Source organism: Chthoniobacter flavus Ellin428 (assembly GCF_000173075.1).
Taxonomy (GTDB): Bacteria; Verrucomicrobiota; Verrucomicrobiia; order Chthoniobacterales; family Chthoniobacteraceae; genus Chthoniobacter; species Chthoniobacter flavus.
In genome coordinates, this window is the sequence record NZ_ABVL01000012.1 from 169,992 (window position 1) to 212,451 (window position 42,460).

General features: G+C 60.7%; 38 protein-coding genes and 1 tRNA gene (1 of these 39 running past the window's edge). 21 read left to right on the plus strand and 18 right to left on the minus strand.

From position 1 onward, the window contains the following. The 4 genes from CFE428DRAFT_RS19360 to CFE428DRAFT_RS19380 form a co-directional block, all read right to left on the minus strand. Positions 1 to 191: the 5' portion of an addiction module protein gene (locus CFE428DRAFT_RS19360; RefSeq protein WP_006981314.1), read on the minus strand. Its footprint begins 49 nt before the window's first position; only the first 191 of its 240 coding nucleotides appear in the window; it begins with the start codon at positions 189 to 191; its stop codon lies off the left edge, out of view. A 39-nt stretch (positions 192 to 230) separates the two neighbouring features. After that, on the minus strand, positions 231 to 2,144 hold the full coding sequence (locus CFE428DRAFT_RS19365) for a fumarate reductase/succinate dehydrogenase flavoprotein subunit (protein WP_042725379.1): 1,914 nt from the start codon (positions 2,142 to 2,144) through the stop codon (positions 231 to 233). Between the two features lie 79 nt (positions 2,145 to 2,223). Then, entirely contained in the window at positions 2,224 to 2,919 is a 696-nt protein-coding gene (locus CFE428DRAFT_RS19370) for a succinate dehydrogenase cytochrome b subunit (protein ID WP_006981316.1), read from the minus strand. Between the two features lie 735 nt (positions 2,920 to 3,654). After that, positions 3,655 to 4,038, minus strand: a complete 384-nt coding sequence (locus CFE428DRAFT_RS19380; RefSeq protein ID WP_006981317.1) for a CoA-binding protein — start codon at positions 4,036 to 4,038, stop codon at positions 3,655 to 3,657. A gap of 222 nt (positions 4,039 to 4,260) precedes the next feature. Here CFE428DRAFT_RS19380 and CFE428DRAFT_RS34015 point away from each other — a divergent pair, with 222 nt between their 5' ends. After that, on the plus strand, positions 4,261 to 5,973 hold the full coding sequence (locus CFE428DRAFT_RS34015; protein WP_006981318.1) for a protein kinase domain-containing protein: 1,713 nt from the start codon (positions 4,261 to 4,263) through the stop codon (positions 5,971 to 5,973). A 336-nt stretch (positions 5,974 to 6,309) separates the two neighbouring features. On the opposite strand, the gene CFE428DRAFT_RS19390 is transcribed toward CFE428DRAFT_RS34015, so the two are convergent. The 3 genes from CFE428DRAFT_RS19390 to CFE428DRAFT_RS19400 all read right to left on the minus strand — a co-directional run bounded on the left by CFE428DRAFT_RS19390 (position 6,310) and on the right by CFE428DRAFT_RS19400 (position 8,799). Next, positions 6,310 to 7,224: an alpha/beta hydrolase gene (locus CFE428DRAFT_RS19390; RefSeq protein WP_006981319.1), complete on the minus strand. Its 915-nt coding sequence runs from the start codon at positions 7,222 to 7,224 to the stop codon at positions 6,310 to 6,312. A gap of 199 nt (positions 7,225 to 7,423) precedes the next feature. After that, positions 7,424 to 8,290, minus strand: coding sequence for a helix-turn-helix domain-containing protein (locus tag CFE428DRAFT_RS19395; RefSeq protein ID WP_006981320.1), 867 nt, complete (start codon positions 8,288 to 8,290; stop codon positions 7,424 to 7,426). Positions 8,291 to 8,613: 323 nt separating this feature from the next. Continuing rightward, complete coding sequence (locus CFE428DRAFT_RS19400) at positions 8,614 to 8,799, minus strand: CsbD family protein (protein ID WP_006981321.1); 186 nt, start codon at positions 8,797 to 8,799, stop codon at positions 8,614 to 8,616. A gap of 156 nt (positions 8,800 to 8,955) precedes the next feature. Between CFE428DRAFT_RS19400 and CFE428DRAFT_RS34020 the strand changes: the two genes are divergently transcribed. Further along, entirely contained in the window at positions 8,956 to 11,283 is a 2,328-nt protein-coding gene (locus CFE428DRAFT_RS34020; RefSeq protein WP_237705525.1) for a serine/threonine protein kinase, read from the plus strand. Positions 11,284 to 11,503: 220 nt separating this feature from the next. Then, a tRNA-Arg gene (locus CFE428DRAFT_RS19410) sits at positions 11,504 to 11,577 on the plus strand. Between the two features lie 240 nt (positions 11,578 to 11,817). Here CFE428DRAFT_RS19410 and CFE428DRAFT_RS37570 read toward each other — a convergent pair. Beyond that, on the minus strand, positions 11,818 to 12,054 hold the full coding sequence (locus tag CFE428DRAFT_RS37570; protein WP_006981323.1) for a hypothetical protein: 237 nt from the start codon (positions 12,052 to 12,054) through the stop codon (positions 11,818 to 11,820). A gap of 59 nt (positions 12,055 to 12,113) precedes the next feature. Here CFE428DRAFT_RS37570 and CFE428DRAFT_RS19415 point away from each other — a divergent pair, with 59 nt between their 5' ends. Further along, positions 12,114 to 12,452, plus strand: coding sequence for a DUF2513 domain-containing protein (locus CFE428DRAFT_RS19415; protein WP_006981324.1), 339 nt, complete (start codon positions 12,114 to 12,116; stop codon positions 12,450 to 12,452). Between the two features lie 609 nt (positions 12,453 to 13,061). Here the strand turns inward: CFE428DRAFT_RS19415 and CFE428DRAFT_RS37575 are convergent. Together CFE428DRAFT_RS37575 and CFE428DRAFT_RS19430 are read right to left on the minus strand one after the other, a co-directional pair. Next, entirely contained in the window at positions 13,062 to 14,141 is a 1,080-nt protein-coding gene (locus CFE428DRAFT_RS37575) for a hypothetical protein (RefSeq protein ID WP_131989520.1), read from the minus strand. A 326-nt stretch (positions 14,142 to 14,467) separates the two neighbouring features. Further along, entirely contained in the window at positions 14,468 to 14,878 is a 411-nt protein-coding gene (locus CFE428DRAFT_RS19430) for a hypothetical protein (protein WP_006981327.1), read from the minus strand. A 713-nt stretch (positions 14,879 to 15,591) separates the two neighbouring features. Between CFE428DRAFT_RS19430 and CFE428DRAFT_RS19435 the strand changes: the two genes are divergently transcribed. The 3 genes from CFE428DRAFT_RS19435 to CFE428DRAFT_RS19445 are packed head-to-tail and all read left to right on the plus strand — an operon-like array spanning position 15,592 to position 17,029. Next, positions 15,592 to 16,095, plus strand: coding sequence for a hypothetical protein (locus tag CFE428DRAFT_RS19435; RefSeq protein WP_157447575.1), 504 nt, complete (start codon positions 15,592 to 15,594; stop codon positions 16,093 to 16,095). After that, on the plus strand, positions 16,092 to 16,562 hold the full coding sequence (locus CFE428DRAFT_RS19440) for a hypothetical protein (protein ID WP_042725356.1): 471 nt from the start codon (positions 16,092 to 16,094) through the stop codon (positions 16,560 to 16,562). Before CFE428DRAFT_RS19435 ends, CFE428DRAFT_RS19440 begins: the two co-directional genes overlap by 4 nt. A gap of 2 nt (positions 16,563 to 16,564) precedes the next feature. Continuing rightward, positions 16,565 to 17,029 carry a DUF6941 family protein gene (locus CFE428DRAFT_RS19445; RefSeq protein WP_006981331.1) on the plus strand — a complete coding sequence of 155 codons (465 nt, stop codon included), beginning with the start codon at positions 16,565 to 16,567 and terminating at the stop codon, positions 17,027 to 17,029. Between the two features lie 266 nt (positions 17,030 to 17,295). On the opposite strand, the gene CFE428DRAFT_RS19450 is transcribed toward CFE428DRAFT_RS19445, so the two are convergent. The 3 genes from CFE428DRAFT_RS19450 to CFE428DRAFT_RS19460 form a co-directional block, all read right to left on the minus strand. Beyond that, positions 17,296 to 17,523 carry a hypothetical protein gene (locus tag CFE428DRAFT_RS19450; protein WP_131989519.1) on the minus strand — a complete coding sequence of 76 codons (228 nt, stop codon included), beginning with the start codon at positions 17,521 to 17,523 and terminating at the stop codon, positions 17,296 to 17,298. Positions 17,524 to 17,684: 161 nt separating this feature from the next. Further along, a complete protein-coding gene (locus CFE428DRAFT_RS19455) occupies positions 17,685 to 17,939 on the minus strand; it encodes a hypothetical protein (protein WP_006981333.1) in 255 nt (84 codons plus the stop codon). Positions 17,940 to 18,157: 218 nt separating this feature from the next. Next, positions 18,158 to 19,264 (minus strand): acyl-CoA desaturase, encoded by a 1,107-nt coding sequence (locus CFE428DRAFT_RS19460; protein WP_006981334.1) that lies wholly within the window; start codon positions 19,262 to 19,264, stop codon positions 18,158 to 18,160. A gap of 437 nt (positions 19,265 to 19,701) precedes the next feature. Here CFE428DRAFT_RS19460 and CFE428DRAFT_RS19465 point away from each other — a divergent pair, with 437 nt between their 5' ends. Beyond that, positions 19,702 to 21,255, plus strand: coding sequence for an ATP-binding protein (locus tag CFE428DRAFT_RS19465; protein ID WP_162145289.1), 1,554 nt, complete (start codon positions 19,702 to 19,704; stop codon positions 21,253 to 21,255). 18 nt (positions 21,256 to 21,273) lie between these two features. On the opposite strand, the gene CFE428DRAFT_RS19470 is transcribed toward CFE428DRAFT_RS19465, so the two are convergent. Next, positions 21,274 to 23,073 carry a S1 family peptidase gene (locus CFE428DRAFT_RS19470; RefSeq protein ID WP_006981336.1) on the minus strand — a complete coding sequence of 600 codons (1,800 nt, stop codon included), beginning with the start codon at positions 23,071 to 23,073 and terminating at the stop codon, positions 21,274 to 21,276. 238 nt (positions 23,074 to 23,311) lie between these two features. Between CFE428DRAFT_RS19470 and CFE428DRAFT_RS19475 the strand changes: the two genes are divergently transcribed. Both CFE428DRAFT_RS19475 and CFE428DRAFT_RS19480 read left to right on the plus strand, forming a co-directional pair. Beyond that, on the plus strand, positions 23,312 to 24,529 hold the full coding sequence (locus CFE428DRAFT_RS19475; protein ID WP_006981337.1) for a DEAD/DEAH box helicase: 1,218 nt from the start codon (positions 23,312 to 23,314) through the stop codon (positions 24,527 to 24,529). Positions 24,530 to 24,954: 425 nt separating this feature from the next. Further along, the gene (locus tag CFE428DRAFT_RS19480; protein ID WP_006981338.1) at positions 24,955 to 26,478 is read left to right on the plus strand and encodes an aldehyde dehydrogenase family protein; all 1,524 of its coding nucleotides are present in this window, start codon (positions 24,955 to 24,957) and stop codon (positions 26,476 to 26,478) included. A gap of 116 nt (positions 26,479 to 26,594) precedes the next feature. On the opposite strand, the gene CFE428DRAFT_RS19485 is transcribed toward CFE428DRAFT_RS19480, so the two are convergent. After that, positions 26,595 to 26,819, minus strand: coding sequence for a hypothetical protein (locus CFE428DRAFT_RS19485; RefSeq protein ID WP_006981339.1), 225 nt, complete (start codon positions 26,817 to 26,819; stop codon positions 26,595 to 26,597). A 108-nt stretch (positions 26,820 to 26,927) separates the two neighbouring features. On the opposite strand from CFE428DRAFT_RS19485, the gene CFE428DRAFT_RS19490 reads away from it, so the two are divergent. From CFE428DRAFT_RS19490 to CFE428DRAFT_RS19505, 4 genes are all read left to right on the plus strand, one after another. Beyond that, positions 26,928 to 27,653 (plus strand): RNA polymerase sigma factor, encoded by a 726-nt coding sequence (locus CFE428DRAFT_RS19490; protein WP_006981340.1) that lies wholly within the window; start codon positions 26,928 to 26,930, stop codon positions 27,651 to 27,653. Positions 27,654 to 27,880: 227 nt separating this feature from the next. After that, positions 27,881 to 31,126, plus strand: a complete 3,246-nt coding sequence (locus CFE428DRAFT_RS34025) for a serine/threonine-protein kinase (protein ID WP_157447576.1) — start codon at positions 27,881 to 27,883, stop codon at positions 31,124 to 31,126. 39 nt (positions 31,127 to 31,165) lie between these two features. Beyond that, entirely contained in the window at positions 31,166 to 32,344 is a 1,179-nt protein-coding gene (locus CFE428DRAFT_RS34030) for a 3-keto-disaccharide hydrolase (RefSeq protein WP_006981342.1), read from the plus strand. Positions 32,345 to 32,621: 277 nt separating this feature from the next. Beyond that, complete coding sequence (locus tag CFE428DRAFT_RS19505; RefSeq protein ID WP_157447577.1) at positions 32,622 to 34,571, plus strand: FAD-dependent oxidoreductase; 1,950 nt, start codon at positions 32,622 to 32,624, stop codon at positions 34,569 to 34,571. A 347-nt stretch (positions 34,572 to 34,918) separates the two neighbouring features. On the opposite strand, the gene CFE428DRAFT_RS19510 is transcribed toward CFE428DRAFT_RS19505, so the two are convergent. The 3 genes from CFE428DRAFT_RS19510 to CFE428DRAFT_RS19520 form a co-directional block, all read right to left on the minus strand. Beyond that, positions 34,919 to 35,485, minus strand: a complete 567-nt coding sequence (locus CFE428DRAFT_RS19510) for a hypothetical protein (RefSeq protein ID WP_006981344.1) — start codon at positions 35,483 to 35,485, stop codon at positions 34,919 to 34,921. A 293-nt stretch (positions 35,486 to 35,778) separates the two neighbouring features. Next, entirely contained in the window at positions 35,779 to 36,813 is a 1,035-nt protein-coding gene (queG, locus tag CFE428DRAFT_RS19515; protein ID WP_202797466.1) for a tRNA epoxyqueuosine(34) reductase QueG, read from the minus strand. An 8-nt stretch (positions 36,814 to 36,821) separates the two neighbouring features. Beyond that, positions 36,822 to 37,343, minus strand: coding sequence for a shikimate kinase (locus CFE428DRAFT_RS19520; RefSeq protein WP_006981346.1), 522 nt, complete (start codon positions 37,341 to 37,343; stop codon positions 36,822 to 36,824). A 606-nt stretch (positions 37,344 to 37,949) separates the two neighbouring features. Between CFE428DRAFT_RS19520 and purE the strand changes: the two genes are divergently transcribed. Genes purE through CFE428DRAFT_RS36690 form a run of 7 tightly spaced genes read left to right on the plus strand, consistent with a single transcriptional unit; the run spans position 37,950 to position 42,413 of the window. After that, positions 37,950 to 38,441, plus strand: coding sequence for a 5-(carboxyamino)imidazole ribonucleotide mutase (purE, locus tag CFE428DRAFT_RS19525; RefSeq protein ID WP_006981347.1), 492 nt, complete (start codon positions 37,950 to 37,952; stop codon positions 38,439 to 38,441). Positions 38,442 to 38,485: 44 nt separating this feature from the next. Further along, on the plus strand, positions 38,486 to 39,676 hold the full coding sequence (locus tag CFE428DRAFT_RS19530) for a 5-(carboxyamino)imidazole ribonucleotide synthase (protein ID WP_006981348.1): 1,191 nt from the start codon (positions 38,486 to 38,488) through the stop codon (positions 39,674 to 39,676). A gap of 51 nt (positions 39,677 to 39,727) precedes the next feature. After that, positions 39,728 to 40,288, plus strand: coding sequence for an L-threonylcarbamoyladenylate synthase (locus CFE428DRAFT_RS36680; RefSeq protein WP_085951232.1), 561 nt, complete (start codon positions 39,728 to 39,730; stop codon positions 40,286 to 40,288). Then, positions 40,285 to 40,671 carry a Sua5 family C-terminal domain-containing protein gene (locus tag CFE428DRAFT_RS41535; protein WP_006981350.1) on the plus strand — a complete coding sequence of 129 codons (387 nt, stop codon included), beginning with the start codon at positions 40,285 to 40,287 and terminating at the stop codon, positions 40,669 to 40,671. Before CFE428DRAFT_RS36680 ends, CFE428DRAFT_RS41535 begins: the two co-directional genes overlap by 4 nt. Next, the gene (locus CFE428DRAFT_RS41540; RefSeq protein WP_006981351.1) at positions 40,655 to 40,762 is read left to right on the plus strand and encodes a Sua5 family C-terminal domain-containing protein; all 108 of its coding nucleotides are present in this window, start codon (positions 40,655 to 40,657) and stop codon (positions 40,760 to 40,762) included. The genes CFE428DRAFT_RS41535 and CFE428DRAFT_RS41540 overlap by 17 nt, the downstream gene beginning before the upstream one ends. 2 nt (positions 40,763 to 40,764) lie before the next feature. Further along, the gene (gene murJ / locus CFE428DRAFT_RS19540; RefSeq protein ID WP_006981352.1) at positions 40,765 to 42,087 is read left to right on the plus strand and encodes a murein biosynthesis integral membrane protein MurJ; all 1,323 of its coding nucleotides are present in this window, start codon (positions 40,765 to 40,767) and stop codon (positions 42,085 to 42,087) included. Beyond that, positions 42,036 to 42,413, plus strand: coding sequence for a hypothetical protein (locus CFE428DRAFT_RS36690; protein ID WP_006981353.1), 378 nt, complete (start codon positions 42,036 to 42,038; stop codon positions 42,411 to 42,413). Before murJ ends, CFE428DRAFT_RS36690 begins: the two co-directional genes overlap by 52 nt. The last annotated feature ends 47 nt before the right edge of the window (positions 42,414 to 42,460 follow it).

Below are 42,460 nucleotides of genomic sequence, written 5' to 3' on the forward strand. Positions count from 1 at the left end.
TGCTCCCAGGTACGCCCTCGGCTGGGATCACGGCGATATTCTTCTCTCTGCTGGTCGAGTGCCGCGACGACCTCAGGAGACAGATCCTCCCATGTATCTCCGCGGGCCGCGAGCTCGACCAACTCGTAGCAAAGCTCCATTTGCTCCGCCTGCGTCAGCCGCAGAATTTCAGGAATTCGCTCGATGATCATGGCAGGAAAATATCAGTGGGTCAGGCTGGGAGCAAACCGTCACTTATAGCTTCGGACACTCGGGTGAACGGTTTCGAAGATGAGGGGTTCGACGTGGCGGTTGGGCTTGTTGTTATCGCCGGTGTATTCCCACGCGGCCACGTGGGAGAAGTTCTCGTCGTCGCGTTTGGCTTCGCCGTCGGGCGTTTGCCATTCCTCGCGGAAATGGCCGCCGCAACTTTCGCGACGCTCGAGGGCGTCCTGGCAGAGCAGTTCGCCGAACTCGAGGAAGTCGGCGACGCGGCCGGCTTTTTCCAGCGCGACGTTGAGCGCTTCGCCTTCGCCGGGGACGTTGACATTCTTCCAAAATTCCTCGCGCAGTGGCGGGATCTGCTTGAGCGCACGATCCAGGCTCTTCGCCGTGCGCGCCATGCCGCAGTAGTCCCACATGATCCGGCCGAGCTCGCGGTGGAAATGATCCACGCTGCGCTTGCCTTTGATGCCGAGCAGTTGCTTCGTGCGCTCGCGCACCGCGGCCTCTGCTTTCTTGAACTCCTCGCGATCCGTCGTCGGACGTTTGCCCATCTGCGGCGCGAGATAGTTGCCGATGGTGTAGGGGATCACGAAATAGCCATCCGCGAGCCCCTGCATGAGTGCGCTGGCGCCGAGACGGTTGGCGCCGTGATCGGAGAAATTCGCCTCGCCGAGGACGAACAGGCCCGGGACATTCGACATCAAGTTATAGTCCACCCAGAGGCCGCCCATGGTGTAGTGCACCGCGGGATAGATCCGCATCGGGGTCTGGTACGCATTCTCCCCGGTGATCTGGTTGTACATGTCAAAGAGGTTGCCGTAGCGCTCGCGGATCGTCTTTTCGCTGAGCCGCTTGATCGAGTCGGCGAAATCCAGATAAACGCCGAGCCCGCCGGGACCGACGCCGCGCCCGTCGTCGCACGCTTCCTTGGCCGAGCGTGAAGCGATATCGCGCGGGGCGAGGTTGCCGAAGCTCGGATACTTGCGCTCCAGATAGTAGTCGCGCTCGCCCTCGGGAATTTGATCCGGCGTACGCTTGTCGCCCTTCTGCTTGGGCACCCACACGCGGCCGTCGTTGCGTAGCGACTCGGACATGAGCGTGAGCTTCGACTGGTAATCGCCGGCCTGCGGAATGCACGTCGGGTGAATCTGCGTGTAGCAAGGATTGGCGAAGAGCGCGCCCTTCTTGAACGCGCGATAGGAGGCGGTGACGTTGCAGCCCTTCGCATTGGTCGAAAGATAGAAGACGTTGCCGTAACCGCCGGTGCAGAGCAGCACGCAATCCCCGGCATGCGAGCTGATCGCGCCGGTGACCATGTCGCGCACCACGATGCCCTTGGCCTGGCCGTCCACGAGCACGAGATCGAGCATCTCGGTGCGCGGGTACATCGTCACGCTGCCCTCGGCGATCTGCCGGCAGAGCGCGGAGTAGGCGCCGAGCAGGAGCTGCTGCCCAGTCTGTCCACGCGCGTAGAAGGTGCGCGAGACCTGCGCGCCGCCGAAGCTGCGATTGGCCAGCAGGCCGCCGTACTCGCGGGCAAAGGGCACGCCCTGGGCCACGCATTGGTCGATGATGTTGGAGCTGACCTCGGCGAGCCGATAGACATTCGCTTCGCGCGAACGGAAATCGCCGCCCTTCAGCGTGTCGTAGAAAAGGCGGAACGCGGAGTCGCCGTCGTTCTGGTAGTTCTTCGCCGCATTGATACCGCCCTGCGCGGCAATGGAGTGCGCACGCCGCGGGGAGTCCTGATAGCAGAAGCACTTCACCTTGTAGCCCATCTCGGCGAGCGAGGCCGCCGCACTGGCCCCGGCCAGACCGCTGCCCACGACAATGATCTCGTACTTCCGGCGATTGGCCGGATTGATGAGCCTGGATTCAAACTTGTGCTTCTCCCACTTCTTCTCCAGCGGGCCATCGGGAATCTTCGCGTCGAGCACGATATTCGAGCGGGTGGGGGAGGACGTGGACGGAGCGGAGGTGGGAGCTGCCGGGGGTTCGAGGACAGTGGAGCTCATAGAATTATTTAACAATACCGGTGAGAATCGCAACGGGGATGGAGGCGTAACCGAGGAAGATGAGCCAGGCGACCGCGGGCCCGCCCTTTTCCCAGAGCGGCCGCACCTTTCCGCTGTTCAGGCCGAGCGTCTGGAACATGCTCATGATGCCGTGATTCAAGTGCAGCGCGAGCAGCGCGACCGCCACGACGTAAAAGGCCGAGGCCGCGGGATTCGAAAAGCCGAGGACCATCATGCGATACACATCGTGACGTCCCTGCGCGTCGTGCAGGGTTTCGAAATTCTGGCCGAGACCATTTACCGCCGGCACCTGCGCGGTGAAATGCAGCAGGTGAAAGACGATGAAACAGAAAACCATGATGCCGCTGAGCAACATCCAGCGCGCGGCCGGCGAAGTCGCACGCCGATTGGTCACCGCATAGTTCACGGGGCGGGCGGCGCGACTCTCGGCGCGCAGCTTGACGGTGAAGACGATGTGCAACACCAGCATCGCGAGGAGGAAGAAGCGAATCGCCCAAAGCAATTCACCGAGCCCCTGGAGGAAGGCGCCGTAGCGATTGATCGGCTCGGGTGAGCCGAGGAAGATCTGGAGGTTGCCGATGAGATGCCCGATGACGAAGCCAAAGAGCACCAGGCCGGTGAGGGCCACGATCCATTTGCGTCCGATGGACGAGGAGCAGAAGCGGAGGATTGGATTCACAAACAAGGAGGGTCAAAAACAGCGCTCAGGGATCAGAGGAACGGAAAGCGCGTTTTATTAGACAAGCTCATAATACATCTATTTTGCCGGCGGCAAGAAATTTAATGCTTTGAATTGCGCTGCGTTTGCTTCCCGTTGTGCGGGAAGGCGAATGGGCGGCGAAAACGACATGAGTGAGAGGGAGGCGAAACGCGGCGTGCAGGCTGCACGTTGCGGGAAAGTGGGGAAATCAGACCTTGGTCCTATGTGGCTGTGGCTGGACGCACGGCTTCTCCCCGGATCTAATTTTCCGGAGCCGGGTAGCGCGGTGGTGGTGGCCGCAGGCGGACTCGTCTGGGCCTTCTGTCGGCCACGCAAGGTTTCGGCGGGCGCGTAAGTCGGGAGGGGAACAGCGGCTGTGGTGAAGAGGCAGGCTGTCCCGGAGGGACAAAGGAATTTAGCCTGCTCGCCCACCCACCAACCGCCTCTATTCCCCTCCGCCGTCTCGGGGACCGAGCGAGCTTGCGAGCGACACCCCCGGAACACGCCCCTCACATCAATGCGCCCCGGAGGCGGCGCGGGAATCCTTCGCTCGCGGGAGTTTCCTCCGCCCCTTCAGGGCGGCCCCGTGGAGGGACGCAGTTCCGGTGGCCGCGCCCGTTCGCTTGAGGCTCACAGGCTTGCACACCGGCTAAATTCCGTTGTCCCTCCGGGACAGCCTGCTGCTTCGCCAACTCAATTCGATCGACGCCAATACTACGCGTCGGGAAACTCCTCCGGCGAAAAGCCGAGAGTCACGATGGAGCAGCCCACGATCATGCGCAGATGCAGATCCGCCGCGGCTTCGATGAGTTCATCGCTCTCGGAACCGGGATTGAGCCACACTTCCTTCGGCTGGCACGCGGCGATGGCGGGCAGCAATTGCAGCCCCACGGCCGGCGGCACATACAGGCTCACGAAATCGACAGGCCCTTCGATCTTGTCCAATGAGGGAAAGGCCTTCAGCCCTTCGATGGACTCTTCCTTGGGATTAATCGGATAAACGGTGTAGCCACTTTCGACATACGCGCGGAGGGCCTTGTTTCCGTATTTGCGCCGATCGCGGGAGGCGCCGATGACTGCGACAGATTCTTCTGACATTGTTTGGGGATGCCGCCATTTTCGGGTGATACCCGCGAAGGCGGCAAGAAAGAAATTGTGCGAGGGGCGGTCACAAAGCGGTGCGGAAAGTTAAGAACCCGTTGTCCGCTTGTGTGGCGAAATCGATTCGCCAGGCGGGCGCAAAACTGTCACCATCCCATGTCACCCGATCGATGCTCATCCAATCCCTTCCACGTCGAAAACCGGAGGCCGTCTGAGACCATGGCCACGCACCGCCTGGCCCTGCCCGCGGGATTCCGCCTGGAGAATTATCTCTTCATGGACACGCTCGGAAAGGGTGGGTTCGGGATTACCTACCGGGCGCGCGATTTGTTGCTGAACCGCGTGGTGGCGGTGAAGGAATTGTTGCCGGATGGAATCGCCACGCGGGTGGATGGCTCGACGGTGGTGGCGCAAAGCGAGGCGCATGAGGGCGACTGGCGTTGGGCGCGGGATCGCTTTTTGAAAGAGGCGCAAGTGGTGGCCAGCTTCCGGCATCCGAATATCGTGAATGTGCACCGGCTCATCGAGGCGAACGGCACGGTCTACATGGTGATGGATCTGCTTGATGGCGGTAGCTATCAGACGCGATTGGATCGGATCAAACGCGAGCCCGATGAAGCCAGCGTGCGCGCGGTCATCGAGCCGCTGCTGGACGGCCTGACGGAAGTGCATCGCGCCGGCCTGCTGCATCGCGACATCAAGCCGGATAACATTCTCTTCAATCATCGCGGCGAACCGGTGCTCGCGGATTTCGGCGCGGCGCGCGAGATCGTCGGGCGGACGATGGCGCTGACCAGCATCATCACCACGGGCTATTCGCCGCTCGAGCAGTATCAGAGCAAGGATGGATTGCAGGGAGCGTGGACGGATATCTATGCGCTCGGCGCGGTGATGGTGCGGGCGATCACCGGCGAAAAACCGCCGGCGGCGACCGACCGGCTGGGGAAGGATAGCTACGGACGGCTGGCCGCGAAGCCACGGCCGGGCTTCCGCGCGGAGTTTCTCAAAGCAGTGGATCACGCATTGCGGATGGAAGCGAAGGATCGGCCGCAGGATGTGGCGACGTGGCGCAAGGCGTTGTTTCCGGCGGAGAAATCCGGTGCGCCGGTGCTCGCGCTCGTCGCGCCGAAAGGCGGCGAACGCTGGACGGTGGGGAGCGAGCAAAAGATTCGTTGGAAGGTGAAGGCGCCGGGCATGGTGAGCATCAAGGGAGTCGATGTGGAACTTTGGCAGGGCGATCAATTGGTCGAGACGCTCGCGGCCGGCGTGGCGATGACGGCTTCGCCAGTGGCGTGGAAAATCCCGGCCGAGAAAGCGATCGGGCCGGACTATCACGTGAAGCTGGTGGTGCGCGGGGAGGAAGGCAAAGTCATCACCGCCAGCGCGGCGGAGCGATTTTCCCTCGCGCCCAAGCCGGCGCCGCAACCGGAGGGGAATGATCAGTCCTCGGCGCAGCGCAAAGGGGACTTTGCCGAAAAGGTTTGGGGCGGGATCTGCTGGCTCGCTCTCCTGTGGCTGTTCTTCGGCGGGTGGCGGGTGGTGTGGACGCATGTGTTTCCGCATCTGCCACAGGCGACGATCTCGTGGGTGAAGAAACAGCATCCCGCGTGGGCGCCGGATAGCCAGTGGCCGGATTTGTCGGGCCTCAAAGGTTTGAAGTTCAATCCGGCCACGGGTCTGGGCGGTCTCGGTACGCCGGGCGCGAATTCGCCGATCGCTCCACACACGTGGGAGGTCATCAAGCAGGCGAACACGCCGTCCGCCCCGTTCAGCGATTTCGGGTTACACACAGTTCGTCCGACCCCACCGAGGAGCATCTTTGGAAACGCGTTGCTCATGGGGAGTCCGACGCCGAGCGCCAGTCCGGGCCCGACTCCGCATCAGATTCCCACGCGCTTGACCGTGCCGGATGGAAACTTTCCGCGGAACTAAACGCAGCGTGGCAGGGCTGCGATCAAAGAGGAGTAAAACGCAGAGGCCCAGCGCGGCGGAGCCGCAACCAAAAGGGGAGCCACGAACATTCGAAAAGACAGGGAAGGGAAAGTGACCCGCGAATCACCCGAATGACGCGAATGATCTGCCCTCATTCGTGTTATTTGCGTGATTCGCGGGCCAAAAATTCTACGCGGCGTGCGGACATTTTCATGGTTAGCACTGTAGAGACGCAGAGACGCAGAGAAGAAGCCGAAGAAAACCGCGAATGAACGCGAATGAGATTGCGCGCCGATGTTGGCTTTCAATTCAACCGCAATCGCCGCCGCACCGAGGTTACTTCAAGTAGCTCTTGAAAAACGTATCCACCGCTTCCAGGCATTGCTCCTGCCAGGGGGCGCGCATCCAGCAGCCGTGTTTGCCGTCAGCGAGGACGACTTGCTGCGTGGGGACGCCGAGCGACTTGAGTTTGTCCATGGGCGCGGTGTCGCGCGCAGGGTTATCCAATGAGCCGGTGAGGAAGAGAATTGGGCCGGTGTCTTTGCTGAAGTAAGTGATGGGCGAGGCTTCTTTGTAGAGCTCGGGGGCGTCGTCGTAGAGTTTGCCGATCCATTTGAAGCCGTAGCTGTTTTCCTTCTGCTTGCGGTAGTTCTCGATCGATTTCTCGGTGTTCAATTCCATCGGTCCCGCCATCACCACGGTGGCTCGGACCTTGGCGGAAACGTTGCGGTCATCGCCGGTGAGGAATTTCGTTTCCGTTGGCGCGGCGGCGAGCAGGCCGACGAGATGGCCGCCCGCGGAGCCGCCCCACGCGCCGATGCGATTCGAATCGGCGCCGAAACGAGTGGCATTCGTGCGCACATAGCGGACGGCGAGATTGCAGTCCTGCACGGCAGCGGGATATTTCGCGACCGGGCCGAGCCGGTATTCGACATTGGCAACCACGTAACCACGCTGGGCAAGGCCGATGGCCAGCGGGCTGAAGCGTTCCTTGTCGCCTTCGACCCAGCCGCCGCCGTGCACGAGCACGCAAGCGGGCAATGGATCGCCATCGGATTTCGGGCGGTAGACATCCATTTTCAGCTCCTGCTCCGGGGTGTGGCCGTAGACGATGTTGAGGTCGGCCTTGATGGAATCGGGAATGACTGGTGCGGGCTTGGCGGCCTTGGCGGCGGGCTGAGGGGCTTGTGCCAGCGCCAGCATGGGCGCGAGGGAAAGCAACAGGGCGGGGAGAAAATGGGGGATCTTCATCGGAGGAGTGAACAGCGGTCGGGACGAAAGGTTGCCCTTCGAATTATCTTTCGCCGGGCGGTGACCATCGAGGGCAAGAGGAGGACAATAGGAGGAATAGGAGGAATAGGAGGAATGAGATCCTATAGCTCCTATTCCTTCCTATCCGCCGACGGTCACCGCCCGCCGCTACAACAGAGATCTGCCGCTCCGCCTGATCTCAATTCAAGCTCTGCAGCTTCCGGCGGAATTGTGTGGGGTTGCAGCGTTTCGCCCGGCGGAAGCTGCGGCTGAAGCTGGCGACATTGGCGAAGCCGCAGCCGAGCGCGATCTCGGTGATGTTCAACTCCTGTTCGGCGAGCAGTCGGCAGGCGCGGCCGATGCGCAGTTCATTGACGAACTCGTGAAACGTTTTGCCCGTACGCGCTTTGAAAAAACGGCTGAAGGCGCCGGGGCTGAAGTGCGCGAGGCGCGCGATCTCGTCGCGATTCAACGGCTCGGCGATGCGTTGCTGAATCAACTCACACACCCGCCGCAGCCGCTCGCCATGCTGGTCGGGAAGCTGGGGCAGGAAGCCGGCGCTGCAGATCGGGACGAGTTCCTCGGAGCCGGCGAGCAGATCGAGCAATTGCAACAGATCCAGCACCCGGGCGAAACCCTGGCGCCGGGGCAGTGCCTGCATCAGCGCAGCGGCGGTGCGGCGTGTCTTCCCGCGCACTTGCAGGCCGACCGCGGCCCGCTTGAGCAGGCGATGGATGCGCTCCGCTTCGGGGCGCTGAAAGAAATCCGCCCCGAGAAAGTCTTCGCGAAAATAAATGATGATGCCGTGCAATTCCTTGCGCTGGCCGCGAGGCGCATCTTCGAATTGCCAGGCGTGCGGCAGATTGGGCCCGAGCAGGGAAATCTCGCCCGCCTCGAGCGGCCCGATGTTATCCCCCACGATGCGATGCCCGGAACCTTTCACCACCATACCGAGCTGATACTCCGGATGAAAGTGCCACGTGCATTTGTAATCCGGCCCGCGCAGCTCCATGACGCGAAAAGATTCCTGCGTCGTCTGGGTGACTTGATGATAGGTGACCTTCATAGGGGGAGGGGACCGCACGGTAAGCTGGCAGCCGGGATGCTTGATCGGAAGCGCATTCCCGGCGGATCGCTGCCTGGCGGGGCGACTATAATCAGCCCGTGGAAAAAAGATAGGGATACAACTTGGCCGGCGGTGCGGGAAAACGGTCATTTTGTGACCACTACTGAAAACTATTTGGCCCGCGAATGACACAGATCACACGAATCAAAGATTTCTATTCGTGTGATTCGTGTGATTCGCAGGCACTTTTCCCAGTCTCTGCCTTCCTAAAACAGAAACGCTCGCGGCGAGCCGCGAGCGTTTGGTATTTAAATGACGGGCGTCTAGAACTCTTCGATCTCACGGCGGACGTCCTCCTTGGACTTGCCGAGCCGCTTTTGCAGGCGGCCGAGGAGTTCGTCTTCCTTGCCTTCGGCAAAGGTGAGGTCGTCATCGGTGAGCTGACCATATTTCTGCTTCAGCTTGCCTTTGATTTCGTTCCAGTTGCCCTTGAGGTTCATCTTAGTCATGCCCTTGCATCGCCGACCGCGGCAGAGGCGGACGTTTGCGCGGATTCTTGCAAGTCGTATAAAATTGTCCTCGCATCCTGGAAACCGCTGCGAGAGCTTTTCGGCACACGCATTGCTGCGAGCAAATACGAATCTTCCCCCACATAAATCCGCCCCGTGAGCACAAACGTTGACGAACCGTTGATCCAGAACTGTCCCGAATGCGGTGCAGCCATGGATGTCACTGATGTCGAACCTCTTTCCGCCGTGGTCTGCCCTACTTGTGGCGCGCCGTCGACGGTCAGTACGATGATCGATCATTTCGAGCTCGTGGACATGCTCGGCCACGGCGGCATGGGCGCGGTGTACAAGGCGCATGACACCTCGCTGGATCGCATGGTGGCGCTCAAGCTTTTGAAAAAAAGCAGCGGCACTCCGGAGCAGATCAAACAACTCGAGACCGAGGCGGCGATCACGGCATCGATCAACCATCCGCACGTTGTGCGCGTGTTTAGCACGGGGATGGATCACGGGCGTTTTTACATCGCCATGGAGCTGGTGGAGAAGGGGACGCTCGACAAACTCATCGAACTGCAGGGGCGCGTGGCCGAGGCGCAGGTGCTGGAGGTCGGCATCCAGATCGCCAGCGGGTTGCGCGCCGCGCATGAAGCGGGGCTGATTCACCGCGACGTCAAGCCGGGTAACATCCTTTTCACCGATGCCCACACCTCGAAGATCGTGGACTTCGGTCTGGCGATTTTTGCCGAGGACGAAGTGAAGGTGCGTGGGGAAATTTGGGGCACGCCGTACTATGTCGCCCCGGAAAAGCTCGACCAGAAGCCCGAGGATTTCCGCAGCGATATTTATTCGCTCGGCGGCACGCTCTTCCACGCGCTGGCCGGCCGCCCGCCCTTCGAGGCGGAGAATGCTTCGCTCGTCGCGCTGAAACATTTGAAGAGCCAGGCGGTGAGCTTGCAGGCGTTCGCGCCGCAGGTTTCGAGTAATACGAATTACGTCATCAACCGCACGCTGAACAAAGACCCCGAGAAGCGTTACCAAAGCTACGATGAATTGATCGAGCATCTGGAATACGCGCTGAACGAATTGCAGGCCGGCCGGGGCAAGGCGGAAGGCAAGCGCGTGGTGCTCGAGACGGAGCAGGAGAAAAAGGCGATGGGGGTGCTGACCTTTGCCATGATCGGCGTGCTCGTGGTGCTCCTCGGCGTGGGCGTGCTGTTCCGAAATCAGATTTTCTCCGGTTCGCCGGAGGAGCAGGCGAAGAAGGGCAGCGCCTTGATGGCCGAAGGCGTGAGCGGGCTGGCCAAAAGCGAGCCGGCAAGTGCCGTCACTTCACTCGCTGCCGTGGCCGCGCAGAAGCCGAAGCAGCCCTGGCTAAACTGGGCGGATATGCTGATGGGCCTGGCGCAAATCGCTTCCGGGCATCGCCAGGAGGGAATGAGCAGCTTCCAGCGGGTGGAAGCGCGCGGACCGTACTCGAAGAGCGATGCGGACAAGGCGACGGCCGACTTTTTCATGGAGACCACGCGGCAGATGACGAGCGAGCACGTCATCGATCCCAAGGCGGTCCAGGCGCCCGCCGGCGGCGCCGGCCCAGCGGCGTTCCTCTTTTATGGCATGAAGGATTGGGAGGCGGGCGCGGTCGACGAAGCGGCGGATTTCTTCCGGCGTTTCCGCCAGGCGGAATTCACGGGGACGGACGCGTGGCTCGAGGGGCTCAAGCCGATGGCCACCGATTACGTCGAGGAATATACCGCCTATCAAATGGCGGCCGACGCCTGGAAGGGCGCCAAGACGATCGACCAAAAGCGCACCGCGGTGAAGCAACTCAGGGCCGTGCAAGGCAAGCTCGCGCCGAAAGCGCAGGAACTCGCGGTGACGGCGGCGGCCGAGCTCTCCAAAGTGGAGAAGGAACGTTCGGCGATGCTCGCGCAGGGCAAGATACCGGACGGCCGTTACCGGCTCACGAATCGCAAGACGGGCAAGGCCCTGGAAGTGGAAGGCCATTCGCACGACGACGGACACAAAGTGCAGACCTACAGCTACAACAACGGTGGCAACCAGCAGTGGCGTATCATTCCGCAGGACAATGGTACCTACATGCTGGTGAATGCGGAAGGCGGCAAGGCGCTCAGCCTGCCGACCAACCCCACCACGCTGGATCATCACAACCCTCCCAGCAACGGCAAACCGACCGCGACGCCCACGCCGACTCCCAAGCCGGACCCCAAAGCGCCCAAGCCGACGCCAACGCCGACTCCCAAGCCGGTGACCGACGACAACACGCAGGCGCAGCAGTCCAACGTCAACAAGGCCATTCCGTGGCAGCGTTGGCGGATCGAGAAGATCGAGAACAACTACTTCAAAATCACCTCGCAACTCGACGGCAAGGCGTTGACCGCCAAAGGTCAGGACAATGGCGCCGCCGTCATCCAGGCCCCCTACGACAACGCCCAGGAGCAGCAGTGGAAGATTGAAGGGCTGTAGGGGAGGGAATGCGGAGTTCGGAGTTCGGAGTTCGGAGTGCGGAGTTCGGAGTGCGGAATGTGAGCCAGCGATGCGAAAAAAACTACCAATGGCAGTTCGCGGAGCAGGGTTGCAGGACCGAGGAAAATGGCGGATGACGAGAGGAGCGAGTGTGATGCTTTTACATTTGCGTGACTTTCCTCTTTTCACCGCGCGTCTCCGCCACTACGTTCCCCGCCTCGCGCTCGTAGCTCAATTGGATAGAGCGTCGGCCTCCGAAGCCGAAGGTTGTGGGTTCGACCCCCGCCGGGCGCATGATTTCCTCTGTAAATTGTCCGTTTACACCCGAGTTTTTAGTTTGAGGGAAGGAACCCTGAAAAAGCCAGAGTGAGCCTCCCTACAGAGTAAATCGCTCGATTGCTTCTCGATTAAAGCCCCAAAAGAGTCTGGCGCGTTGACGGGCGACTTTTTAGAGGAAGTCCGATCGTTTAAAGCGGGATATCCGGTGTCCTTCCGACCTTTTTCAGAGTAAATGGACATTCAAAAGGCCGATTTCTAAAAAGTCGGCTGTAAACGAATAGGGCGGAAGTATGAAGGGGCAAATTTCCAGAAACTATAGAACAGAAGCGACAGCTTAGGTCTGGAAAGGTGGTTGGAGCGTTCGCTATCCATGTCGGACTTGGCAAGGGTGAACGCCAGCGGCAGGCCGGCTGCAGGCCCTTTGTAACTTGCCTTGCACAGGCTGTCGGGGACGGACGCGCGTTCATCCGGGGGGATGGCGGGAAAATCCATCGGCCAAAACACTCGCACAAATCCGCTGCCCCTGTTCGTATGCAGGAATGAAGCGAGATATGGACATCGTGCGACTGATCCTGCAGTGGGTGGAGGCGGGCGAAATGCCGCCCGAACTTGCCGAGGTTTCGGAGCAAACGCGCGTCTATCACTTCGATGTGATGGTAGAGGCAGGTTTGCTGAAGGGGCATGTCGTCAACGGGGAGAACGGCCAAGCCGTGGGGGCTGCCATTCAGCGGCTAACGTGGGAAGGACACGATTTTCTGGATGCGTCACGCGATCCGACAATCTGGGCGAAGGCCAAGGAAAAGCTATTGAAGCCAGGCCTTTCGTGGACCTTTGGAATTCTCGTCGAATACCTGAAACACGAGGTGAAGCATCGTCTTCACATGGAGTGACCCCTTGAAATGTTCCGCCAGCGACGAGGACGGCCGGCGCGATAGATGCGCGTCTATCCGATCTATACAGAGCACGGACTTACCCAACGGCTCCGCAGCCGTTGAGCTTTTGCGAACCTTGCCGCCTGGTGCGCTTTCGTGGATGGAGGCAGCTTTGGGCTGGCTTTGGCACAGAACTCAGCGCGTTTGTCGACTTGGTGACGTTTCTTGCGTTTGGATTGGGTGGTCATAGTAAACGGCGTCTAGTGTCAAATGTGGCACTCGCGCCCGGCTGATATGTAGGGTCCGAGAATCGCCCCAGTGGCCCTTTTGCTTTCAGTCGGCTGCCGGCATGAAACAGGGCATAAAAAGGGGGACGGTTGCCATGATGGTCTCTGCCGTTCGTATACTCGGTTCCGTTCCCCTCGGATGAACGCGCGTTCATCCGAAGGCAACTCAAACCCAGCTTGAGCTTGAAGCTTGGCGTATTTGAAAACTTGGCAGCGTTCCCGCCATTCGGAGTATTGGTGCATGCTTGGCGCGCGGCTATTGCTGCCACCGCGCTACGCAAGACAAAAAAAAGCGCCGGGGCTTTCGCCCCGGCGCTGTCGCTCAATGCTCTAACCTGAACTACGCGGCCATCGCGCTCGGATACGAAACCGATCGGCATAACGCTTCGCGGCGTCGGATCGGGCTCGGCGTGTCGGACGGCGTTTCGATCAATCCTTCCTCCGTCGCGATCTCTTCGAGCAGGCAAAACACTTCCATCAATTCATGCGCCGGCAAGGGGCTCAGTTTGGCCATTGCCTCCTCACTGGCTGGATCGAGTAACCACCAGATCGCGTTTGCAGCCTCGCTGAGAAAGTCCGCAGGCTCCCATTCACGCAATCCCGCCAGGCCATGCAATTCACGAAAGGAGATTGTCGTATTCCAACATTCGCCTTCTCTCATTCGCGCTTCGATTTCCGAGCAGGCCACCAGCAGTTCGGCCAGGTCGGCGCAATGCTCTTCGCGAAACTCGTCTGACCGGGTTGTCTCTTCCGCGACGCGTAAAAGGAAGGGCGCATTCTTCGCCAGGGTTTCGGCTGTGTGAAAGGCCAACTCCACCACCGGCCAGCGCATTGCCGCAAAACCGTGCACACCTACATGGCGGTTTTCGCGATCGCGCTGCCGCTGCCTGTCAATTTCTGCGACCACGCATCGAGCGTGTCGAATCTCCTCTTCGCGCTCGTTAGCGGCCCATTTGTCGACGTCCTCGCGTGGAGAGAATCCATGATCTTTCAGCCAGCTCTGCACAAATATGCTGTCGGCCGGAACCAATTCAAACCGCCGTTTGACGCGCCCAGTCGAAAGGCTTGCGACGTATTTTTCCATGTCCAGATGTGGCTCCCGCTCTTTGAGCTCAAAAGCAGTTTGCCACACGGTGCCCCGTTTTATGCGCACTTCCTCAGATACTTGGTAGAATATTCCGAAACTGCCAAAGAACACCTCTCGATCACCGCATTCGTGTCGCCAACAGACGATTTGCTCACCGAGCACGGCGGCATATGCCGCCATCCCATCATCACGGGTCTCCGTCGGGATTCTCTTGTTGGCGTTGGGGACAGGGCGGCGGTGGGCCTTCGGTGCGTGAAGTTTAACGGAGCGTTTGCCTTGATGTTCGCGCTGTTGAGAGGCACTATTTTCTTTCATCCGGTTGGACTTTTTCATTGATACTGGATTTGGCTGGTCGGGTCACTCGCCCGCTTCGATGCTCGTAACATCGCAGCGGTCTCTTTTTGTGGTTCCGCTTCCGCCACAGTGACCCATTTTGCAGCTTCAGCGTGATTTTCGCCGTCGGACTTTCGGTGCGTCGTCGTCGGCCACTTCACCTGGTTAACCTCCTTCAACCCAGATGCGGAGCAACTGCAACTGACACCAAGCACGGCGCTAGTTGTGGCGGGGTTCCCGCAGTTTTGTGTAGAGTTCCGAAAGGGCAGGGCAGTTCACGAATATGTTCATATGAACATATTCTGCCCCAACTCAATTTTCCGTGTTTACCCGTTGGAGCGTTCCGGTTCGCTCGGCAAAACCAACTCGAAATCCGCGGTCACCAGCCAAACTTTGTCGCGCAAGCTCACCAAATCGATCGCGTCCCGAGTCAGCCATTTCTCCCAGCGACCGAGCTTCGCCACCGGTGGTGGTTGTCGCATTGACTCCGCCGTGACCGGTTGCCATTGCGATTCCGTGCCGGCGCTTCCAACGTCCCACACTGCAACAGACACCTTCCATTCGTCCGAGGCTTGCGCCGGCGTTTCCTTTACTTGAATGGACACCATCATGCTGCGGCCGCTGGGGAGCACCAACGCCAGCGATTTGCCGTCGAGCGATTTGATCTTGTCGGACGGGTCGAGCCGGACGGGGGCGTCTGCCAGAAACTTTGGCGGCGAGTCGGGTGCTTCGTTCATGGGGTGATCGGTGCTTCCAGCCTTCACTCACCTGGTCGAGTTGGCAAGCGCTGGCCTGAGCGGTGCCCGCGGCTAGCGCTTGCTTCGCGTTGCTCCGATGTCGCTGCCCAGCGCCCATTCTTTCCGTTCCTATCTATCTACGGTTTAGCCAGAGGGCTTCACTCCCTGTGAAGCGTGGTGAATACTCTGGTGGATAGGTAGTGCGGTCGTTTTTCTCTGTAGGTGAAGGATGAAGGCATTCCGCAGTAAATTGGTGCAACATACAGGGAAGACACCCCACCGGGTGCAAGGAATCTCTTTAAAGCTGCACTTCGCTTGGGTTCGGTCGAAGTAAAGGGGAAACGCGCGAGCGATCCGTAAAAACTTTTCTGCACTTTCTTCCCCGTGATCCGCAGTGGTCGCGGCGTGGCTTTCGAGTGGACAATATCGCGAAAGCGAACGACTGGTTTACCGAGATTCCACCGTGAATAGGTGGCGCAAAAGGAAGCGGCGTTCTGGGGAAAGGGATTTGCGCTTTCACCATCACCTCTTCACGCATTGATTCAACTAATTGAAGATCAGCTTATTGGGAAGGTGAATGGGGGGACTTCAGGAGGTGGCTAGTCATTCACTTATTCTCGCCAATGCCGTCTTGGCGGATATGCCGGCTACGTATTTTTAGGTGTGATTACGGATTGACTCGCGTTTTACGGAAGGGCAAGAAGGCCGCGCAGATGTCGGGACACCTGATCACCCCATTTTTCGACCCCATCCCTGGAATTCCCCTTTTCACCCGCCGGAAAGGCGAGGTTGATAATTTTCAGGCTGAAAAAGTCTCTCTCGTCGACAAAAAAGGCGCAGAGGATCTTGCTGCAAAATACAGCGACGTCGATGTACGCGCTGGCGGCCTTATCCCCCATTACAACTGCCATGGGCTGACCTTCGCGTCGCGACGCACGGGTATTTCGGACAGTGCGGCCCTCCGACAAATTTTAGAAGAGGACGGTTACGAGGAGGTCAAGATAGAGAATGTTCTGCCGGGGGACGTAATCCTCTATTTTGACCCCGAGACCGGCGATTTTGAACATTCGGGAATTGTGGTCAGTCGGGAGAACAGCGAGATTCAGCAGACTTTTCGCGTTGTCAGCAAATGGGGGATGGGCCTTGAATGCGTTCATGGCTCTGCCTACTGTCCTTATTCGTTTCAAACTGCGAAATACTACCGAATCGTGAAATGACTCCTCCGGAAAACAGGATTCTTGATGGCAATGCGCGCGAAGCGCTTCTCTTTGCCAATACCCCCTCCTATTTGTTTAAAAAGTTGCGTAACGATGGGGCTGTTCAGGCAGTTGGCTTAGAATACGAAGCCGGGCAACTCATGGAGGCGATAAAGCGCGTTTCTCCGACAGTGTACGAATCAATGGACAGTGCGGCGGCTTTGTACGGCTTGCTGATTGCCCTGTCATTTCATGACGGGCAGGAGGTAGCCGCTTATTTTGAAAGAGTTGCTACGTCGGGATTGAAATGGGCCGACGACATTGCGCGATTTTATGCGACGCAGCGACGCCTCCAAACTGTCGTTACCGTGCCCACTGTGGTCTGGCCTGCGTCCGTCAGTGTAGTTTCAAACACGCAGCCCTCCTCGTCTCCAAATGTGGTAGACGTTCAGATTCCCCGGCCTAAAGTCGAATCTGTCGGTTATTGATTATGGTAAAAGTTGACCTATTTGCAGTCGCTGAGGCAGCGATCCAAGACCTTCCCACAAGGCGCCTGTCTCTCATCAATTTGCTCGAGGATTTTACAGGGGCCGGTTTCCCTCTTTTTGTTCCCAAATTCACCGCGGTAGCCAATGTCTCATGGGACGGCGAAGGCGCGAGTGAAACGTCGATTTCTCTCAAAGTATCGAACAACGATCAGGAATTGTTGGCGTTGCCGTTCAAGGTCTCTTTTCCGGGTGAAGCCCGAAAAAATCGAGTGGTGTGGAACTTTCAAGGAATGCCGCTGCAAGCTCCCGGTGTTCTGAAGTTTGAGGTCCAGAACGAAGGAAATGTGATCGCCACTCATGTGCTCAACGTGGTCGCGCTGAAGGCGCCTCCCGAGGCGAAGGTAATCGTACAATCAGCACCTCAAGAGGCAGTACCTCAGGAAGCATCTCCCGCCCCGGCCATGTAGTGGCTGGTTTCCCGGTTCACTACCCGTGGTTCAAGCCAGTCCGTCGAGTTGGGTGGCCGCGGACCTTTTGGCACACTCTTGTGCTGTTGGAAGCTTTCGGGTATTAAAATGGCAACAAAATGCCAACGCGTTTTCTGTCCAGAGTAAACGCGCGGCCTCCGAAGCCGAAGGGTGTGGGTTCGACCCCCGCCGGGCGCAGTGCATTTTGCTCCAACTGGCGCGCGTGTTCAGTGTAAATAGGAGGTGGTGACGGAATGGATGCGGAGTCATTGGATGAACTGGCGCGTTACTTGGCATTGATTTTTGTCACGAATTGTCACGGCGGAGGGGCAGGCTCTCTTGGCGAAGACGAGGATGATGTCGCTCAGGCTGGCGTCGGGCATTTGGGCGAAATATTCGAGGCCTTCCTGCTCGTCTTTGCTCTCGTTGTAGTTCTCGCGGATCATCTTGGCGCTGGTGCCCATCTCAAGGCAGAGCTGGGAGAACGCGCTCACAAGGAAGCGACGGCGCGCTTCCCCCCAGTCCCGTTCGAAATTTATTGGCTGGCAAGGCGATTTCTGTGCGCGGCGCCGGCGAGCCGGTGGCTAATCGGGATGTCGAGAGCCGAGTCAGCAGATTTCGGACGCAGAACCCGCGTGCTCGAACCGACTGGCGATCACAGCGATTCCTCGCTCCGCACCTTGATCTCGCGGGGAGCGTCGGCGTAGAGCTCGAGGTAACCGCAGTCGGCGCAAACCCAGGCGGAAACGGTGGAGATGCGCTCACCTTTGAAGAGGATGGCCCGCGGCTTTTGGTAGGTGGCAATGGTCATCTCGTATTCGGAGGAGTAGGAGCCGTTGCGGTCGATCACCTTGGCGTCCTTCTCGATGTTCGTGGAGCCGCACTTTGGGCATTTGCCGGTTCGTTTCATGGGATGAACGGCGGAGATCTTAGCGAAACGCCCAGGAAAAGCGACGGTGCGCTTTGCATCACGTAGATGAGAACGTCTCTCCACCCGACGTTTTGGTGTGAGCACCTGTCGTCGAAAGCACCGCTGTTTGTGATTCGGACAAAAAAAAGCGCCGCAGCTTTCGCTGCGGCGCAGGTGCTGAAGTTTGAGGCTCAGCGTAAGGATGAACTGCTCGCGGCTTAACTCTCCGCGGCGGCCGGGATCTCGTGATCGCGGAGGCGGAGGCTGTCGAGGGCGGCGCGGACTTCTTCGCGCAGCTCGGCGAGCATCTCGCGGGTGATTTCGATCTGCGCGTCCTTGAATTCGGCCCACTCGGCGGCGGTGGCCTGGAGGCGGGCGTAGGAGGTGGCGATGTATTCGCGAGCGGCCGTGGTGAGGTGCGGGCACTCGAGCTTCGTCTCCATGTGGCGCTGGGCTTCGGCCAGCTCGGCGAGGAGGATTTTCTCGGCCGGTACGCGGCGCAGATTCTTGGCGAGGCCCAGCACGGACAGCGTCCAGATGATCCACTTGGTGGGATCCCACTGCCAGGGCTTCACGCCGTTGCGATAGTCGTGCTGAAACTCGTGGTGATAGTTGTGATAACCTTCGCCGCCGGTGACCAGCGCCATGATCCAGGAATCCCGGGCGGAGCAGCGCGAGGAATACGGGCGCTTGCCGATGTAGTGACAGAGCGAATTGATGCAGAAGGTGCAGTGCTGGAGGGCGACCACGCGAGCGACGCCGCCGATGAGGAAAGCGCCGAGCGCCGAGCGCCAACCGCCCCACATGTAACCGATGATGGTCGGGAGGACAAAGGCGACGAAGGCGCCGAGCTGGTGCACATACTTGTGCTGCAGCATGACCATCCAATCCTTCTTCAGGTCAGGCACGTTCTCGTAGGTCGGGTCGGACTTGAGCTTGAACATGAGCCAGCCGACGTGCGCGTGGAAGAGGCCCTTGGAAATGTCGTAAGGATCTTCGTTATGATCGACGTGCTTGTGATGCGTGCGATGTTCGCAGGCCCACATGAGGGCGGAATTTTCAAACGCACCTGCGCCGAAGATGAGCACCAGGGCGCGGACGAGCCAGTGGCCCTGGAAGGCGAGGTGCGAGAACATCCGGTGATAGCCCAGCGTGATGGAGAAACCGCAGGCATTGATCATCACGGAAAACAGAATGATCTGGAACCAGTCGAGACCGAAGTGCCAGATGTAGAGCGGCACCGCGGTGAGCGTGAGGGCGAGTGTGCCGATGAGGAAGACGCTGGTCGTCCAGTGGACTTTGTCGAATGGGATACGCTTAAACATGAAAAAAAGGCAGGAGGGAGGTGTGCTGGTGCACAAAGGTCGAGACGAATAGTGGCAAAGCAGGTGTCGTGCAAACGGAATCGCTTGCAGGTACGTATTTTTCTGGACAAAGGGCGAAGGCGGGTTTCGCCGAGCGACGCGGTTTTCGCCAAACGGGAAGTTTTTCCAGAGAGAACGAAAGGCGAAGCTTTCTCCAAAAATTGCTACTGCAAGTTTGCGAAGAAGATACCACAGAAAATGATCTTTGGGTCCGAAAATACGTAAGAGCGCGGCGATTTTTCTCGAAAATGCGGAATCAGGGCACCACCTGATAATTTTTCTGGCAAGCTGCGCCCGCATTATGCTTTCGCAGTGATAGTCCCATGCGCAGTACCCAGTCCCCACCCCTATTTCTTTGGAGAAGTCTCGCGCTTCCGTTCTGTGTGTTGTTGGGCTGTTTGGTCCTGATCATCACGATCGTCCACTCGCTGCCGCTGGCTTCCGCAGCCCTTTGGCAGCAGTGGCTGCTCATCTCCCTCGCCGTCGGCGCCATGATCGCGGCGGTCGCCACCTGTGTGCGGGCGGGCCGCAGCATGACCATACCGGTGCAGCATTTGGTCGAAGTGGCGATGGCGGTGAAAAATGGACGCGCCAAGCACCGCGCTTCCGGCAAGGTTGCCGGCGAATTTCGTCCGCTGGCCGATGCGCTGAACCAGATGATCGAGGCGCGTCAGCGCGCCGAGGAAAAGCTGAAGCTCGCGCAGGAGAGCCTGGAGCTGAAGGTGCATGCGCGCACCGTCGAGCTCTGGCGGGCGAACAAGGCGCTGCAGGAAGAGATGGAGCAGCGGGCCAAGGCCGAACGGGAATTGCAACAGGCGCAGAAGATGGACGCGTTGGGCAAGTTCGCTGGTTCGATCGCGCACGATTTCAATAACCTGCTCACCGTCATCCTCGGCGGCGCGGAGTGTGCCATGCAGCACATTCGCCCGGAGAGCGAGGCCATGCAGTTCGTCCGCAGCATCTGGAAAGCCGGCGAAAGTGCCGCGGCGCTCACCCGACCGCTGCTTACCTTCAGCCGCAACGAAGTGCGCGAGGTTGCTCCGCTGGACCTGAACCAGACGGTCGAGGAAACGGCCATGCTCGTTCGCCGGCTCATCGGCGTGAATATCCAGGTGAAGCTGAAGCTGGCGCCCGAACTGCCAATGATTGTGGCCAATGCCAATCAATTCCAGCAGGTGCTGGTAAACCTGGCGGTCAATGCGCGCGACGCGATGGAGGGCTCCGGCACGCTGACCATGGCTACCCTGCACGCGTCGGTCGATCCCGAGCGGCAGATCCGCCACGAGGCGACTTCGATCGACTGGGTGGAGTTGCGGGTCAGCGACTCCGGCTGCGGCATGGACACTGAGACGAAGAATCGCATTTTCGAACCGTTCTTCACCACCAAGCCCGCGGGGCGCGGCACGGGCCTCGGCCTGGCCACGGTGTTCGGTATCGTGAAGCAGGCGGGCGGTTTCCTGGAGGTGGAGAGCGAGGTTGGGGTCGGCACTACTTTCCGAATCTTCCTGCCGGTGCCTGAGGAACCGGTGGAGATCCAGGCTCCAGAACCGATTGTGACTACAACGAAAGACGGCCGCCCCTCGGGCGGCGAGACGATCCTGCTGGTCGAAGACGAAGACGAAATTCGCGAACTGGCGGTGCTCATGCTCGAAGGCAAGGGCTACCACGTCATCCCGGCTCCCGATGCCGAGAAGGCGCTGATCCTGGCCGAAGAACATGGGTCAGGTATCCAGGCGCTCATTACCGACGTGGTCATGCCGCGGATCAGCGGCGTGCAACTGGCCGAGATCCTGGCCAAGAAGATGCCCGAACTGCGTATCCTCTTCGTGTCCGGCCACTGCCGCGAGTCGATCCAACCGGAGACGCTGGCCGAAAATCGCGCCGAATATCTGCAAAAGCCGTATCGCAGCGATTCACTGATCGCGGCGGTGCAGCAGGTGCTGCGGAGTTAGACGACGAGCGGGTTGGCATTAGCGCCGCAATTCCTGAACGATCTGTTTGAACACGTTGGCGATGGCGTCGCGCTCCCTTTGTTGATCGGCGAGAGCGCGCTGAAAATAGTCGTAGGTGATGTGTTGGCGCGCAGCTGTCACGTCGGCCTCGCTGGTGGCCTTGAGGAAGGAGATGAAGCTCTCGTCGGCCAGAGAGGCGTCGTGTGGGCTGAGGTGTCTGGAGCGGGCCTCGGCCCAGGCGTCGATGCGACTCTTGATCGCCGGGTTGTTATGCGCGCCTGGGGTGACGTGTTTGTTTTTCGCGAGATCGCGGAGAAATGCGGCCAGGTCGTTCGTGAGTTTTTCGATCGCTTCCATTTCCGTGGCTTGGGCGAAGAAGGCGTTCCAATTCACGGGCTGCCAGCTCTTGATGCTATCGAGTCGGTAGCCGAAGCGGCGAACGATCGGGTTTTTCACCGGCTCCCTGGTCGTCGGATCGTACTTGCGGATCAGCGAGTAAGTGGCCACGCCGATGACCTTGCCGCTTTTCAAATGAATGATAGGACTGCCGCTGTTGCCGGGTTGAAAGGGTGCGTCGACCTCCACGAGTTGAGGACCGAGACCGACGATGCGTCCCGTGATGGTATTGATGACGCCGGCCCCCTCGGCATTGCCGAGGACCACGACTTCATCGCCGATGGCCGCGTTTTCATCGACCGCTGTCATGATTTCCAGTGGTTGGCCCACGGCGGTCGTAGGCTGGAATAGAAAAACATCGTGGCCCACGGCGCAGGAAGCGGCGCCGGTTTTGACCTCGGTGCCTTCGAGAGTTTTGAAAGCAGCCCCGCGCACTCCGGCGGCGACATGGGCGTTGGTGAAGAGAAAAGTGCCGTTGCTATATTTTGCGACAAAGCCGCTGCCCGAGCCATTCGTTCCGGTGATGAAGACGAGGCTGTTGTGATAGGTCTTGACCATCTCTGCAGTGGTGAGGTTCTGGGAAGACGAGGTGGGAGGGGAGGAAGGAGAGGAAGGTTTTGCTGTGGAAAGGGACGAGGGGCCGAGCGGCGGAGCGTGAGAGAGGTCCGCCGTTTCCACGCTGAGGTAATGAAGCTGGCCGCCGGTGAAGAGGCCCAGTTTTCCTTCCTGGCGGTGGGCATCCTGCGCAGAGATGGCCAGCTTGCCGTCGAAATAGTAGAGTTGGTGGTCGCCTTGCGAGTAAAGCTCCAGGGTATGCTCATCGCCCGGCTGTAATTGAGCGAGACTACCCGTGCCGCCGAGCTGGGTGTCCTTTCCGATATCCTCCGTTTTGACGCGCATCAGGGAAGTCACTTTGTGATCGGCCTCCTTGCCGATGAAGAGAGTCACGACGTAACGGTGACCGACGGCCTTTCCGTCGGTGCGCGTCTGGAGATCGATAAAAGAGCCTTCGGGACCGTCATAGCGGAAGCGGACACGAATGGCACCATCCTTCAGCACTTCCGGAAAAGCGACGAACGCCTGGTTGCGGACGGCGGATATCGTCGTGCCATCGCGATGCCAGCCGCCGCCCCACAGATTTTCCTCGGCGATGCGGTCCTTCCAAACGATGCCCGGGATTTGAGTATTGGCGAAAGCAGGACCGCTTTTAGTTTCCGCCGGCTTATCGGCTCCGGCTGAGCCGGTGATGGCCACACAGGTGATGGCGCACAGAGTCCACGACCACCGCTGCGCTTTGCCGGCCAGAGCGGAGAGACTGTCCAGGAAAGAGCCACGGCGAACGGGGCGAGGACGCGAATCTTCGCGGATCGCATTCGGCAAAGGGAGGGGATTTTGTTCGGTCGGCGGGGGATTGGCCTTCATACAACGACAACCCGCGGGGGGGCTCTCCAGCCGCAGGCAACACCGGCACGTCTAACATTTAGGAAGCGGGGCAAACAAGGGAGATCATCCGGGGCGTATTCGTCCTGGCGCGCATCGCCTCAGGGCCGGGGCGAATTGTGTGATGTGACGGATTTGTTCCGGCCGGGACGCCCACCACGGTGGCGGGCAGGGTAAATGCTTGTTGCGCTGAGAATAGGCAAGGCTCTACGGTCAACCAATGTCATTTCAAGATTTTGGCCTGCTCGATGAGGTCGTCCACGGGGTGCAATCGATGGGTTACATCGATCCGACACCCATTCAGTTGCGCGCTTTTCCGATCATTTTATCCGGCAGGGACATGATGGGCTCTGCCCAGACGGGCACCGGCAAGACGGCGGCTTTTGCCCTGCCACTGCTCACGAAGCTGAAGTCGCACGGCGACCTGCGCGCCCTCATCCTCGAGCCCACCCGTGAACTCGCTGCCCAGGTCGAGACCGCTTTCCGCGACTATTCGCGTTTCATGGATGTCCAGGTCGGCCTCGTGCATGGCGGCGTCGGTTTTGGCAGTCAGCGCTCGATGCTGCAGAAAGGCGCGGACGTGCTCGTCGCGACGCCGGGCCGGTTGCTCGATTTTCTGGAAGACGGCACGGCCAACCTCAAGAACATCCAGTATCTGGTGCTCGATGAAGTGGACCGCATGCTCGACATGGGCTTCCTGCCGCAGGTGCGCCGCATCGTCGATCGCGTCCCGAAGGAACGGCAGACGCTCTTCTTCTCCGCGACGCTCCCGCCCGAGCTGGAGACGATGACGAAGTGGCTGCTCAAGGATCCCGAGCAGGTGGAAATCGGCGCCCGCCGTTCGCCGGCGGAGACCGTGACCCACGCGCTTTATCCGGTGGCGAAGGACCAGAAGTTCGACCTGCTCATCGCGTTGCTCGAGCGGACGAAATTCGATTCCGCGATCATCTTCACCAGCACGAAGATCATGGCCGACAAGGTCGCGCATCGGCTCAAGGACCTGAAACATTCCGTGGCGGTGCTGCATTCGAACCGCACCCAGCGCGAACGCGAAGACGCGCTCGCCGGTTTCAAGAGCGGCAAATACGAAGTGATGGTCGCCACCGACATCGCCGCGCGCGGCCTCGACATCGCCGGTGTCTCGCACGTCATCAATTACGACGTGCCGCAACATCCCGAGGATTACGTGCACCGCATCGGCCGCACCGGTCGCGCCCTGCTCACGGGCGATGCGTTCACCATCTTCACCGCGGAGGAACTCGACCACGTGCGTTCCATCGAACGCTTCATCGGGGCAAAGATCACGCGTCAGAAGCTCGAAGGGTTCGACTATCTCTACACCGCCCTATTCAACGAAGAGCAAATCCCCGCCGGCGGCGTGGGCAAGGGCGTGCGCACGGCGAAGGGCTATAGCTTCGGCGCCCGTCGGCGCAAGTAGGCGAGCGGCACAGTTGGAGGGTGCTGCTCCGTCCTAAGCAGTGCCCAACATCTTTGTGCGGTGTTTGGATGTCGATGCGGATGGCGCTCCTGGGGAGCGGCGATCTCCAGGTCGCCCACCGGAACCAACGCGCGAAAGCGCCAAATCTTCCGGGCGTTGCTCCGCAACGCAGGGCGACCTGGAGATCGCCCCTCCCAGTGAGCCGTTGCCAAATTCCTCGCTGTCCCTAAAACGGCCCTTCCGATTGACCACTCGGTTCGCGATCGCGGCGTTCGCCGTAGGTCGCGCGCGGAGGCTACGGTGCATCCGCACCTTGCGCCCTTGACTCTCCTCAAATCGGTCCGAGGCTTTGCCATGGGAATCTTTCGTTCCTATGCCCGGCAGACTCCTGCCGCCCGGCAACTTCTTACCCCAATACCAAGACCATGAGTACGTCTACCTCCTCTCCAGCCAGCGCACTGGATCAACTCACCCCGAGCGTGCGCCAATTTCTCTCGGGGCCCAAACAATTGCTCATCGACGGCGAGTGGATGGATGCCGCGTCGGGCAAGACGTTCAGTGTGTTCGATCCCGCCACCGGTGATACCATTGCCCAGGTCGCGGAGGGCGAGGCCGAGGACATCGATCACGCCGTGGCCGCGGCCCGCCATTCTTTCGACAAGGGCAAGTGGCGCAATCTCTCGCCTTCGCAGAAAGGCCAGATCCTCTGGCACATCGGCGACATGATTCTCGATCACCTCGATGAATTCGCGCAGCTCGAATCACTCGACAACGGCAAGCCGGTCGGCGTCGCGCGCGTGGCGGATGTGCCGCTCGCCGCGGACCTGTTTCACTATATGGCTGGGTGGGCGACGAAGATCGAGGGCAACACCATTCCCATCAGCGTGCCGTATGCGCCGGATGGCAAATTCTTTGCCTACACGGTGCGCGAACCCATCGGGGTCGTCGGACAAGTCATCCCGTGGAATTTTCCACTGCTCATGGCGGCATGGAAGTTGGGTCCCGCGCTGGCCACCGGCAATTCAGTCGTCCTCAAGCCGGCCGAGCAAACCCCGCTCTCCGCACTGCTGCTCGGGGAATTGCTCATGCAGGCTGGGATTCCGGAAGGCGTGGTGAATATCGTCACCGGCTTCGGTGAGACCGCCGGCGCGGCGCTCGCGGCCCATCCAGGCGTCGACAAGGTGGCGTTCACCGGTTCCACGGAAGTCGGTAAATTGATCGTCAAAGCCGCCGCGGGGAACTTGAAGAAAGTGACGCTCGAACTCGGTGGTAAATCGCCCGCGGTGATCTTCAAGGACGCGCCGGATCTCGATGCAGCCATTGCCGGCGCGGCGAATGCGATCTTCTTCAACCATGGCCAGTGCTGCTGTGCCGGTTCACGTTTGTACGCCGAGCACGACGTTTTCGATCGCGTGCTGGAAGGCATGGAGACGCAGGCGAAGAACATTCACCTCGGCCCGGGACTCGAGCCGACCACGGAGATGGGCCCGCTTGTTTCCGCAGAGCAGTTCAATCGCGTGAACGGTTACATCAAATCGGGGCTGGAGCAGGGGGCGCAGGCTTTCCGTGGCCAGGAGAGCCCGAACGAACACGGCTATTTCGTTTCGCCCACGGTCTTCACGAATACCAAGCCGGACATGAAGATCGTCCGTGAGGAAATCTTCGGGCCGGTGGTCGTCGCGGAACCGTTCGATGATTTCGACGAAGTCATTCAGCAAGCGAATGACACCGACTACGGGCTGGCCGCGAGTGTCTGGACGCGCGACCTCTCGAAAGCGCATCGCGCTGCGGCGGCGCTGCGGGCCGGCACGGTGTGGGTGAATTGCCACAACATCCTCGACTCCGCGCTGCCGTTTGGCGGTTACAAGCAATCCGGCTGGGGCCGCGAAATGGGCCACGCCGCGCTGGACTTGTACACCGAGAGCAAGGCGGTGTGCATGGCGTTGTGACGATGGCTTGGAATTTGCGCCCTGGCCGTGCGCCGGGGCGCAATTGTCGCAGCAACTCTTCCCGAAAGGATTCGCGCGAAAGCGGTTCCACTATGGTCCGACAGTCATTCCTTCTGCTATTCCCGTGCTTCGCGCAGCACATCCAGCACGGCCTCTGCCGCGACGCATTCTTCCGCACGGCGAGCGCGTTTCACTCCCATGCTTTGTGACCAATCCACCGATTGCTTCCGTGCGTTGACATCAGTAGGAGGCAACTGTGAATCCATCCAGCGTCGAATTTCCGCCCACTGTTCGGGCGGTAATAGGGCGATGGCGCGTTCGATTTCAGTCACCGTGCTCATAGTGATAGCGTGCCGTCTGAATCCACTTGCGTCAATGCAGGGTTCAAAGGCCGAGGCCGCGGAATTGGCCTGACACGCCCGCGCCCTTTGTTAGCTTTTCATTAGCAGATGAAAACTCCGGTGCCGCACTCTTTCCAGACCACGCGCTGGACAGTAGTGAGGCGGGCGGTGGGGAATGATGATGCAGCGGCGCAAAAGGCCCTGTCGGCGTTGTGCGAGGGATATTGGTATCCGATCTATGCTTTCGTCCGGCGGTCGGGCAAGAGCCCGCATGATGCCGAGGATCTGACGCAGGGCTTCTTTGCGCGGCTTTTGGAAAGGGACATGCTGGCCACGGCGGATCCGACGAAGGGTAAGCTGCGGACGTTTCTCCTCTCGTGTGCGCGACACTTTCTCGCGGACGAACACGACCGGGCGAATGCCCAGAAGCGCGGAGCGGGGTTGATCTCCAGCTTCGATGCGGTGCAGGCGGAGGAACGCTATGCCATCGAGCCGGTGGATAACCTCACCCCCGACCGCCTTTTCCAACGCCGCTGGGCGCTGGCCCTGCTCGAGCAGACATTGGAGACGATCGCGGCCGAATATGCCGCGGAGGGCAAGGCAGAGTTGTTTGCTGCGCTGCGTCCGTTCCTGGGTTTTGGCAAGGGCGCGGCGAAGTCCTATGAGGAGCTTGTCGCAGAGCTCAACCTGCCCATCGGCACGCTGAAGAACCATGTCTTCCGCATGCGGGAACGCTGGCGCAAGCTGCTGCTCGACCAGGTGGCGGCCACGCTGGACGAGCCCACCGAAGAAGAGGTCCGGGCCGAGCTTTCCGAATTGATCGGGTGCGTGTGAGGAGAAGTTGATAGTGGAGAGTTGATACTGGAGCGAATGCGACAGGTCCGTGGTGCCGTGGGGACAATTGATAGCCGTCGCTCGTTTGCCGGACGGGATCGTGATTCTTTGACACCTGCGGAAATTTCTATTTCGTCTGCAACCCGGATTGGCGGAATCCGTAAGGAATGATAGAACCGGGTTGCTTCGGCGACTTGGTGCCCACCGAAAACCAACCGCTCCTTTCCATGGCCGACGATCCTTCTTCCACCCCGAAGCCCACTGCTGACGGGCCTTCCGAACTCCGGGGGCTCGATCCCGGCGAGTTGCTGGCCCGGGGATTGCAAACGGTGCGCCCTTCCGTGGGCGCGGGTCCATGGGAACCGCCGACGCTCGAAGAGGTGAGCCGGCTCCTGCCGCAGTACCGGATCGAACAGCTCATCGGCCGTGGCGGGATGGGCGCGGTTTACAAGGGCATCCAGCTCAATCTCGACCGGCCGGTGGCGATCAAGTTGCTCCCTGCCGAGATGGCGATGGACGAGGCATTCGTCGCCCGTTTTGAGCGCGAGGCGCGCACGCTGGCGAAGCTTCAGCACTCGCGGATCGTGACCATCTTCGACTTCGGCCGTACGGCGGAGGGGCATTTGTATTTCGTCATGGAATACATCGACGGCACCGACCTGCGCCGCATCCTGCGCGGGCCGGGATTGGACCCGGAGCAGGCGCTGGCCTTGGTTGGGCAGCTCTGCGATGCGCTGCAGGCGGCGCATCGGGAAGGCATCGTGCATCGCGATCTCAAGCCGGAGAATGTGCTCATCACGCGCGATGGCTATGTGAAGCTCGCGGATTTCGGCCTGGCGCGTCCGCCGCAGGAGGAGGGCGCGCCCAATCTCACGCAGACGAATCTCGTGCTCGGCACGCCGGACTACATGGCGCCGGAGCAGCGTTTCGGCGCGGCCAGGGCGGATGCGCGTTCGGACATTTTCGCGCTCGGCGTGATGCTCTATGAGATGCTCACGGGACAAACCCCGCGCGGCGTTTTCGATCCGCCGTCGCACAAGGTGAAGATGGACGTGCGCATCGATGAAGTAGTGCTCAAGGCGCTGCAATCCGAACCGGAGCGCCGCTATCAAAAAGCCAGTGAGCTAAAGACCGCGGTGGAGAATATCCGCACCACGCCGCTGCCGGCTCCGGCGCCCGCGTCGCCAGCGACCGTCGCGCGCTCGCGTTCCCGGATGCCGATCTACGCCGCAGCCACGGGCGTGCTGCTCCTCGCGACTCTGGGCGCTGCCAGTTATTTGTATCGCTCCAAAACCAAACCAACGCCGCAGTCCGCCCACGCTACGCCGGCACCGGGTCTCGACGAAGCGACCGCGCAACGATTGGAGAAAATTGTCCCGCAATACGTGTGGCTGTTTCACAACAACGAATTGCGCTTCCTCTCCGACGGCACCGCGACGCACCCCGGCTTCAAGGGCGGCTTCCGGTGGAGCGTGGATCGCACGGTGCACAATGCGCCGACCATCCGCCTCGCCGAGCAGGGCGAAGAGCCAAAGCGTGCCTTGAAGAGTGTGCTGTGGTTTTACCCGGATTTCTCCGGCTTCACGAATTACGAGTATATCGACAATTGGGAAGGTTCGGGCACGGGCGGCGTCCGCCTCGGTGTGCGCCTGCCGCTGCCCAATCAAGTCGCGGCTGCGACTCCAGACACCAACCCGTTGGCCGCGCAAATCCGCGACTCTCTCGCCAAGGCGAAGGGCGTGTATGAAGCGCTGGTCGGTCGCCCCTGGGCCTGGACCGATCTCGGCAGCACCAATCCCGCGAGCATCGTGCGCTTCGAACCGGACGGGCATTGCTCCGGCGGCTGGACTTGGGAACTCATCGACCGGCTCGACGGCACTTTCCTCGTCGACTGCAGTTGGGGCGAAAACGGGCACCAGTACCTGGTCTTCGACCCTTCGCTCGAAAGCTTCGACTCCTACGACAGCACCTGGACTTGCGTGGTCAAAGGCCAGCGCGTGAAGTCCGGCGATTCCACTTCGACCGTCGCCACTGCGCCCGTGAATCCAACTCCGATAGTTGCGCCGGGACCGTCCGTCGCATCGCAGACAGAGCCCGTGAACGCTCCCGTAGCTACGCCCGCTCCCGAACCGGCATCAGCTCCGAAGGCCGCACCGTCCTTGGAGGATCGGCCGTTGTACAAGGCGCTCATCGGATACAAATGGACGTGGTGGCGGGGTGACGGAAAGGGCGGCACGTGGCGTACGACGCTCACGTTTCATCCAGACGGGACCGTCAGCAATCCCGCTGACCATCACACGTGGTATTGGTGGATTACCAACGAGCAGACGGTCCATCTCCAATTTCATCCGGAGCCTGGCTCGCCTCCGGTCCCGAACTTCAATGAAGGAATGACCGTCACCTTCAATGCGCCGCTGACGCATTTCCGCGGCCTTTATATCCCTGATCCGAAAAAGCCCGATGGCATTGGCGAACGCGCAGAGCCTGTTTCCGTGGCTCACACCCTTTCCCCACCAGCGACTCCCGCGCAAACGGCCCCACAGCCAGCCACTCCGGCGCCGACATCCGTCGTGGCGAAGGCCACGCCCGTGCCCGCTTCTCCCGCGGCCCGCCGCGCGGCGCAGATCTACGATGCCATCGTCGGTTATCACTGGACGTGGGCGAATGAAGGCGACACCAAGCCGCCGCTGGTCGTGGAGTTTGCCTGGGATGGCCATGTCTCCGGCGGATGGACGTGGAAGCCGGTTTACAAACCCGATGGCGAGACGCTCATCGACTGTGCGTGGGGCGACAATGGCCACGAGTATCTGCGGATGAACGAAGCGTGCGACGGCTTCGTGGCTTTCAACCGCGACGGTCAGTTCAATGTCAAAGGCCAGCGCCTGGGGCCGATCGGCCAGGCGGCGAACCTCGACGCCCTTGCGGCTTCGGTCTCAGCGGAGGCAGTGGCGAAATCGCCGGCCAAACAGATCGAGCCGCTCCTCGAGCCGTGCCTGAATGCGATCCTCGCGCCCTTGGGGGACAATCCCCAGATGCCGCGCGTGCCGGTGGAAAAGCTGCAGGCCGTGCTCAGTGGCGAGGCGGTGAAGGCGAAGACCCCGGCGCGAAAGCAGATCTACCAATACGCCCAGGCGGTGTGTGAATCGCTGACCAATGGCATGGACGAGCGCGCGCTGACCAAGGCGACGGCGGCGTCTTCGTCCTGGGTGCCGTCGCTGTCCAATGGGGGCAGCATCATCAACACCATGCCGCTCCACGGCCGGGATGCGGGGCGCGCCGGCGAGGCCATCCGCAAAAAGCAAAAAGACGAGCGCGCGTATGCGGACAAGCGCGCCGACCAGTACTCCATCTTCATGGAATCCTCCGCTTACAAAGCCTGGGTCGCGAAGGCAGCGCTGCTGCGCCAGAACGTGATGGGCCTCTACACGAAGCTCGTGCAACTGGAGGCTGCGGAATCGGCTCCAGCGAAGTAAGAATGGAGAGCCGATGAACCCCCTTTTCCTATCCCTCCTATGTTAACTTCTCTCCAGCGCACGATCGTTGCCTTCCTGATAATCCTGACCTGCCGTCCACTGCTGGCGACTTCCCACGCTGTGGAGTTGGGGTTTACGTCGCTGCTCGACAGTGAGCATATCGGAGGATGGAAATACTGCGGTGATGGAGAGATGAAAGTGGAAGATGGCGTCGCCACGACTTCGTCGCCCGGAAATTCGAAGGGCGGCCTCTATTGGTTCCAGGAGAGAACGTTTGCCGATTTCACGCTCAAGCTGGAATTCAAAGTCGATAAGAAAGCCTCGAATTCGGGAGTTTACCTTCGTTTTCCGAATCCGGGAGATAACTTCAACGTGGCCGGCGACAAGGGCTATGAAGTCGATATCTACGGCGAAAAGACGGGGACCATCATCTTTATGCCGGTCAAGCTGCGTCCGGCCAAACCGGTGGTGATCACGCCGGGGGAATGGAATGAGATGACCGTAACGGTGGTCGCCCAAAGATATACCGTGCAGGTCAACGGACAGACGGTGAACGACTTTTTGGGCAACCGCGCGAGCGAGGGCTATATCGGTCTGCAAAACTATCCGGGTGAAGGGAACGTGCATTTCCGCGAAGTGCGCATCAAGGACCTGTCCGCGGAAGGTCATCGAGAAGTTGCGGGGCAGGCGGCCGCGCCACCCTCCAAACAGATCGAGCCGTTGCTGGAGCCGTGTCTGGATGCGATTCTCGCGCCGCTCCCGCAGGAGCCGCAAATGCCGCGCGTGACCGTGGAGAAGCTGCGCGCCACGCTGAGCGGCGAGGCGGTGAAGGCCCGGACGCCTTCGCAAAAACAGATTTTCCAATACGCGATCTGGGTTTGTGATGCGCTGACCAACGGCATGGACGAGCGCGCCCAGACGCGGGCTGCCGCGGTGTCTTCGTCCCAGGTGCCCTCGCTGTCCAACGGCGGCAGCATCGTCAACACCATGCCGCTTCGTCCGGGGAAGAATTCAGGGAACGCCGGAGAGGCCATTCGCAAGAAACAGAAAGACGAGCGCGCGTATGCGGACCAACAGGCCCAGGCGTTTTCGGCTTTCATGGAATCCTCCGCCTACAAAGCGTGGGTGACGAAATCGACGAAATTGCGCCGGGACGTGATGAGCGTTTACACCAAGCTGGTACAACTCGAGGCTGCGGAGCCGGCGCTGGCGAAGTGAAGGGGAATAAAGGCAGAACATCCAACATCCAACATCCAACGCCCAACATCCAATGGCGCAAGCGAGGGCCGGTAGCGCAAATGAGGGTCGGTGGCGGGTTCTTTGATTGGATGTTGGATGTTGGATGTTGGGCGTTGGATGTTCTGCCTTTCCCCTTAGCCGCACGTGGTGGCTTGCCATTGAAGGGTGAGTGTTGGATTTTTGTTCCTCCATGTTTCGTTCCTTCCGTTCCCTCCTGGCACCTTCTCTTTGTGCTTTGTTTGCTTTATCGGCTGCTTTGGCCGAATCGCCGAAAGATATCGATGTTGACGTGTGCATCTATGGCGCGACGTCCGGTGGAGTGATCGCCGCCGTCGCGGCGCGTCGTGAAAACTGCTCGGTGCTGCTGGTCGACCCGAAACGCCATGTGGGCGGCTTGACCGCCGGTGGCCTGGGCGAGACCGACATTGGCCGTCCGATGGCGGTGACCGGATTGGCGCGGCAATTCTATCGGAATGTCGGGAAGGTGTATGGCGCCTTCGAGGCGTGGAATTTCGAGCCCCACGTCGCCGAGGCGGAGTACATGCACGAGCTCGATCAGGAACACGTGCAGATGCTCCTGGAGCGTCGGGTGACCAGCGTGGAACGGGATGCCCGGCGCATTCGCACGATGATCGTGGAACCGTCCGAGGCCGGCGACACCGCGGAGCCGCAGCGCATCCACGCCAAGGTGTATCTCGATTGCACCTACGAAGGCGATCTCATGGCGCGAGCGGGTGTCAGTTATACGGTCGGCCGCGAGGCGAATAGCGTCTACGACGAGACGAAGAACGGCGTGGAGCCGGGACTGCGGCATCAGTTTCCGGATGGCGTCGATCCGTATATCCGGCCCGGCGATCCTTCGAGCGGGCTCATTTTTGGCGTCAAACCCGAGCCGCTGGCGCCCACCGGGAGCGGAGACAAAAAAGTGCAGGCCTACTGCTTCCGCCTGTGCCTGACCAAGGATCCGGCCAATCAAATCCCTTTCACCAAGCCGGAACACTATGACCCGGCGGTGTATGAGCTTTCGCGCCGCCTCATTCACGCCCGGCCGCCGAAGAAGCTCACCGACCTGCTCATCGTCGGCTCGATGCCGAACCAGAAGACCGACATCAACAGCCTCGCGGGACAGTCGACCGATTTCTATGGATTCAACTGGGATTATCCCGAGGGCACTTACGCGGACCGCGCGCGCATCTGGAAGGAGCACGAGGAATACACGAAGGGGCTGATGTGGTTTCTCGCCAACGACGAAGCGGTGCCGGAGAACATTCGCAAGGAAGTGAGTTCGTACGGCTGGCCGAAGGACGAATACCAGGACAACGGCGGTTTCACGCACGAGCTCTATGTGCGCGAGGCGCGGCGCATGGTCGGCGAGTATGTGATGATCGAGCAGAACTGCCTGGGCAAGCGCACCGTCGACGACGGGATCGCCCTCGCTTCCTACAACATGGACTCGCACCACGTGCAGACGGTGATCGTCGACGGCATGGTGAAGAACGAAGGCGAAGTGACCGTGCACCTCAGTCACGAGTACCCGGTCTCCTATCGTTCGCTTACGCCCAAGTCCAAGGAGTGCACGAACCTGCTCGTGCCGGTGTGCCTTTCGGCCTCGCACATCGCCTATGGTTCCATCCGCATGGAGCCGGTCTTCATGTCGCTCGGGCAGGCCGCGGGTCTGGCCGCGGGCATGGCGGTGAAGAGCAACTGCAAGGTGCAGGACGTCGATGTGCCCGCCCTGCAAAAGAAGATCGAGAGCGATCCGTACCTCGATGGGCGCCCCGCGGATGTTTATGTCCACTGGTCGCGCCAGCCCGATCGTTTCGAGAAGATCGGCGAGTGGGAAGTGCACGGCGAAAGAGCGTGGGCCTCGAATGAGCCGTTCCTCTTGTGCGAAAAGCCGGGATCGTTTGCGCGCCTGCGTTTCCGGCCGAAGATCGAGCGGGCGGGCGTCTATGACGTCGTCTTCTATAATCCCGTCTCAAATGTGGTGCTCCAGCACGGCAGCGTACCGATTCGCATCCGCCATGCGGAAGGGGAGGTGACGGTCAACTACGACCCGGCGGCGCATTCCGCGTTGAACGATCGCACCTTCTCGCTCGGCCAGTTTCCGTTCAGCCCCGGAAAGGATGCGGAGATCGAGTTGATCGCGGACGGGCAGACGATCCCGATCCAGGCGATGTTGTTCGATCTGGTGGCGAGACCGTAGGAAAAGTTGAGAGTCGAGGGTTGAGAGTTGAGAGACCCCCACGGGACCACTGGTGTGGCCGCTCCGCAGCGTTGTTGACCGAATCACTATGGCACAGCGCGGTGGAGCCGCAACCAAAAGGGGAGCCACGAACCTTCGAAAAGACAGGGAAGGGAAAGTGACCCGCGAATCACCCGACTGACGCGAATGATCTGCCCTCATTCGTGTTATTTGCGTGATTCGCGGGCCAAAAATTCTACGCGTCGTGCGGACATTTTCATGGTTAGCACTGCGGAGCGCCCTCAAAAGCGGAAAGGCGGCGGTCTCTCAACTCTCAACCCTCAACTTCCCCCGCCAACCCTCAACCCTCAACTTTCCCCCGCCCGCGCCAGCAGCTTGCCCTCGATCTCATTCAGGATCTCGTGCGTGGCGTCGTAGTCGAACTTGTAGTCGTCGATGACGAAACGGCCCTGGCGACCGTTCATCTGGTAGAGCACGGTGGCGAGTCCTTTGCGGTCCCAGTTTTTCTTTCCGAGACCGGTAACGGCGCCGAAGGGGACGCGAGTACCGGCGGGGGAATAGACCGCTTCCTCGTCGGTGCGCAGGGTGCGGCCCTTTTGCGTGGCCCAATAGATCAACGAGATGAGTCCGAGCAGACTGGTGAAGCTGCCGAAAATCCATTGTGCGTGAATTTCCCCGGGATGGAGAAATTTGTGGGGCACGGTCGTCGTCCAGCCGCGGCTTTTGGCCAGGGCCGGCCATTGGGCCTCCTGCCCGCTTTTGACCAACTGCTCGTGCGCGAGCCAGCGCTCGTTGCTGTGCGGATAGCCGACGGCGCCATCCCAAAAGAACCATCCGCCGAGGGCGAGGAGGAAGACGGCGACAAAAAGTTTTTGTTTGCTCCAGACGGAGGTGACACGGGCTTCGGCAGGCATGCGGGGAGGGAATGTCGAATGATGAACGGCGAATGACGAGAGGATTCGACGGGAAGTTGAGGGTTGAGAGTGGATCGTTGAGAGCCGGTTTTCGGCCTGCCAAATAGCCGGCCGAAGGTGGCAAGCGATTCGGTATCGCCCTTGGGTCTTAATCGTAATTTTTAATCCTTAATCCTTAATCCTTAATCCCCCAATTCTGGCTGCGCATGCGGGGATGAAGGATTAACGATTAACGATTAAGGATTAACGATTAAGGAACCTCGAATTCCGATACCTTTGAAGATGGGCTACCGTTACCTCGCCTGCGCCACGACGCGGGCCTCGATGCGCTCGATGGCCCACTGGGCGTGCTCGGCGATGAGCGGCTCGGGATCGTGGGCAGCTTTTTCCAGGGCGGGCAGGTCTTCGCGCGTGCCGATATTGCCGAGGGCGACACAGACATTGCGCAGGAAGCCGCGGCGCTTGATGCGCTTGATCGGTGATTTGCGGAAGAGCTGGCGAAAGGCGTCGTCGTCGAGCCCGAGGAAATCGCGCAATGACCAGCCGTGCACGTACTCGCGCGCGGCAAAAGCACTTTCGCGCGAAGCGTGCGCGAAACGGTTCCAGGGGCAGGCGGTGAGGCAATCGTCGCAGCCATAGATGCGATCGCCAATCGCCGCGCGGAACTCCTCGGGAATCGAGCCCTTGTTTTCGATGGTGAGATAGGAAACGCAACGGCGTGCATCGAGTTGCCGCGGCGCGGTGATGGCGCCGGTCGGACAGGCGGCGATGCAACGGGTGCATTTGCCGCAATGGTCGGCCATCGGCGCATCGGCCTCGAACTCGAGCGTGGTGAGAATCTCCGCGAGAAAGAACCAGGTGCCGAGCTGGGGATGAATGAGCATGGTGCTCTTGCCCTGCCAGCCCGCGCCGGCTACCGCCGCGACATCCCGCTCGAGCACGGGCCCGGTATCCACATAGCACCGCTGCCGCCCACCGCGCGCCGTGAGCCATTCATCCAGCGCCTTCAACTTCTTCTCGATGATGTCGTGATAATCATCCCCCCAGGCATAGCGAGCGATGCGGCCGTGAACACCTTCCTCCTTCCGCGTTTCGCCATCCGCATTCCAATAGTTCATCCCGAGCACGATCACACTCTTCGCCCCCGGCAAAACCTGCTGCGGATCCGTCCGCCGCGCCTCATTCCGCTCCAGCCAGGCCATCTCCCCTGCGCGACCCGCGGCCAGCCAGGCGCGAAACTCGGCGGCATGCGGCGGCGCTGCGCATACGGCGATGCGGCAGAGGTCGAAACCGAGCTGATGAGTGAGCGCGAGGAGCTCTTCTTTCACAGGCCTGTCTACCACGAAAACGCCTTGCGCGCTTTGGCGATCACCGCCTCCGCCGCGGCCTCGTGGCTGAGCTCGGTGGAGTTGACCGTGAATTGGGCGGTACCTTGGTAGAGGTCGTGGCGCTGTTCGAGCAACTCATGGACGGTGCGCCGGGGATCGGCCGTTTGCAGCAGGGGACGCTTCTTATTGCGCGAGACGCGCTCGAAAATGACGTCTTCGCTGGCCGTAAGCCACACCACGAAACCCAATTCCTGAAGCAGCGCCCGATTCTGCGGCCGCAGCACGATGCCGCCCCCGGTGGAAATGACTGATCGATTCAGGATGCTCAGCGAGCTCAGGGCGGAGGTCTCGTGATCGCGAAACCAGGGCTCCCCGTGCCGGGCGAAAATCTCTGAAATTTGCATGCCCGCCCGTTCCACCACCACGGCGTCGGTGTCGACGAATTGGAAGCCCAGGCGTTGCGCGACGAGCCGTCCGACGGACGTCTTGCCACTACCCATGAAGCCGATGAAGACGATATTGTTGCGCATTGCGGGCGCATCTTTGCGCAAAGTGGGAGCCGTGCAAAGGTTATGCGGCTATAGCCGCATATTACTCGTAATGCATTCTTGCGCAGAGTGGGAGTCGTGCAAAAGGACGGGTTGCTCGTGGGAGGCCGTTTGGCGCGTTGTCTCCAGCCCGAAGGGCTGACGGACTGTAGCCTGCTCGCCCGCCCGCCAACCACCTCTATTCCCCTCCGCCGCCTCGGGGACCAGCGAGCCTGGCGAGCGCCACCCCCGGATAGTTTTTTTTAGGGTTCCCACCCCGGATGGGGTGGAGGAATTCTGAGTACGTTTCTGCGGTGGCGAGAAGTTCCGGCACCGCCTCCGGGGTGCATTCACTTTTGGGACGTTTTCCGGGGGTGTCGCTCGCCAGGCTCGCTTACCCCCGGCTACGGTCCGAGAGCCCTTCGGGCTGAAATTCGCTCTCGCTAGTCTGCGTCCTATGGCCGCGTGTAGATATCACTGGCGACCAGCCCGAGGCGGCCAAGATGGCCGCCCTGCAGCGGCTTTCTTCTGTCTCGAATCACCGGTGTTCTGTTTAGCTGAACAAACGGCATTGCGTCGCGTCCCGCGCCACGCTCCAATACGCGCCCTATGAGTTCCACCAACCCGCTCGTCTCCGTCATCATGGGCAGCACCTCCGATTGGGAGACGCTGCGTCATGCCGCGGAGATGCTGGAGAAATTTGGCGTGCCGCACGAGCGACGCGTCGTCTCCGCGCATCGCACGCCCGTGCTCATGGCGGAATTTGCCAGCGAAGCGGCGGGGCGGGGGGTCCAGGTGATTATCGCCGGGGCGGGTGGGGCGGCGCATTTGCCGGGGATGGTCGCGGCGCATACCTCGCTGCCCGTGCTCGGCGTGCCGGTGGAGAGCAAGGTGCTGCGTGGCGTTGATTCGCTGCTCTCGATCGTGCAAATGCCGGCAGGCGTGCCGGTGGGCACGCTGGCCATCGGCGAAGCGGGCGCGAAGAACGCCGGCCTCCTCGCGGTGAGCATTCTCGCTTTGAAAGACGAAAAATTGCGCGATGCCCTGGACCGTTTCCGGGCGCATCAGACGTCTTCGGTTTTGGCGGCACAATTGCCGTAGAGCCCGTTTTGGTTATCAGGATATAGCAGCAGCCACTTTTCCCCATGCCTTCACATCGGATCTTTCTCCCCGGCAGCACCATCGGCGTGATGGGCGCCGGCCAGCTCGGGCGCATGTTTGCCATCGCCGCGCGGCGCATGGGCTATCGCGTGCACACCTTTTCGCCGGATGAAGACACGCCCACCGGCCAGCTCGCGGACCGCGAAGTCGCGGCGAGTTATCAGGATGCGGAAGCGGTGCGCGATTTTGCCCGGAGCATCGATGTCCTCACCTTCGAGTTTGAAAACGTGCCGACGCAGACGGTGGAATGGGCGGCGGAATTTTGCGAAGTGCGTCCCTCGGCGAATGTCCTGCACATTTGCCAGCATCGGCTGCGGGAGAAGCAATTCCTGGCCGGCGCCGGTCTCCCGCTTCCGCGTTTCATGCCGGTGAACAGCGCGGCCGATCTGGCCGAGGCGATCAAGCATCTCGGTGCGCCCTCAGTGCTGAAGACGGCGGCCTTCGGCTACGACGGCAAGGGCCAGCGCAAGGTCGAGCCGCGCGAAGACCCGGCGAAGATCTGGGAGTCGCTCGGCGGCAATCCGGCGGTGCTGGAACAGTTTGTCGATTTTGAAAAGGAAGTCTCGGTGATCGTGGCGCGCGGGGTGGATGGCCAGATGGCCGCTTACCCGGTGTGCGAGAACATCCATCGCAATCACATCCTCGATGTGACCACCGTGCCGGCGGGTATCCCCGCGGAGGTGGATGTGCAGGCCCGGGTGCTCGCGGGCGAAGTGGCCGAGAAACTCGGCGTCGTCGGCCTGCTCGCAGTGGAGATGTTCCTGCTCAAGGATGGCTCGCTGCTCATCAACGAGCTCGCGCCGCGTCCGCACAACAGCGGCCATTTTTCTTTCGACGCCAGCGTGACCAGCCAGTTCGAACAGCAATTGCGCGCGGTCTGCGGTCTGCCGCTCGGTAGCACGGAATCGCTGCGCCCGTCCGCGATGGTGAATCTGCTCGGCGATCTGTGGGCGAAAGGCGAGCCCAACTGGGCCGCCGCCGCGGCGATGCCGCACGTCAAAATTCACCTGTATGGCAAAGCCGAGCCGCGTCCGGGCCGCAAGATGGGACACATGGTGGCCTTCGGGAATTCGGCGGAGGAAGCCATGCATAGTGCCCTGGAGGCACGCGCCGCTTTGATGAAATCATCCGCAACCATTTCCAAGCGCCGGAATCCGGTGAAGTCTGCCCACTGAGTGGAAACGCGCATTCTCGCTACTGATTCTCCCCGCCGTCTTTCCGCGGCCGTGAAAGCTGCCGCCGGCGCGCTGGCCGATGGACAACCGGTGGGGTTGCCGACCGAGACGGTCTATGGACTGGCCGCCGACGCGTTGCGTCCCGAGGCCGTGGCCGAAGTTTTCGAGGCGAAGGAACGGCCGTTTTTCGATCCGCTCATTGTGCATTTGCCGTCGCGGGACTGGCTGGATCGCGTGACCAATATTCCGGCGGAGAGCCGGGCGATGGTCGAGGCGCTGATCACGAAATTCTGGCCCGGGCCGTTGACGCTCGTGCTGCCGCGACAATTGGTCGTGCCGGACATTGTCACCTCCGGTCTCGATACTGTAGCGGTGCGGATGAGTGCGCATCCGGTTTTCCGCGCGGTGGTCGAGCACTACGGTCACCCGCTGGCCGCGCCGAGCGCGAATCGCTTCGGCCACATCAGCCCGACCACGGCGAGCCACGTGCGCAGTGAATTGCATGGGCGCATTCCCTTGATTGTCGATGGCGGTCCGACCCAGCACGGCGTGGAATCGACAATCGTGAAGGTGACAGTGGCGAACTGCGCCTGCTGCGCGCGGGACCGGTGACGCCGGAGGATCTGGGCGAGGTCTTCCAAGCCTTGTGCGAGGCGCGCAATTACCGGCCGACCGAGACGGAACTGTCGAATTTCTTCGAGCGCCTCGGCGTTTCTTTTTCCGCGATGTTACGTGGCGAAAGAAGCGTGGGTGTGGAAGCACCCGGGCAACTCGAAAGCCATTATGCACCGCGCACGCCGCTGCGGCTCATCAAGCCCGGCGTGGAGGTGATGATTTACGATCAGGAAAACCACGTGCAGGCGCGGCTCGGGTCGCTGGCTTTTTGCCATCCGTCGACCGCGGCGCACTTTACCTACGAGGAAATCCTTTCACCGACCGGTCGATCTTCGCGAGGCGGCGGCCACGCTCTTTGCCAAGATGCGGCGTCTCGATGAAGCGGGGCTGGATATGATTTTGGCGGAAGAAGTGCCGGAACACGGACTTGGCATTGCCATCATGGACCGACTTCGCAAGGCTTCGGCATAGACATGTCTGAAAAGCCCGCCGCGCCCGCCAACAAGATCAGCACACGATCCGCGGGCCTCGTTAGTCTAGCCGTCATGTCGAGCCGCTTGCTGGGGCTCGTGCGCGAACAGGTTTTCGCCGCGCTCTTTGGCGCCAGCGCGCAAATGGATGCGTTCATCGCGGCGTTTCGCGCGCCGAATTTGTTGCGTGACCTTTTTGCGGAGGGCGCGCTCTCGACGGCCTTCATCACGACTTTCTCGGAGAAGATCACGAAGGAGGGCGACGACGCGGCCTGGCGTCTGGCGAACAAGGTGGCGACGCTGGCCGCGGTTTTCATGAGCCTCGTGACGCTGCTCGGCATCTGGGGGGCGCCGGTCATTACGCATCTCATGGCATCGGGCTTCGATGCCGTGCCGGGGAAGATGGAACTGACGGTGCATCTCACGCGCATCATGTTCCCCTTTATCGCGCTGGTCTCGTTGGCGGCGCTGGTCATGGGAATGCTCAACGCGAAGAACGTCTTCGGCATGCCGGCGCTCTCGTCGACGTTTTTCAATATCGGCTCGATCCTCGGCGGAGTGGGACTCGCGTGGTATCTCGATCCGCATTTCGGCACGAGACAGTACGGGTCGGGCTCGCTCGTTGGCATGGCGATCGGCGTGCTGGTCGGTGGCTTGCTGCAGCTCACGGTGCAATTTCCCTCGTTGCGCCGGGTCGGCTTTCATTTTCGGCCGGACTTCGCGTGGCGCGATCCGGGCGTGCGGCGCATCCTGCTCCTCATGGGACCGGCGGTGATCGCGGCGAGCGCCGTGCAGGTGAATGTGATGGTCAACGGCAACTTCGCCTCGCATCTCGGCAATGGCCCGGTGAGCTGGCTGGGGTATGCGTTTCGCCTCATGCAGTTGCCCATCGGTATCTTCGGCGTGGCCATCGGTACGGTGACGTTGCCGGTCGTGTCGCGGAGTGCGGCCGCGGGCAATACCGCGGAATTCCGCAGCATCCTCGCCAAGGGAATGCGGCTGGCGTTTCTGCTCACCATTCCGTCGACCATCGGCCTGGTGATGCTCGCGCGTCCGATCATCGGCCTTATCTACGAGCGCCGCACCTTTACCGCGGCCGATACCGCGCACACCGCGGAAGCGCTGCAGCTTTATGCCATCGGTCTTTGCGCCTATGCGGGCATCAAGGTGCTTGCCCCGGCGTTCTATGCCATCGGCAAGCGCAACACGCCGATGATGGTGAGCTTCCTCTCCATCGCGGTGAACTACGGCTTGAACGAGCTGTCACCTTCCACTTGGGCTGGGCGCATCGCGGTCTGGCCTTTTCCACCGGTCTCGTCGCGCTGACGAATTTCGCCCTGCTGTATCTCCTCATGCGGAAGCAAGTGCAGCGACTGGAGACCACGCACATGATCAGCACGCTGGCGAAACTGGCTTTCGCTGGTGGGGTGCTCGCGCTCATTTGCTGGGGTGGCCAGCATTGGCTCCTCGCGGGCTGGGTGCATCAGGCTTTCCTGGTGCGGGTGGTGTTGCTGATGGCGATCATCGCCGTGGCCGCGGTGGCCTTCTTCGGGGTAGCTCTCATGCTGCGCATCGAAGAGCTCGACGACGTCGCCGCCATCGCCCGCCGCAAGCTGGGGCGGTTCGCGAAGCGGCCCGCCGCGGCTTCTTAAAGCTAAGCATTGCCCATATCTTTGCGCGGTGCTTGCACGTCGACACA

What these genes read in the sequence shown, in the direction of transcription:
- CFE428DRAFT_RS19380 (WP_006981317.1), bottom strand. Translation starts at nt 4,038, where the DNA reads ATGTCAGAAGAATCTGTCGCAGTCATCGGCGCCTCCCGCGATCGGCGC.
- CFE428DRAFT_RS34015 (WP_006981318.1), top strand. Translation starts at nt 4,261, where the DNA reads ATGGCCACGCACCGCCTGGCCCTGCCCGCGGGATTCCGCCTGGAGAAT.
- CFE428DRAFT_RS19390 (WP_006981319.1), bottom strand. Translation starts at nt 7,224, where the DNA reads ATGAAGATCCCCCATTTTCTCCCCGCCCTGTTGCTTTCCCTCGCGCCC.
- CFE428DRAFT_RS19395 (WP_006981320.1), bottom strand. Translation starts at nt 8,290, where the DNA reads ATGAAGGTCACCTATCATCAAGTCACCCAGACGACGCAGGAATCTTTT.
- CFE428DRAFT_RS19400 (WP_006981321.1), bottom strand. Translation starts at nt 8,799, where the DNA reads ATGACTAAGATGAACCTCAAGGGCAACTGGAACGAAATCAAAGGCAAG.
- CFE428DRAFT_RS37570 (WP_006981323.1), bottom strand. Translation starts at nt 12,054, where the DNA reads ATGGATTTTCCCGCCATCCCCCCGGATGAACGCGCGTCCGTCCCCGAC.
- CFE428DRAFT_RS19415 (WP_006981324.1), top strand. Translation starts at nt 12,114, where the DNA reads ATGGACATCGTGCGACTGATCCTGCAGTGGGTGGAGGCGGGCGAAATG.
- CFE428DRAFT_RS37575 (WP_131989520.1), bottom strand. Translation starts at nt 14,141, where the DNA reads ATGAAAAAGTCCAACCGGATGAAAGAAAATAGTGCCTCTCAACAGCGC.
- CFE428DRAFT_RS19430 (WP_006981327.1), bottom strand. Translation starts at nt 14,878, where the DNA reads ATGAACGAAGCACCCGACTCGCCGCCAAAGTTTCTGGCAGACGCCCCC.
- CFE428DRAFT_RS19435 (WP_157447575.1), top strand. Translation starts at nt 15,592, where the DNA reads ATGTCGGGACACCTGATCACCCCATTTTTCGACCCCATCCCTGGAATT.
- CFE428DRAFT_RS19440 (WP_042725356.1), top strand. Translation starts at nt 16,092, where the DNA reads ATGACTCCTCCGGAAAACAGGATTCTTGATGGCAATGCGCGCGAAGCG.
- CFE428DRAFT_RS19445 (WP_006981331.1), top strand. Translation starts at nt 16,565, where the DNA reads ATGGTAAAAGTTGACCTATTTGCAGTCGCTGAGGCAGCGATCCAAGAC.
- CFE428DRAFT_RS19455 (WP_006981333.1), bottom strand. Translation starts at nt 17,939, where the DNA reads ATGAAACGAACCGGCAAATGCCCAAAGTGCGGCTCCACGAACATCGAG.
- CFE428DRAFT_RS19460 (WP_006981334.1), bottom strand. Translation starts at nt 19,264, where the DNA reads ATGTTTAAGCGTATCCCATTCGACAAAGTCCACTGGACGACCAGCGTC.
- CFE428DRAFT_RS19470 (WP_006981336.1), bottom strand. Translation starts at nt 23,073, where the DNA reads ATGAAGGCCAATCCCCCGCCGACCGAACAAAATCCCCTCCCTTTGCCG.
- CFE428DRAFT_RS19475 (WP_006981337.1), top strand. Translation starts at nt 23,312, where the DNA reads ATGTCATTTCAAGATTTTGGCCTGCTCGATGAGGTCGTCCACGGGGTG.
- CFE428DRAFT_RS19480 (WP_006981338.1), top strand. Translation starts at nt 24,955, where the DNA reads ATGAGTACGTCTACCTCCTCTCCAGCCAGCGCACTGGATCAACTCACC.
- CFE428DRAFT_RS19485 (WP_006981339.1), bottom strand. Translation starts at nt 26,819, where the DNA reads ATGAGCACGGTGACTGAAATCGAACGCGCCATCGCCCTATTACCGCCC.
- CFE428DRAFT_RS19490 (WP_006981340.1), top strand. Translation starts at nt 26,928, where the DNA reads ATGAAAACTCCGGTGCCGCACTCTTTCCAGACCACGCGCTGGACAGTA.
- CFE428DRAFT_RS34025 (WP_157447576.1), top strand. Translation starts at nt 27,881, where the DNA reads ATGGCCGACGATCCTTCTTCCACCCCGAAGCCCACTGCTGACGGGCCT.
- CFE428DRAFT_RS34030 (WP_006981342.1), top strand. Translation starts at nt 31,166, where the DNA reads ATGTTAACTTCTCTCCAGCGCACGATCGTTGCCTTCCTGATAATCCTG.
- CFE428DRAFT_RS19510 (WP_006981344.1), bottom strand. Translation starts at nt 35,485, where the DNA reads ATGCCTGCCGAAGCCCGTGTCACCTCCGTCTGGAGCAAACAAAAACTT.
- CFE428DRAFT_RS19520 (WP_006981346.1), bottom strand. Translation starts at nt 37,343, where the DNA reads ATGCGCAACAATATCGTCTTCATCGGCTTCATGGGTAGTGGCAAGACG.
- purE (WP_006981347.1), top strand. Translation starts at nt 37,950, where the DNA reads ATGAGTTCCACCAACCCGCTCGTCTCCGTCATCATGGGCAGCACCTCC.
- CFE428DRAFT_RS19530 (WP_006981348.1), top strand. Translation starts at nt 38,486, where the DNA reads ATGCCTTCACATCGGATCTTTCTCCCCGGCAGCACCATCGGCGTGATG.
- CFE428DRAFT_RS41540 (WP_006981351.1), top strand. Translation starts at nt 40,655, where the DNA reads ATGCGGCGTCTCGATGAAGCGGGGCTGGATATGATTTTGGCGGAAGAA.
- murJ (WP_006981352.1), top strand. Translation starts at nt 40,765, where the DNA reads ATGTCTGAAAAGCCCGCCGCGCCCGCCAACAAGATCAGCACACGATCC.